This window comes from Streptacidiphilus sp. EB129 (genome assembly GCF_041262645.1).
GTDB lineage: Bacteria > Actinomycetota > Actinomycetes > Streptomycetales > Streptomycetaceae > Streptacidiphilus.
The window spans coordinates 1-50,288 of record NZ_JBGCCS010000043.1 but is presented as its reverse complement, the minus strand read 5'-3'; the positions used below and the strand labels follow the sequence as shown (position 1 = coordinate 50,288).

The following is a 50,288-nucleotide window of genomic DNA, read 5'->3' as shown; positions in this document are numbered from 1 at the left end:
AGATCGTGGAGACGCTGATCGAGGAGGCGTTGAAGCTGGCCGAGCAGATGCAGCAGGACGGTGTGCCCTCCGGCGAACCCACCGTCGCCGTCAGCGAGTAGTCCGCGACTGTTGGTGCTGTTGCTCATCTGCCTCCCGACGGCGGCCCGCGATAGGGTTCCTCCGTGTTGAGCAGTTCGGTGGCGACGACCCGGGTCCTGGAGGCGGACGACCTCCCGGCGGCCCTTGAGGTGCTCGACCGCGACCCGATCGCCAATGCTTTCGTCGCCGCGCGGGTCGCCGTCGCCGGACTGGACCACTGGCGCCTCGGCGGCGAGATGTGGGGCTGGTTCGACAACGGCCGGCTGGACGCCCTCTGCTACGCGGGCGCCAACCTGGTGCCGCTCAGTGCCGGACCCGAGGCCGTGCAGGCCTTCGCCGAACGGGCCCGGCGCGCCGGGCGCCGCTGCTCGTCGATCGTCGGCCCGGCCGAGGCGACCGGTCTGCTCTGGTCGCTGCTGGAGCCCAGCTGGGGCCCGGCCCGCGAGGTCCGGGCCAACCAGCCACTGATGGCGACCTGGGAGCCCTCGGCCGAGATCGCCCCGGACCCCCGGGTCCGCCGGGTCCGGCGCGACGAGATGGACCTGCTGCTGCCGGCCTGCGTCGCGATGTTCACCGAGGAGGTCGGCATCTCCCCGCTGGCAGGCGACGGCGGCCTGCTCTACCGGGCCAGGGTCGCCGAACTGGTCGGCACGGGCCGGGCCTTCGCCCGGTTCGAGGCGGGCAGGGTCGTCTTCAAGGCCGAGATCGGCGCCGCGACATCGCGTGCCTGCCAGATCCAGGGCGTGTGGGTGGCCCCCGGGCACCGGGGCAGGGGCCTGTCCAAGGGCGGGATGGCCGCCGTGGTCGAGCACGCCCTGAACGAGGTCGCCCCGGTGGTGAGCCTCTACGTCAATGATTTCAACACCGCTGCCCGGGCCTCCTACCGGCGCGTGGGCTTTTCCGAAGTAGGCACCTTCATGAGCGTGTTGTTCTGAGCCGGTGCCACTTCTGAGCACCTGAGTGGCAGGAGCGGCGGGAGTTCGGGGAAGCCGCTCGTACGGACGCGCTCCGTGCATACACTCGCGCCGTCATCACCTTGAGTGACATTCCTCCCCCGGGCGGTCCCCCCGCCGCGCCGAATGCCACCCTCCCCCAAGGTGCCCTCCGGCAAAGGACAGCGAGTGTTAAGCAGCCATCGGCGCCACGGCCGACAGCACCAGCAGCAGAGCACCACCCGGCGGGCGGGCTCGCACCGCTCCTGGCGCCAACGGATCCGCAGGACCCGCTACGCCTCACTGGTCGGCGCCCTCGCCGGCTTCCTCGGACTGGCCACCCTGCTCGGCACCGCCTTCGGTGCCACCACCGGAACGCCCGCCCCCGCGGCCGCTCCGGCAGCGGCTCCGGCCGTCCCCAACGCCGACTGCACCCTGATCGTCCCGCCCAATCCGCTCAGCGCCGCCGGCCTCGCCAGGCCGTACCAGCTGACCGCCACCAACGCCGCCATGGGCCCCTGCAACGAGGGGAACGCCAACCAGTCCGCGTTCGTCCAGGCCACGGTGGTGGATCCGGCGACCGGAGCGCTGTCGGTCTACGACCCGCTGGTCGTCGACAGGGGCACCAAGCCCGCCGCCGCGCCGGTGCTGCCCACGCTCCCGGCCGGTGCCGTGGTCGGCATCTGGTTCGGCTTCAACGGCAACAACCTCACCCTGCGCAGCCAGAACGGCAGTCTCAGGTCCGGACGCTGCGTCAACGGCGGCAACGGGTCGATCTTCGGACAGTTCGCCTTCTGCAACGCCTCCGCGTTCTTCGGCGCGGCCAACGCCGCCGAGGCGGCCGGACGGCTCACGGTGCCGCCGCTCGGCACCGGCAAGGACGGCAGGACCTGCCTGAGTACCCGGGACTTCGGCCTGGTCGACCAGGACCAGAGCGACAACGTCACCACCGAGTACCTCTCCGACGCCAATGGACGTACCGCGCAGAAGACCGCGGCCAACACCGCGGCCATGGCGGGTTCGCTCGCACTGCTCAACGGCAGCGACAACCTGCTGCTCACCAGCTTCGTCGACCCCGCCCTCGGCTGCACCGCCTTCACCGCCCCCGATCTGGCCAACCCCGGCGTCCAGGCCACCTCGCTGGGGCTGGACGAACTGCAGGCCGCGAAGGACCAGGCCGCTCCGGTCGCCCTGGTGCCGCTGAACGACCCGATGGTGCTGGTGAACGCGGCCACCAACCGGGCCAAGACCAACCTGTACCGCGCCGGTGTCGACCAGCCCAGGCTCGGGACGGCGGCCAACGGCGACCCGAAGACCTACTGCACCGACCTGACCACGGTCGGCACCCCCCGTATCAACGCCGACCAGCAGTTCTTCGCGGCCGCCCCGTCACCCCAGGCGGGGCAGAACCTGTTCGACTTCCTGACGGCCCGACTGGCCGCCTCCCTCACCAACCTCAACTGCCCGGCCCTGGGGGTCGGCACCGCACCGTCGGCCAGTGCCTCCGCGAGCGCCACCGCGAGTGCGTCGGCCGGCGCGTCGGCCAGTGCCTCGGTCAGCCCGTCGGCCGGTGCCACGGCCGGTGCCTCCGCCGGTGCCACGGCCGGTGCCACGGCCGGTGCCTCCACCGGCGCCTCGGCCGGTGCCGCCCCGTCCATGAGCCCGACGAGTGCCCCGACCAATGCCCCGACCGGTCCGCCGACCACCGCCCCGACTCCGGCCATGGCGGCGAGCGCGACCGCCGGAGCGGCGCTGCCGCCGGGCGGGGGCGGCAGCAACGTCCCGCCCCCCGCCGCCATGCCCGTGGCCATGCAGACGTCGATCGGTTCACCGGTCAGCGTCGCGATGGACAACCCCACCGGGGCGGCCCCCGCCGCCCCGGCACAGGCCACCGGGGCCTCGCCCGGCGTGGTCCCGGCGCATGACGTCGCTCCGCAGCCCCAGCCGGTGGGCACCCAGCTGGGCAGCGCGCTCTCCAGCCCCCCGGCGATGACCCAGCCGATGACCGGCTCCACCGGCTCCACCGGCTCCACCGGCTCCACCGGCTCCACCGGCTCCACCGGGATGACCAGGGCGGCCGCGGCCGCCTCGACGACCGCTGCGGCGGCCATGGCGACCACCCCCGGCCGTGGCACCGGCCAGGTGCCGGGTCCGAGTGCGACCTCCGGTACCACCGCGCCGATGCTGGCGCACACCGGAGCCTCCAGCACCACGCTGCCGACGCTCGGGCTGGCCGGGTCGCTGATCCTGCTCGGCCTCTCCGCCTTCCTTCTGGTCGGGAGGCGCCGGCCGCGATGACTCGTCGTCGGTCACGGGCGCGGGAGACTGTCCCGCCCCGTGGCCGACCAGGTAGCGTTCGAGGCCATGAACGACGTCACGATCGAGCCCTTCGACCTCTCCAAGCGGGTCGCGGAAGCACTGGCGGTGCAGGCCGCCGCTTTCGGCCTCAGCAGTGAGGAGGTCGCGGTGCGGCTGCAGATCGTGGGCCGGCACGCCCTGCTCCCCGGGGTACGGGCCTTCGGCGCGGTGCAGCGCAGCCGTCCCGGCGGCCCCGAACGGCTGGTCGGCTTCGGCTACGGCATGCCCAACGACCGTTCGCACTGGTGGAGTTCGGTGATCGAACCGCATCTGGAGGCGAACGGCCAGGGCTGGTGGCTGGACCACTCCTTCTCCGTGACCGAGTTGCACGTCCACCCCGACTACCAGGGGCTGGGCTTCGGCCGACGGATCATCACCACGCTGTGCGCGGGCAGCGGGCTGCCGCGCACCATCCTGTCGGCGATCGACCGGGAGACCCCGGCCCGGGCCCTGTACCGCTCGCTGGGCTACCGTGACCTGGCCCGGCAGGTCATGTTCCCCAACACCGCCGTCCCCTACGCGGTGATGGGAGCCCCGCTGCCGTTCCCGCCCCGGCCCTGATTCTTCGGATGGTCCAGGCCCCACTGCTGTGTCGGCAGGGTGGCCAGCAGCCTGAAACCACGCTCGGTCGCCTCCGTGGTCAGCGTCCCGCCGGCCGCGGACAGCCGCTCCCGCAGCCCGCGCAGGCCGTTGCCGGTAGCGACGGCCCCGGCGCTCCCGGTTCCGCCGTCGACGCGGCCCGCGTCGACGCCGACGGGGCTGCCGGCCCCGTCGTCGCTGATGCTCAGCCGTACCGGTTCGGCGGCCCGGTCGAGTTCGATCTCGCAGTGGCGGACCCCGTTGCCGTGCCGCACCACATTGGTGACGCCCTCGCGGACCACCCAGGCCAGCAGGCCCTCCGCCTGCGCGGGCAGGGTCGGTCCCGAGTCCTTGACGACGGGTTCGATCCGGGCCGCGTTCAGCAGCGAGCGGGCGCGGTCCATCTCCTCGGCCAGTCCGGTGTCCCGGTAGCCGGAGACCGCCTCGCGGATCTCGGCCAGCGCCTTCCGGCTCACCTGCTCGATGTCCTCGGCCTGGGCGAGTGCCGCGTCCAGGTTGGCCGGTGCCAGCCGGCGCACCGCCTCAGCCTTGAGCGCGACCACGGACATGGTGTGCCCCAGCAGGTCGTGCAGGTCACGGCTGAACCGCAGCCGCTCCTCGGCCACGGCCGCGCGGGCCAGTTCCTGCCGGGTCTCCTTGAGCTGGGCGACCACGGTGAACAGCTTGGACATCACGAACACGATGCCCCCGGGCAGCACCGTGGTCCACACCGCGTTGCCCGCGGAACTCCCGGAGCCGCGCATGTAGGCGGTCAGCGCCGCCAGCGCGGGAACGCCGATCAGCACCAGCGGTCCGAACCGGTCCGGCACCACCACCGCGCAGATGATGATCAGCAGCGAGTACAGGATCAGCCCGTGGTCCAGCGATCCCGCCAGCGCACCGGTCACCGGCACCAGCAGCAGGGCCAGCGCCAGCGGCAGCCTGCCGCTGTGGAAGCGCGGCCGGAAGCTGGTGACGATGGCCGCGCAGTACAGCACGGCGAAGATCCCCAGCCCGACGTACGCGGCGATCGGGTGCGGGTACTGCCCCTGCAGCACCGGGTGCAGCGGGCTGTAAATCATCAGCACCCAGGGCAGCAGGCTGTACGGGTTGAAGCCGCGGATCTTCTCGATCTCCTCGTCGGTGATCCGTTTGCGCTGGAGACGGCCAACCACGGGCGGGTCCTCTCATGGACGAAGTCGCGCCGAACAGGTACGGGACATGCCGGGTCCGGAGTCGTGCGGTGCGGAGCAGGTGGAGTGCGGCATATGTGGTTCAGAGCATGGTAGTTCAGAGCATGGCAGGTCAGGGGTGTGCCGAGGCGGGGCAGGGTGGTCGGGCCCACGGCTCGGCCGGGCAGGGGTGCGGTGGTCGCGGGGTCACAGCATCGCGGCGAACTCGAGGTAGAGCTGGGCGGCGTCGGTGTCGCCGAGCTCCAGGTTCCACAGCCCGGCCGCCACGGTGCGGAACAGCGTCCAGCCGCGCAGCCGGTCCCGGTCCACCTCGACGGCGTCCGACAGCCGTTGCAGCCGGCGCCGGGCGGCGGCCTGCGGACCGGCGACGCCGACCAGCGTCTCCAGCCGGTCCTGGGCCAACCAGGCCAGGTCGTAGGCCCGTTCGCCGACCAGCGGCTTGGGGTCGATGGCGAGCCAGGGGGAGCGGTCGGCGGACAGCACATTGCCGTGGTGGAAGTCGCCGTGCAGCAGCAGCTGTTCGGGCTCGCTGCCGAGCAACTCCTGGGCCAGCGCCAGGGCTTCGTCCACCAGCGGCCGTACCTCGGCCGCGGCCGGCAGCTCGCGGCGGCGGCGCAGCGTCCCGCAGAGCCCGGTGACCCGGTCGCCGGCCGGGGTGAACGGGTGGCCCGGGGGCACCGGGACCCAGAGCCGCTGCAGCGTGCCGGAGGCCTCGATCATGGCCTTGCTCTCGGCCAGGGACAGCAGTGGCACCTCGCCGTTCAGCCGCTCCAGCAGCATCGCGTCGTCCTCGGGCGCGGCCTCGAACAGCCGGACCGCGCCGCGGCCGTCCCAGTGCGCCAGCGCCGCGTGCTCCTGTGCCGTGTCCGGGGCGGGCAGCCCCAGCTTGAGCACCGCGGGGCTGCCGTCGGCCCGCCGGACGTAGACCACCAGGCTGATCCGGCCGCCGGGATCGCACACCCGCTCGACGGTCAGCTCCCACCGGTCCAGGTAGCGCCGGACCAGGCCGGGCACGGAGTCCAGCCAGGCGGACCCGGACTCACCGGCCCACCGGGCGACCGTCTCCCGGAGTCGCGCCGGGAGGACGATCCCCCGCTCGGGTCCCGGCTCCACGGCCCGCGCTGCTGCCTGTTCTGCTGCCGACATGCTGGCCTTTCTTGACGCTCCCCCGTGCTACCGCACCACCATTGTCAGCCATCCGCGAGGCCGGGGAGGGCAGTGCCGCTCCCGCGCCAGGTCAGCGCGTCCAGCGCCGACTGCTGCAGGGCGGCGGCCATCGCCCCGCGCAGCGGCCCAGCGGTGGCCTGGACCGCGTTGGCGTGGACGGCGCAGATTCGTTGCTCCACCAGTGCGGCCAGCCGCACCGCCGAGGCCGGGTCGCTGACCGGGGAGGGGAGTTGGTAGGCGGCCGCGGCGGCGACCGGGACCGCCCCGGCGGCGGCGATCCGCTGCTGGAGCGCGCCCCTGCGGTCGCGGTGCGCCTGGTAGGCGGCGTCGGCGCGGGCGCGGCGAGCGCCCGAGAGCTGTGCGCCTATCACGCCGTAGGCGTAGACGGCGGCGTCCTCGGCGGAGAGGGTCGCCTGCAGTGCGGCGAGGGCCGATGCCGGCAGCGGGGCGGCGGCGGGCGCGGGCACCGGCGGTGCGGCGGGCGCGCCGGCGCCGAGCAGGACCGCGTGCTGCGCGCCGTTGGCGGCGAGGGCGGCCAGCAGCCGGGCCAGCGGCGGGGAGACGGTCGCCAGGTCGGCGTACCGGGCCTGGGCGGTGCCCTGTTCGGCGGTGCCGAGCGCGGCGAGTGCGGCGGCCCGGGTGCCGGGGACGGTGACCGGGGTGCCGGTGGACGGGTCCGCCGCGGGCGTGCCGGTCGGGCCCGTCGCGGTGGGCGAGCCGGTGGGCGCGCCGGTGGAGGAGGTGGTGGGCGCGGTGCCGGGCAGCGGCCGCGTGAGCGCGGCCAGTTGCGCGGTCAGTTCCGCCCGCAGCGGCCGCAGGGTGCCGGCCGCCGCCGGATAGGCGGCGAGCACGGCGTCGTAGCGTGCCGCCAGCGCCGTGGTGGCGCGCACCGCCCGGTCCCGGGGCAGGGCATCCGGGTCGAGCGTGGCCGGCTGACCCGGCCGGCCGGCCGCGCCGGGCCTCGCGGGGGTGGTGCCGCAGGCGCTGAGCAGGCCCAGCAGACCCGCGCTGAGCAGGGAACGACGCCGGAGCGCGGAGGCAGTGGTGGTCACGGTCAGGGACGCTACCGTCTGATCGTCCATGGTGGGCGCCGCCCCCGGAAAGTCGCCGAATCGGCACTTGGGGTACTGAGCGGATAGGCTGTGGGCTGTTCTTTGCGACCTTCCGACAACAGCAGACGCGGCCGAGGAGTCACCCGGATGAGCACCACCCTGAACGACCGGCTGCAGGAACTGCTGGAACCCCTCGCCGTCGCGGCGGGCGTGGATCTGGAAGAGGTCGTGCTCAGCAAGGTCGGCGGGCGCCGCGTCCTGGACGTCGTCCTGGACGCCGACGGGGGCGTGGACCTGGACGCGGTCGCGGACCTCAGCCGGGCGTTCGGCGAGGTGCTGGACGGCCCCGCGGGCACCGCGATCCTGGGCGACGGCGAGTACCGCCTGGAGGTCGGCTCCCCGGGCGTCGACCGGCTGCTGACCAAGCCCCGGCACTGGCGCCGGGCCCGGACCCGACTGGTCAAGGCGCAGCTCAGCACGGGTGGCGAGGTCACCGGCCGGGTGCTGGAGTCGGATGACGAGGGCGCCCTGCTGGAGATCCCCCCGGTCAAGGGCAAGGGCAAGGCCACCGAGCGCCGCCTGGCGTACGCCGAGGTCGCCAAGGCCCGGGTGCAGGTGGAGTTCAACCGCAAGGGCCTCGACGACGCGGACGACCCGGACAGTGACGACGTCGCCGACGACCTCGGTGACGACCTGGACGACCTGGACGGCGCGGAGTCCGGCGCGCACGACGAGGCGTGAGCAGTAGTACCCGAACAGCAAGAAGAAGAGGAGGCGTAGCCGTGGATATCGATATGAGTGCCCTGCGCAGGTTGGTGCAGGAGCGGGAGATCAAGTTCGACCTGCTGGTCCAGGCGATCGAGTCGGCCCTCCTCATTGCGTACCACCGCACTGAGGGCTCGCGGCAGAAGGCCCGGGTGGAGCTGAACCGGGAGACCGGCCATGTGACGGTGTGGGCCAAGGAGGACGCGGACGAGGTCGCCGAGGGCGGCACCCCGCGTGAGTTCGACGACACCCCGACCGGCTTCGGCCGGATCGCGGCCAGCACCGCCAAGCAGGTCATCCTGCAGCGTCTGCGTGACGCCGAGGAGGAGCTGACCTTCGGCGAGTACGCGGGCCGCGAGGGCGACATCGTCTCCGGTGTGGTCCAGCAGGGCAAGGACCCCAAGAACGTCCTGGTCGACATCGGCAAGATCGAGGCGATCCTGCCGGCCCAGGAGCAGGTGCCGGGCGAGGAGTACAAGCACGGGCTGCGGCTCAAGTGCTACGTGGTGGCGGTGCGCCGCGGCGTCCGCGGCCCGTCCGTGACGCTCTCGCGGACCCACCCCAACCTGGTCCGCCAGCTGTTCGCGCTGGAGGTCCCGGAGATCGCGGACGGTTCGGTGGAGATCGCCGCCATCGCCCGTGAGGCGGGCTTCCGCAGCAAGATCGCGGTGTGGACCGGCAAGTCCGGCCTGAACGCCAAGGGCGCCTGCATCGGCCCGATGGGCGGCCGGGTCCGCGCGGTGATGGCCGAGCTGCATGGCGAGAAGATCGACATCGTCGACTGGTCGGACGATCCGGCCGAGATGGTCGCCAACGCGCTGTCGCCCGCACGGGTGACCCGGGTGGAGATCGTGGACTACGACACCCGCTCCGCGCGGGTGACCGTGCCGGACTACCAGCTGTCGCTGGCCATCGGCAAGGAGGGCCAGAACGCCCGCCTCGCGGCCCGGCTGACCGGCTGGCGGATCGACATCCGACCGGACGTCGAGGTCGGGAGCCACGACGGCGGCGACCGCGGCGAGCGCGACGGCGACCGCCGGGACTGACCCGAGTCCGCATATATGGGGTCGGAGCGATGACCATCAGAGGGGTAGACTTGGACGTGTCTGGCCGGACGCGTGACCGATCATGCCCGGAACGCACCTGCGTCGGGTGTCGGAAACGAGCGGCCAAACACGACCTGCTGCGTGTGACGGCGGTCGAGGGCGCCTGCGTCCCCGATCCCCGCGGCACGCTGCCCGGTAGAGGTGCGCACCTGCACCCCGTGCCGGGGTGCCTTGACCTGGCGCTGCGCCGCCGGGCGTTCCCGCGGGCGTTCCGCCTGCAGGGTCCGCTCGACACCGCCGCGGTCCAGGCGTACGTCGAGGCACTGCCGAAGGTCTGACATGACAGCGCACACGCCTGTCGCACCCATGTGCGGCAGGCGAGCACCAGGTACCTCGCGAGTTCGAAAGTAGGTCGAGATTGCGATGAGCACTCGATGAGTACGCGATGAGTACGAGCATGAAGTAGCGACGGTCCGGCGGAACACCCGGACCTCAAAGGAGCGAAGTGGCTAAGGTCCGGGTATACGAACTCGCCAAGGATTTGGGCGTTGAGAGCAAGGTCGTCATGGCCAAGCTCCAAGAGCTCGGCGAATTCGTCCGTTCGGCGTCCTCGACGATCGAGGCGCCTGTCGTACGTAAGTTGGAAGTTGCCTTCGGTGGGGCGAGCAGCCCCGCGAAGCCCGCGGCGGCGAGCAAGCCGGCGCCCCCCAAGCCTGCCGGGTCCGCGCCTGCGGCCCCGCGCCCTGGCGCCCCCCGTCCCGCTGCGCCGCGTCCGGCCGCAGCGCCCAAGCCCGTCGCGGCCGAGGCTGCCCCGGCCGCGCCCGCCGCTCCGGCTGCGCCGCGTCCCGCCGCCGCGCCCGGCCCGCGTCCCGGTGCTCCGGCGCCGCGTCCGCTGGCACCGGCCGCCGAGTTCTCGGCTCCGGCTCCGGTCGCCGCCGCACCCGAGGCGCCGTCGGCTCCGGCCGCGCGTCCCGCTGCTGCGGGCCCGCGTCCCGGTGCTCCGGCGCCGCGTCCCGCCGCGACCCCGGGCGCCCGTCCGGCCGGTCCGCGTCCGGGCAACAACCCCTTCACCTCCAGCAACACGGGCATGTCGCGTCCGGGCGCCCGTCCCGGTGCCGACCGTGACCGTCCCGCCGGTGGCGCTCCGCGCCCCGGTGGCGACCGTCCGGGTGGCGAGCGCACCGGCGCCCCGCGTCCGGGTGGCGAGCGCTCCGGTGCTCCGCGTCCGGGTGGCGACCGTCCGGGCGCTCCGCGTCCGGGTGGGGAGCGCTCCGGTGCTCCGCGTCCGGGCGGCGACCGTCCGGCCGGTGGCGCCCCGCGCCCCGGTGGTGACCGTCCCGGTGGCGCCGCGCGTCCCGGTGGCGACCGTCCCGGTGCGCCGGGTGGGATGCCCCGTCCGCAGGGCGGCCCCCGTCCCGGTGGCCCGAGCCCGTCCGGCATGCCCCGCCCGAACCCGGGCATGATGCCGCAGCGTCCCGCGTCCAACGGCGGCCCCGGCCGTCCCGGCCCCGGCGGCCGTGGCCCGGGTGGCCCCGGTGGCCGTCCGGCCGGTCCCGGCGGCGCCGGTGGCGCGCGTCCCGGCTTCCAGGGCCGTCCGGCCGGTCCGGGCGCACGTCCGGCCGGTGGCGGCTTCGGCGGTCGTCCGGGTGGCGGCGGCGGTGGCGGTGGTGGCGGCTTCGGCGGTCCCCGTCCCGGCGGCTTCGGCGGTCGTCCCGGCGGCCCGGGTGCCCGTGGTGGCACGCAGGGCGCGTTCGGTCGCGGCCCCGGCGGCCGTCCGGCGCGTGGGCGCAAGTCGAAGCGTCAGCGTCGCCAGGAGTACGAGGCCATGCAGGCCCCGTCGATCGGTGGCGTGATGCTGCCCCGCGGCAACGGCCAGACGGTCCGGCTGTCGCACGGCGCGTCCCTCACCGACTTCGCCGAGAAGATCAACGCCAACCCGGCGGCGCTCGTCTCGGTGATGCTCAACCTTGAGCAGATGGTCACCGCGACCCAGTCCGTTCCGGACGAGACGCTGCAGCTCCTCGCCGAGGAGATGGGCTTCGTCCTGGAGATCGTCAGCCGTGACGACGAGGACCGCGAGCTGCTGGAGTCCTTCGACATCGACTTCGGTGCCGACGAGGGCGACGAGGACATGCTGATCGCGCGTCCGCCGGTGGTCACCGTCATGGGTCACGTCGACCATGGAAAGACCCGCCTGCTCGACGCGATCCGCAAGACCAACGTGGTGGCGGGCGAGGCCGGTGGCATCACCCAGCACATCGGTGCCTACCAGGTGACCACCGAGGTGAACGGCGAAGAGCGCGCCATCACCTTCCTGGACACCCCCGGTCACGAGGCGTTCTCCGCCATGCGTGCCCGTGGTGCCAAGTCCACCGACATCGCGATCCTGGTGGTCGCGGCCAACGACGGCGTCATGCCGCAGACGATCGAGGCGCTGAACCACGCCCAGGCCGCCGGCGTGCCGATCGTGGTCGCGGTCAACAAGATCGACGTCGAGGGTGCCGACCCGACCAAGGTCCGCGGCCAGCTGACCGAGTTCGGTCTGGTGGCCGAGGAGTACGGCGGCGACACCATGTTCGTCGACATCTCCGCCCGCCAGGGCCTCAACATCGACCAGCTGCTCGAGGCCGTCGTGCTCACCGCCGACGCCTCGCTGGACCTGCGGGCCAACCCGGAGCAGGACGCCCAGGGCATCGCGATCGAGGCGCACCTGGACAAGGGCCGCGGCGCCATGGCGACCGTCCTGGTCCAGCGTGGAACGCTGCGCGTCGGCGACTCCGTCGCCGTCGGCGACGCCCACGGCCGCGTCCGCGCCATGCTGGACGAGAACGGCAAGAACGTCACCGAGGCGGGTCCGTCCCGGCCGGTGCTGCTGCTCGGTCTGACCTCGGTGCCCCGCGCCGGTGACAGCTTCATCGTCGTCGACGACGACCGCACCGCGCGTCAGATCGCCGAGAAGCGTTCGGCCCGTGACCGCAACGCCATGTTCGCCCGCCGTCCGATGCGGATCTCCCTGGAGAACCTGGACAAGGCGATCGCGGCCGGCGGTATCCAGCAGCTCAACCTCATCATCAAGGGCGATGTCTCCGGTTCCGTGGAGGCCCTGGAGGACGCGCTGGTCAAGCTGGACGTGGGCGAGGAGGTCGAGCTCCGTATCCTGCACCGCGGTGTGGGTGCGATCACCGAGTCCGACGTCGACCTGGCCATGGGCTCCGACGCCATCATCATCGGCTTCAACGTGGTCGCGGCTGCCCGCGCCCGCACCGCGGCCGAGCGCGAGGGTGTCGACATCCGCTACTACTCGGTCATCTACCAGGCGATCGAGGAGATCGAGGCGGCGCTCAAGGGCCTGCTCAAGCCGGAGTTCGAGGAGGTGCGCCTGGGTTCCGCCGAGGTGCGCGAGGTCTTCCGCTCCAGCAAGTTCGGCAACATCGCGGGTGTCATCGTCCGCGAGGGCCTGCTGCGCCGCAACGCCAAGGCACGCCTCATCCGCGACGGCAAGATCGTGGCGGAGTCCCTCACCATCGAGGGCCTGCGCCGCTTCAAGGACGACGCGACCGAGGTCCGCGAGGGCTTCGAGGCCGGTGTCACCCTGGGGTCGTTCAACGACATCAAGGTGGACGACGTCATCGAGACCTTCGAGATGCGCGAGAAGCCGCGCTCGTAGCCGGCTGACGGTCGGGGCCGGTCGACAGACTGTGCTGGTCCGGGGGGGCAACCCCCGGACCCCCGCACAAACGTGTCGACCGGCCCCGGCCGCGTTCAGTACGGTGGCGGCTCCACCACTACGAGGCCTTCAGGTCGGCGTGACCTGTCTCTCATGTTCGTAGGAACACTGACCTTCGACCTGCTTCTCGGCGACGTGCATTCGCTCAAGGAGAAGCGTTCGATCGTCCGGCCCATCGTGGCCGAACTGCAGCGCAAGTACAGCGTGTGCGCTGCCGAGACCGGCAACCAGGAACTGCACCGGCGGGCCGAGATCGGCCTGGCCGTGGTGTCCGGGGACGCCGGATTCGTCGCGGAGGTCCTGGACAGCTGTGAACGGCTGGTGTCCGGGCGTCCGGAGGTCCAGCTGCTGGCGGCACGCCGCCGGCTTCGCGACGACGATGACGAATAGCACAATCAGACATGGCATCCCTAGGCGGGTGCATCCGGGTACTGTGCCGTCCACGGGCCCGGAGACCGATGGTCGCTCTGCCAGTCTGCAGGGCCCACAGTACGAGGAGGACCAGTGACCGACACCGCGAGGGCGCGTAAGCTCGCAGACCGCATCCGGGTGGTCGTCGCGGAGACCCTGGAGCGGCGGATCAAGGACCCGCGCCTGGGCTTCGTGACCATCACCGACACCCGGGTGACGGGTGACCTGCGTGAGGCCACCGTCTTCTACACCGTCTACGGCGACGAGATCGAGCGGGCCGCCTCGGCCGCCGCGCTGGAGAGCGCCAAGGGCGTGCTGCGCAGCGAGGTGGGCCGGCAGACCGGGGTGCGTTTCACCCCGTCGCTGACCTTCGTCGCCGACGCCATCCCGGACACCGCCCGGCACCTGGACGACCTGCTGGTCAAGGCCCGGGCGCAGGACGCCGAGGTGCGCAGCGTCGCGGTCGGCAAGACCTACGCCGGTGAGGCCGACCCGTACCGCAAGCCGGGCGAGGACGACGAGCTCGACACCGACGAGGACGAGTAGGCGTGACCGGCACCGGCCCGCAGGCCCAGGGGGCGCCTGCCACGATCGTGGCGGGCGCCCCCGCCGTGCCCTCTCCCCGGGTCGGGCCGGGTGCGCGGCGCGCCGCCGGGCCGGGCGTCACGGAGGGCCCGGACCACTCCGGGCGGCCCGGCGCGCCGACCGAGCAGGCCTGGAACACGGTGGTCGGTGCCATCCGCCGGGCGTCCTCGGTCGACCTGGTCTGCCATGTGATGCCGGACGGCGACGCTCTGGGCTCGGCACTGGCCACCGGTCTGGCGCTGCGCTCGCTGGGCAGCGAGGTGCGGGTCTCCTTCGGGGACGACCCGCAGATCGTGCCCGGCTCGCTGGAGTTCCTGCCCGGCCAGGACCTGCTGGTGCCGGCCGCCGCGGTGCCGGACCGCCCCGAACTGATGATCAGCTTTGACGTGGCCGACGCCCACCGGCTCGGGCTGCTGCGCGACAAGGCCGAGGCCGCGACCGCGCTGGTGGTCGTCGACCATCACGCCTCCAACGGCGGCTTCGGCACCCACCAGCTGATCGACCCCGCCGCCCCGGCCACCGCGGTGCTGGTGGACGAGCTGCTGCGGCGGCTCGGCGTGCCGCTGGACCGGGAGATCGCCACCTGCCTCTATACCGGCGTGGCCACCGACACCGGCTCGTTCCGCTACGCGGCGACCACTCCCGCCACACACGAGCTGGCCTCCCGGCTGCTGGCGACCGGGCTGCGGCACGACCTGATCTCCCGGCGGCTGTGGGACACCCAGTCCTTCGGCTACCTCAAGGTACTGGCCGCCGCGCTGGACCGGGCCGAGCTGGACCGTGAGGCCGCCGCCGGTCTCGGCCTCGTCTGGACCACCGTCCCGCACGCCGACCTGTTGGCCCACGGGGTCCTCCCGGAGGAGATCGAGGGCCTGATCGACGTGGTCCGCAAGGCCTCCGAGGCCGAGGTGACGCTGGTGCTCAAGGAGGACCCGGACGGCACCCTGCGCGGCTCCTCGCGGGCCAAGGGCGCGGTGGACGTGGCGGCGGCCTGCGCCGCCCTCGGCGGCGGCGGCCACGCCTACGCGGCCGGATTCACCTCCCACGACTCCGTCGCCGACACGGTGGCGCGGTTCCGCGCCGCACTGGCCCCCACCGGGCCCCGCCCGTAGGGCACCTACCCCGACCGAAGGTTCTGATCGTTGAAGCGCAAGGGAACCGGGCCTGACGGCCTGGTCATCGTCGACAAGCCCGCCGGCATCACCTCGCACACCGTGGTGGCCCGGATCCGCAAGCTGGCCGGCACCCGCAAGGTCGGCCACGCCGGCACCCTGGACCCGATGGCCACCGGAGTGCTGGTGATCGGCTGCGAGCGGGCCACCCGGCTGCTCGGCCACCTGGCGCTCACCACCAAGACGTACGAGGCCACCATCCGGCTCGGCCAGTCCACCGTCACCGACGACGCCGAGGGCGAGGTGACGGCCACCGTGTCCACCGCGGCCGTCACCCCGGAGGCCGTCGCCGCCGGGATCGCCGCGCTGACCGGTGACATCCAGCAGGTCCCGTCCTCGGTCAGCGCCATCAAGATCGACGGCAAGCGCTCCTACAGCCGGGTCAGGGACGGCGAGGAGGTCGAGCTGGCCGCCCGCCCGGTCACCGTCTCCCGGTTCGAGGTGCACGCGCGGCGCCCGGCGCTGGCCGAGGACGGTACCGAGCTGGTCGACCTGGACGTCACCGTCGACTGCACCTCCGGCACCTACATCCGGGCGCTGGCCCGCGACCTGGGCGACGGCCTCGGCGTCGGCGGCCACCTCACCGCGCTGCGGCGCACCCGGGTCGGCCCCTACACCGTGGCCGGCTCGCACACGCTGACCGCGCTGGAGGACTCCTTCGCGGACGCCGTCCTGCCGATCGCCGACGCCGCCGCAGCCGCGTTCCCCCGCTGGGACGTCGACGCCGACCAGGCCCGGCTGCTGGTCAACGGGGTCCGCATCGACGCCCCGGAGATGGACGTCACCGAGCCCGTCGCCGTCTTCGACCCCGACGGCCGCTTCCTCGCCCTGATCGAGGAGCGCGGCGGCAAGGCCAAGTCGCTGGCCGTGTTCGTCCAGGACTGACCGGCCGGGTGACGGGTCACTCCAGGCTGACGGCCACCATCCCGAAGTCGAATCTCCTCGAAAGTCGGTGCCGGCTGCGACATCCTGATGCTCTCCCCTGGGCCTCGGCGTGCGCTCGGTCGTTCTCTCAACGCACCGGGACCGCCGATCCGCTGCACGAGCCGGCCGCGGGCGTTCAAAACGGCGGTTCACCCGACCGGGCGAGCGCGTGAGGTGAACCGGGGTGGTGCGCGGGGCGGATGGGGTCGCGTGACTGCGGGGGTGGGCACGCTTCGCTCGGGGTGACCGGGCGGGGGTGAGCGGTGCGGCGGCTGGACGAGACGCTGGTGCGGGTCTGTGACCTGGCCGGGCATTGCCGAGGGGTGGCGTTCCCGGTGGACCGCGAGGGGACGCTGCTGACCAGCCACGAGGTGGTGGACGACCTCACGGCGATGCTGCTGACCTGGCCCGGCGGGGCGGTCCGGCGGATCGGCGCGGCGGAGGTGCTGCCGCTGCCGGAGTACGACCTGGCGCTGCTGCACACCGACGCGGTGCTTCCGCCGCTGGCACTGGCCGGAGGCCACGGCACCCGGCTGGTCACTGTGCCGGTCGCCGACCGCGCGCTGCAGGGCGGTATCGCCGGAGTGGTGACCGCCCGCTACGCCCCCGCCGACCGCTGGCACCTGATCGCCGACACCTGGCTGCTGGACCTCGACCAGGCCCCCTACGGCCTGCCGCTGGAGGCCGGCGGGGCCCCGGTGCTGGACGCCGAGAGCGGTGCGGTGGTGGCCGTGGCCACGGTGGCGCTCCGCAGCCGCGGCCACGGGTCGGTGCTGGTGGTACCGCTGCGCACGGCGGCGGGCCACCCGGCCGTCGCCGACCTGCTGGCCCGCAACGCGGTCACCGTCCCCGGGTTCGGGCGGGCGCTGAACCTGGCCGGGGTGCTCGACATCACCGCGGCCACCCTGGGCGGTCTCGGTCCGCGCGCCGCGATCCGGGTGGACCGGCCGGACGGCCTGCTCGCCGCCGTCCCGCACTGGCCCGCCGACCGGCCGGTGCTGGCCGTGGTGGGGGAGCCCGGCAGCGGGCGCAGCACCGAACTCGCCGCACTGGCCGTGCACCGGGCCACCGCGGCCCATCGTGAGCCGACGGTCTGGCTGAGCGGGGCGGACCTGCGGATGGACGACGCCTCGCTGCTGGACGCCGTCGACCGGGTGCTCCGTGCGGTGGACGGCCGGGTCGGCACCGCCCAGGTCGCCCGGCTCGCGGCGGACGCGCACCGCCCGCTGCTGATCGTCCTGGACGGTCCTGAGGAACTGCCGCCGGGGCTGCTGCCCCGGCTGCCGGAGTGGAGCGCCGAGACCGGACGTCGGCTGCGCCGTGCCGGGGCGCGACTGGTGCTGGGCTGCCGCCCGGAGTTCTGGGAGCAGGCGGGCAGGTACTTCTCCGCCGAGGACCTGCACGGCACCGGCGGCCCCGCCCCGACTGCCGCCGTGGACGGCGACCCGCCCGCCGCCCCGCCCCGGCTGCACCTCGGTGACCTGCCGCCGGCCACCGCGGCCGAGGCGGCCCGCCGCCTCGGCCTGCGGACGGCCCGGCCGCCGACGCACCCGCTGGAGCTGCGGCTGTACGCGGAGATCCGCGCAGCCCGGCCGGAGCTGCCGGCCGAGCCGGTCCCGGCCCGGGACGAGCTGTTCGGGGCCTACCTCGACCTGGCCTGCCTGCGGATCGCCGAGCGGCTGGGCCGGGGCACCGACGGCACGGCACAGCCGCGTCCCGCAGCGAGGCCGGCCCAGGGCCGCGCCTCGGGTCCGCCGCCGCGCCGGGCGCGGGGCCGGAGGCAGGGCCACTGCCGTACCGCCACCGCCGCCGCCGGGCGGGTGCACGAGGCGGCCCGGCTGATGCTGGGCCCGGGCGGCGGGGTGCTCGAACCGCAGGCCTTCGACGAGCTGTTCCCGCAGGCCGGCGGCTGGGCCAGGGCGGTGCTCGCGGAAGGTCTGCTGGTGCCGGCCGGGAGCGGCTACCGCTTCGCCCACGAGGAGTTCTCGGACTGGATCCAGGGCGGTCACCTCGACCTCGCCACCGCCCTGGCCACCCTGCTCGGGGACCGCGAGCCGCCGGTCCCCGCCCCGGTGCCGAGCAGGCCGGTACCACGCGGCGCCCACCGGCGCGGCGGCCCGCGCGGCGTCGCCGTCCCGTCCCCGGCCCCGCCGCCGGTCCCGCCGGGGCCGGAGTTGCTGCCGGTGCCCCGGTTTCGGATCGGACCGGTCCGCGAGGCGCTGCTGCGGATCGCCGGTCCGGACGAGCCCGCCGCGCTCGAACCGTGGCTGAGCCGGCTGGTGCTGCGCCTGGACGGCCCCGAGGCGGCCCCGCCGGACTCCGAGGCGCACTGGTGGACGGTGAACCTGCTCACCTCCACCCTGCCGCGGATCCCGGACCCGTCCCCGCAGCTGCCGCTGCTGCGGGCCCTCGCCGCCCGGATGGCGGCACGGGCCCGCGCCGGCACGCCGACCCTCGGCATGGACTTCTGGACGGCGCTGCGGCTGCCCGTGGCGACCCGGGTGGAGCTGCTGCGGCTGCTCGCCCGCTCCGGCACGCCGGAGCCGCTGTACGCGGTCGCCGACCTGCTGCGCGCCGACCCGCAGCAGGTGCTGCCCGCGCTCTGCGGCTGGCTCAGGGACGAGCAGCTCGCCGCCACCGCGCTGGAGCTGCTGCGTTCGCAGCGCCGGATCGCCCTGGACGACCTGGCCGAGGCCCTGGTCGGCGCCGCCCATCCGCGCGCCGACGCGCTGCTGCGCGAACTCGCGGCCACCGAGCCGTCCGCGCTCTGCCGGGCGGTCGACCGCTGGGCGCACGACCCGCGTCCGGAGCGGCATGTCGCCGCCGCCGTGCACGGCACCGCGATCACCCCGGACAGCGACCCGGACCGGGCCCTGCTGCGCTTCGCCGCCGAGGCGCTGCTCGGACGGCCCGGCGAGGAGGCGCTGCACGGGGCGGCGCTCGCGGTGCTGGTCGCCGACCCCGAGTCGCGCGGGCGCCATCTGCCGGCCGCGGTGGTCCGCTACCTGGCCGCAGATGCGCTGCTCCCCGCGCAGGCCCTCGCCCCGGCGCTGGAGAGCCACACCGCGCTGGTGCTGTCCGGGTACGGGCCGAGGCTGCGGCAGCCCGGTGGCGAGGCCGCGGAGATCCTGCGGGCACTCGGCGGCACCCCGGCCCCCAGGGCGCAGCGGGCCGCCGCGGAGCTGGTCCGGGACCACCTGGCGCACCGGCCCGAGGCGGCCGTCGCGGTGGCCGGCTGGCTGGCCGCCAGAGCCCGGCACGGGGTGTCCGAACGGGCCGTGCTGCTGGGCTTTGTCCGCGATCTGATCGCGGACCACCCAGCTCCGGTTCGCGCCGCGTTCCTCGACGCCCTCGATCCCGAGGCTGGTCCGCTGCAGTCCGAGCTGCACACGCTGCTGCGCGACGGGCCGCGGCCGGACCGGCCGATGCGTGACCGGGACCAGGCGCATGGCACGCTATAGGGGTCACAGCGGTGAGTCGAACGAGGAGCGGTCAGGGTGCAGCGCTGGCATGGCCTGGAGGAAGTCCCCGGGGACTGGGGGCGCAGCGTCGTCACCATCGGTTCCTTCGACGGGGTGCACCGGGGCCACCAACTGATCATCAACCAGGCGATCAGGCACGCCCGTGAGCTCGGGGTCCGGTCCGTCGTGGTGACCTTCGACCCGCATCCCAGCGAGGTGGTCCGTCCCGGCAGCCACCCGGCGCTGCTGGCCCCGCACCCGCGCCGGGCCGAGCTGATGGCCGAGCTCGGAGTGGACGCAGTGCTGGTGATCCCGTTCACCGAGGCGTTCTCGCAGGTCTCCCCGGAGGACTTCGTCCGCCGGGTGCTGGTCGACGCGCTGCACACCACGGTGATCGTGGAGGGGCCCAACTTCCGCTTCGGGCACCGGGCTTCGGGCAACGTTGCGCTGCTGGCCGAGCTCGGCGAGCACTACGGCTTCACCCTCGACCTGTGCGACCTCACCGAACAGGCGGAGAACGGCACACCGTTGTCCTCCACGCTGGCCCGCCGCCTGGTCGCCGAGGGCGATGTGGCCGGTGCGGCCGAGGTGCTGGGCCGCCCGCACCGGGTCGAGGGCATCGTCGTCCGCGGCGCCCAGCGCGGTCGCGAACTCGGCTTCCCCACCGCCAACGTGGCGACGGTCCCGCACACCGCGATCCCCGCCGACGGGGTCTACGCGGGCTGGCTGACGGTGGGCCCGGAACGGATGCCCGCGGCCATCTCGGTCGGCACCAACCCGCAGTTCAACGGCACCGAGCGGACCGTCGAGGCGTACGCCATCGACCGGGTCGGACTGGACCTCTACGGGCTGCAGGTCAGCGTCGAATTCCTCGCCTACCTGCGCGGCATGGAGAAGTTCGACTCGCTGGAGGCGCTGCTCGACCGGATGGCCGTGGACGTGAAGCAGGCGCGCGAGCTGACCGACTGAGTGCTGCCGTAAGGCATCACGGCGAACGGCGGAACGGCGGAGGAGGGGACCCGAGGGTCCCCTCCTCCGCCGTTCGCGCGGTGGCTACTGCTGCGGCGGGTAGTACCCCGGCGGCGGTGGCGGCGGTGCCCCCCACGGCTGCTGCGGCTGCTGCTCGTACGGCTGCTGCGGCTGCGGAGGCTGCTGCTGGGGCTCGTCGTACGAGGGCGGCTGCTGCGCGTGGTACGGCTGCTGCGGTGGCTGCTGCTGCTCGTACGGAGGCTGCGGGTAGCCGTAGCCCTGCTGCTGCCCGTACGGGGGTGGCGGCTGCTGTCCGTACGGCGCCTGCTGCTGCGGTCCGGGCTGCTGCCAGCCGCCGACGGGCTGCGGCTGGGTGCGCGGGAAGTCCGCGGCGACCATCGCCGCCAGGTCGAAGTACGCCTCGCGGGTCTTCGGCTTCATCCGGGCCAGGTCGACCTCCGCGCCCGCCGACAGGTGCTCGTCGAAGGGAACCACGACCACCCCGCGGCAGCGCGTCTGGAAGTGCGCGACGATGTCCTCGATCTTGATCATCTTGGAGGTCTCGCGCACCCCCGACACCACGGTGATGCTGCGCTGCACCAGGTCGGCGTAGCCGTGCGCGGACAGCCAGTCCAGGGTGGTGCTGGCGCTGCTCGCCCCGTCGACGCTGGGCGTGGAGACCACGATCAGCTGGTCCGCCAGGTCCAGCACGCCGCGCATGGCGCTGTAGAGCAGCCCGGTGCCGGAGTCGGTCAGCACGATCGGGTACTGCCGTCCGAGGAAGCCGATGACCTGCCGGTAGTCCTCGTCGTTGAAGGTGGTCGAGACGGCCGGGTCGACGTCGTTGGCCAGGATCTCCAGGCCGCTGGGGGCCTGCGAGGTGTACCGGCGCACGTCCATGTAGCTGCTGAGGTGCGGGATGGCGGTGACCAGGTCGCGGATCGTCGCCCCGGTCTCCCGGCGGACGCGCCGTCCCAGCGTCCCGGCGTCCGGGTTGGCGTCGACCGCGATGACCTTGTCCTGGCGCTCGGAGGCGAGGGTCGCACCGAGCGCGGTCGTGGTGGTCGTCTTGCCGACGCCGCCCTTGAGGCTGATCACCGCGATCTTGTAGCAGCTCATCACCGGCGTGCGGATGAGCGCGAGCTTCTGCTGCCGCTCGGCTTCGGCCGCCTTGCCGCCGAAGCGGAAACGCGGGTTCTGCCGCTGCACCTCCGGCTGCTTGCGCAGCAGGCGGTCCGAGGACAGCTCCACGGCGGCGGTGTAGCCCAGCGGCGCGCCGGGGGCGGCCCCGGGCTGCTGCTGCGGCCAGCCGGCCATCCGCGGGTCCGTGCCGGCCATCCGCGGGTCGGCGGGGGCCGGCGGGGCCCACTGCTGCGGGGGCTGCTGCGGCGGCGCGTCGGGGGCGGGCTGCTGCGCCGCCCACTGCTGCTGTGCCTCCGGGGCCTGCGGCGGAGCCCACTGCTGCTGCGCCTCGGGGGCCTGCTGCGCCGCCCACTGCTGCTGTGCCTGCTGCTGCGGGTACTGCTGCACCGACTGCTGGGGATCGCCCGGCGGCGGCGCCCACTGCGGCGCCTGCTGCTGCGGGTCCGGGGTGGGGGCAGGGGCCTGCGGCGGGGCCCACTGCTGCTGCGGGGGGGCCCAACTGCCCTGCGGGGGCTGGACCTGGGCCTGCTGCGGGTGCGGCGCCCAGGCGGGCGGCTGCTGCGCCTCGGGCGCGTGCTCCGGCGACGCGGGGGGTTCCTGCGTGGCCGGGCGGTACGCCTGCGGCTCGACCGGGGCGGCCTCGGCCGGGGCAGGGCCGTGCTCCGCCCGCGGCTCGGTGGGCTCCGGGGACGCCGACGGCGCGACCGGGGGCGACGGGACCGGCCCAGGCGGAACCGGGGTCGGGGCGACCGAGGCCGGCGGGGTCGGGGCGGGCGGCTCGGGAGCATGGCCCTCCGGGGCCCGGCCCTCGACCGGCTGCGGCTCCTGGTGCTGCTCGGGGACCACCGCCTGCGGGCCCGGCTCCGGCGCGGTGACCGGCCCCGGCGGGGGCACCGGGGGAGCGAACGACGGAGCGGAGTTCTCCGCGACCGGCGGCGGCAGCACCGGACCCGGCTGCGGCGCGGGCGGTCCGGGCACCGCCTGCGGCGCGGGCGCGGGCATCGGGCTGGCCATGGGGCCGGGCATCGGGGCAGGCGGGGCGGGGGCGCCCGCGCCGCCGCCGACCTGCTGCGCGTTCTGGGTGTACCAGGCCGGAGGCGTGTATTCGGGCGCGTCCGACCACTCCTCGTCCTCGTCCGGCGCATTGTCGCCGACGTAGACGCCGTCGCGATCGCTCGTCACTGCTGTCCCTCTCGTTCGCCTCCGTGAGGCACCAGGGTAGTCAACGAATCGCCGCTGGCGGCAGCCCTCCCCCACCCCCGGCTTTGCCGACGGTGGACCGTGCCGCCCTGGGGCGCCGCTCGGTGCCGCCGCGCGCCGTCAGTGCTGTGGCCCGGGGCCGCCGGGCGGTGGGCCGGGGGTCAGTCGACGCGCCGTGCCTGGCCGAGGACTTGGGCCTCCGCGGAGGTGGGGCCGCCCTGGACGAAGCTGCGGGCGCGGCGGTTGGCCCAGAGGGTGACGCCGTCGCCCAGGTGTGGCAGGGCGTTGGCCTGCTCGGCGGGGAGTTCCAGCAACTCCGCGGCGATCTCGGCCTCCTGCGGGGCCACCCGCTGCAGACCGACCAGGTCGGCGGCCTCCAACAGTCGCTCCGCGCCCGGGCCCAGGAAGGGCAGCAGGGTCAGCGTGGTCTGCCAGGGCACGGCGGAGAGCCGGCTCCGGGTCGGCCGTGCGCCGCAGTCGCGGACGACCAGGACCGGGGCCGCGACCGAGGCGCCCTGCGGGCCGATCCGGCCGACCGGGTGCACCGTCATGCAGGGCTGGCCGCCGCCGGCGGCCTGGGCCACCGGCGCCCAGGCCTGCCCGCGGCCGGTCTCCACGGCGACGCGGGCGCCGGTCGCGGCCGCGCGCAGCGCGATCAGCTGCGCCGTCCAGACGCCGCCGACCAGGACCACGTCGTACGCGGTCGGCCGGAACAGGCCGAGCACCGCGGACGCGCCCTGTCCGTCGGTCCCGATGACCACCCCGTCGTCACCCACCGGCAGTGCCATCGCGGCGAGTTGATCGCCGGTGAGGACGTGCTGCTCGCGGCGCGGTCCACGCAGGCCGAAACCGGCCCGCATCCGTCGCCTCGTGACGGACCCTGCCTCGCCCACGGCCGTCCCCCTCGTCCCGCTCATCGTGTGCCCCCCAGCGGCAGGGTGGCCAGCACACCCGGCACCTGCTCGCAGTCCAGTCGTACCAGGCCGGCCCCGGCGCCGCGCGCCCGGGTCTCCAACTGACGTGCGGCCTGCTCCAGTTCGCTCTCTCCACGGGCGGTCACCCGCAGGTGTCCGCTCAGTGCGACCGCGCCCGCAGAGGCCTGACGTACCGTCAGGCTGAAGCTGCTGCCCAGTGCCGGAGTGCCGGTCAGCAGGTTGACCAGGTCGGCCGAGCCGACGCCGCCGCCCGAGCCGGGCGTCGCCAGGGTCGGCCACTGGCCGATCCAGTACGTGGTGTGCCAGCGGTCGTCGCAGCGCCAGGCACGCGCGGTCTCCGCGGTGCGGCGCTGGCCGCCGTTGCTGGGCGCGTTGGTGGCACCGCTGGTGCGCAGCGGGTTGGCGCAGGTCGCCGTGGACACCGCCGCGACCACGCCGGCCGCGTCCAGCACGGTGGCCCGTAGCCCGGTGCCGCCCAGGCGTCCGGCGAGCTGGTCGGTGGCGCGCTGCAGCGCCCGGCGCGCGCCCAGGTCGCCGCCGCCGCGCGCGGCCACGGCGCTGCGGCAGAGCTCGGGGTCGAGCCGCACCGCGACCCAGGTCATCCGCAGACCCGGCACCGTGGCGCCGGCGGGGAGTTCGCGGTAGCCGCGCGCGGCCAGCGACTGCTCCGGCAGGTGCGGGGCGGGGGCGGGCTGGCTGTACTGCACGACCTGGATCGAGTCCAGCGCGATGTCGTCGACCCGCAGCCCCTGGGCCAGCAGCTCCAGCGGCAGTGAGCGGGAACCGGCGGCCGGGCGCAGCGGCTCGTCCGCGGCCTCGATCTGGATCACCGCGGTCAGGAAGGTGCCGTCGCCGATCATGCCGATCTCGCGGCGCTCGCGCCGCGCGCCGGCCGCCGAGGCGCCCTCGGACTCCACCGTGTGCGCGTCGGCCTGCAGCGCCGGTTCGCACTCCAGGGCAGGGGCCAGCGCCGGATCCGTCGCCGGGTCGAGCGGTGTCGCCGCGGCGAGCCGCTGACGGGCCCGCAGGGCGGCCCTGACCCGGAACAGCTCGGCCGGGCCGAGCCCGTGCCGGCGCACCAGCGCCGCGATCACCAGCAGCACGGCGACCACGCCGCAGGGGATCAGCGCCATCCGCCCGGCGGCGAGGCCGACGGCCACCAGCGCGGCGGCCAGCTCCACCAGTACCAACTGCGGCAGCCGCAGCGGGCCGAGCAGTCCGGGGCGTGGGCGCAGCCGGACCCGGACCGCGCCGGCCGGCGCCGCACCGTGGCGGCGGTCCGACCGGGAGGCCGACTGCGGGGCGGGCGGCCCGTACTGGCCGTTCGGCGGCCCGATACCTTCGGGCGGCGGCCCGAAGCCACCGGGCTGCGGTGGACGCGGTGTGGCGGTCTGGCTCGGCATCCCCCGGGTCAACCTCTCTGACTGGTGCCCCGGTTCCGGCCCGACCGTCGGCGGACGGAGGGGACGAACCGGTGGCCGGTTGGCTGATCGCAATACGGTACCCGTACGGTACATACCGATCGCGCGCGGTTGGCACTGGGACGGGGAGAGTACAAGACCATGGCATCACGCCGGAACGAGCTCAGCGCTCAGACCTTCTCGCGGCGGCGCACGGTCGCTGCGTTTCTGCAGCCGACCGGCGGCGGCAACGAGCAGGACGCTCCCCGGCCGTTGCGCGCGGTGGTGCCCAGCGTGATCGTGGGTGTGCTCGCGGTGGTCGGCTTCGGCGCCTACGGAATCATCAAGCCCGCCGCGCCGCTGCACTGGACCACCGACAACGCGGTCATCGTCGACCAGCAGACCACCACCCGCTACGTCATCCTCAAGGACGCCAAGGGCAACCCGGTGCTGCACCCGGTGCTCAACATCGCCTCGGCCCGGCTGCTGCTCGGCGCGGGCTCCACGGTCGAGACCGTCAACGACTCCGTCATCAACAACGGCAGCGTGCCGCACGGTTCGACGATAGGCATCCCGTACGCGCCGGACAGTCTGCCGACCGCGAAGGACGCCGCGTCGCCCAAGGTGTGGAGCGAGTGCGACCGTCCCGCGAGCGGCGGCCAGGGCGGTACGGACCAGAAGCTGTTCGTGCTCGGCGGCGCGGACGCGGGGATCGCCTCCGGTGCCGGACGGCTGGACGCCGGACACGCGCTGTACGTGAAGGGCCCCGACGGCTCGACCTACCTGGTGGACGCGGCCGGCACGGTGCACGGCCTCACCGGGCCCGGCGGCAACGGCGCCGCCGCGACCACGCTCTCGGCCACCGGCGCGCCGAGCCCGGGGGCCGGCAGCGGCGGCAAGCCCAAGGACAAGCCCAAGAGCACGCCGACGCCGAAGACCACGCCCGTGACCGCTCCGGTCACCACGCCCACGCCGAGCCCGTCCTCCAACAGCTCCTCCTCGGGCGGGAGTTCCAGCGCCGACGGTTCGCCGGACCAGGTCCTCGCCACTGCCGCCTTCGGCGCGACCGTCGGTGCGCCGCAGGACGTGACCCAGGCCTGGCTGGCCACGCTGCACCCCGGCGACCCGATCACCATTCCGCGCGGCGACATCGCCGGTATGGGGCAGCCCTCGTCCAGCGTGCAGCTCAACAACAGCCCGGCCCGGGTGGGCGATCTCTTCCAGGTCACCGACACCGCCACCGGGAGCATCCTGCACTACGTCGTGCTGCAGGACGGCGCGCACCGGGTGTCCGCATTCGTCGACCAGCTGCTCGACGCCATGCACCCGGGGCAGCCCGAGCCGAAGGTGGACGCGCTGTCCGTGGTCGGGGCCAACACCCTGGCGCCGTTCGAAGCGAACAAGGACTGGCCGCAGTCGACCGTCAGCCAGGCCAACTCCAGCATCGCTGGCAGCGGCGCGGGTGTGATCTGCAGCGTCTACACCGGCGCGGCGGCCGCTTCGGGACAGCCGCAGCTCGGGCTGTGGGCCGGCAAGGACTACCCGGTGGACAGCACCTCCGGATCGGCCGGGGTCTACGTGACCCCCGGCACCGGGCTGCTCTACCGCGCGGTGACCGGGACCAGCCAGGACTCCGGGACGGTCAACCTGCTCACCGACACCGGCCTGCGCTACCCGGTGCAGATCAACACCGACTCCAGCGCACCCTCCTCGGGTTCGGCGCTGCCCTCGGCCAGTCCCACCCCGGCGCCGTCCGGCGGCTCGGGTGCCTCCGGCACCGACTCGACCGCTCAGCAGGCCGACAACGCGCAGGCCAGGCTCGGGTACAAGGACGTCACCGCCAGTCCGGTGCCGCAGGCGTGGTCGGGACTGCTGCCGGCCGGCCCCAGTCTCGATTCGGGCGCCGCGGCGCAGCAGCAGGGGTCCTGACGCCCCCTCACCAAGGTGTGGACCGGCGGGTTTGTCCACAACCCAGTGTTGGGGGTGTCGGCGGTGACGACTAGAGTGCTCGGGGACACCACCACAGTGGTGTCGGCCGGGCGGGGCAGGACCGGGCGCCCGGTCTCGTATGGTCTGTCTCATGGGGGACGGTGCACATGTCGGGTCAGTTCAGGACTACCGCCGATGAGATGCGGGCGTTTTCTGCTCGCATCTCTGACGTCAACGGCCAGATTCAGCAGGAGCTCGGCCGGCTCAACAACCTGGTGAGCTCGATCACCTCGGGTTGGCAGGGCGACGCCGCCCAGTCGTACCACCGCCTTCAGGAGCAGTGGAACACCGACGCCGACAAGTTGAACCGGGTGCTGAACGAGATCAAGGAAGCGATCGACCAGACCTCGGCCACGTACACCAGCAACGAGCAGGAGCAGCACTCCTCGATCAGCAAGATCACCTCGGCCCTCGGCTGACGGTCCTTCGCTGAACGGGTTCGCTGAACCACTCCACTGCTTCATTGCCTGAAAAGGAGACAACCATGTCCGGCCACATTATGGTCAACTTTTCAACCGTGTCCAACGCGGCTGAAGAGGTCCGCAGCACCGCCACCCGGGTCCAGACCCAGCTCGACGAGCTGAAGGCGGGCGTCGCCCGCATCGCGCAGAGCTGGGAGGGTTCCGCGCAGGAGGGCTACCAGGCCCGCCAGCACGAGTGGGACGCCTCGGCGGCGGACCTCCACTCGGTCCTGATCCAGATCGCCGGCGCGCTCGACGGTGCCGCGCAGAACTACCAGTCGACCGAGAGCAAGAACGCCAGCATCTGGGGGGCGTAGTCAGCGGTACCGTCTCGTCCCGGGTCCGGCCGTGTCGGCCGGGCCCGCGGGCGTGCGGCACAGCAACGGAACGGGTCGGAACACCGCGGGGGAAACCAACTGTGAGCAGGCACTACCGCCGTACCGCGATCCCCGCGGCACTGGCCGCACTGGCGCTGACTGCGGCGGGCCCGGCCCTGGCCGCCGCCGCCTCGTCCGGCCCGGCGCCGCTCGGGTGGTCCGTGCTGGATTCCAACGGCCAGTGCACCTTCCCGGCCCAGCCGATCGCGGGCAACCCCTGGTCGCTGCAGCGGATCCTGCTGCCCCAGCTGCGGCAGTACGCGACCGGCAGCCACGTCACCGTGGCCGTCATCGACACCGGCGTGGACGATTCCAACCCGCAGCTGAGCGGCGCGGTCACGGCCGGTCCCAACCTGCTGACCAACCAGGGCAACGGCAACCCGAGCTCGGTGGTCGACCCGGTCGGCCACGGCACCATGGTGGCCGGCATCATCGCGGCCCGCCCCTCAAGCAGCACCGGTTTCGTCGGGATCGCGCCCGACGCCCGGATCCTGTCGATCCGTCAGAACGACGGTCAGGGCGGAGGCAACGCCGACAACCTGGCGACCGCGATCGACGACGCGGTCGCCGCCAACGTCGACGTCATCAACATCTCGCAGGACGTCGCCACCAACGGCACCCCGGTCCAGCTGACCGAGGACAGCAAGCTCGGCCAGGCGGTGGCCCGGGCGATCGCCAGGAACATCGTCGTGGTCGCGGCGGCGGGCAACGAGAACCTGTCGGTGCGCACTTACCCGGCGGCCTTCCCCGGTGTGCTCGGCGTCGGCGCCTCGGACCGCGACAACGAGCGGGCCGACGGCTTCTCGGAGACCGGACCCTCGGTCCAGGTCGCCGCACCCGGCGTGGACATGGTCTCCACCGTCCCCAAGGGCGGCCAGTGCGTCGACAGCGGCACCAGCTTCGCCGCGCCGTACGTGGCCGGAGTGGCCGCGCTGCTGAAGCAGAAGTACCCGTCCTGGACCGCCGCGCAGATCGTGGCGAGGATCGAGCAGACCGCGCAGCGGACCGACCCGGGACGCAACGACTTCATCGGCTGGGGCGTGGTCGACCCGGTCGCGGCGGTGGCCTCCTCGGCCCCGCCGGAGTCGCAGGCCGTGCCGACGGTGCGCACCGCGAGTTCGGCCGCCCCGATCCAGCCGCGCCCGCTGGGCCTCGGCGAGAGCCAGGCCGACCGCGACCAGCGCACCGCCACCTACGCGCTGGGCATCGGGCTGCTGCTGGTGATCGTGATCTCCGGCATCGCCGTCGTGGTCCGCGACCACCGCCGCAGGCTCGGCGTCTGAGCAAACAAGCGGCAGGGACGCGGGGAACTGTGTGGCTGACCGTGCGCCTCGGTTGAGGGCTGGTCGCGCAGTTCCTCGCGCCCCTGCTGTGCCTGCAAGCTCAGACCGCGGGCTTCTCGTCCTCGGGGATGGTGATGATCCACCGGGTCTCCGGGCGCGGCCGCAGGTAGACCACCCAGTACAGGGCGGCGACCACGGTGATGCCACCTGTGATCAGCAGCGCGTGGGTGTCCTGCTGGGTCATCACGTAGCCGAGGACCGCCAGGATCACCACCGGCACGGCCGGCCACAGCGGCATCCGCCAGGCGGTGGACTCCTTGTGCTTGCCACGGCGGGCGCCCAGTGCGGCGACGGCGACGAAGGCGTACAGCAGTGTCACGGCGACGCCGGTGACCAGGCTCAGCGTGCTCAGGTCGACGAAGCACAGGGCCGCACCGGGGACGCCGACCGCGAGGGTGGCGATCCAGGGGGAGCCGTAGCGCTTGCTCAGGCTGGCGAAGGCGCGGTTGACCGGCTCGGGCCAGGCCTTGTCGCGCGCGGAGGAGTACAGCACCCGGGAGTTCTGGATGACCATGACGATGGCGGCGTTGATGATGGCCAGGGCGATGCAGAGGCTGACGAAGGTGCCGACGGCCGAGTTGCTCCAGGCGGTGACCATCGAGCTGATGTCGCCCGTGGCCAGCGCGTCCAGGCTGGGAGCGCCGAGGGTGATCGCGATGACCGGGATCAGGATGACGGCGGAGCCGATGCCCAGCGTCCACAGCACCGTGCGCGGGACGGTGCGCTGCGGCTTGTCCATCTCCTCGGCCAGGTAGACGGCGGTCGAGAAGCCCTGGGTGATGAACAGTGCGGCGGCGAGACCCACCACGATGGTTCCGGCGGAGACCGCGCTGACACCGTGGCCGGCCGGCAGCTCGGGGTGCAGCAGCACCGAGGCGGAGCGGCTGCTGTGGGCGAAGCCCAGCACCGCGACCAGGCTCGCCGCGATGACCTCCAGCACCAGGAAGATGCCGGTGATCCAGGCGTTGGCGCGCAGGTCGAGCAGGCCCATCACGGTCGCGGCCAGCATCACCACCGCGCCCATGATCTTGGGATCGACGTTCACGATCGGCGCGAGGTACTGGGCGGTGCCCAGGGCGATGATCGGGGGGACGATCAGGACCACCAGCAGCGCCTGGATGAAGGCCAGCCAGCCGGAGAAGCGGCCGACGGTCTGCCCGGCCATCGCGTACTCGCCACCGGCGCTGGGGATCAGCGTGCCGAGCTCCGAGTAGCACCACGCGACACCGATGCAGAGCACGATCGCGATCACCAGGGTGAGCGCGGTGCCGGTGCCCAGGCTGGCGAAGGACGCCGGCACGATCACGAAGAGCGACGATGCGGGGGTCAGGCAGGACAGCGTCAGCAGGGTTCCGCCGACGACGCCGATGGAGCGCTTGAGCTTCTGCGGCTCGGCGGCCTGCAGCGGATCCTGGGGGTCTGCCGGGGCCGTGAGGGCCGGGCTCAGCGTGTCGGTCATGTGCGTTCCGATCGGATCGGTGGGGCTTCTGCGCGGAAGAGCGGTATCGCCTCCGGTCGGGTTGGCTGCCTGCGAATCGTTCGCTCTCCGGTCGCCATGAAACCTCTGCTGTTAACGAAGCGTCAAGGGTCACTTTGCTTCGGATTTCGTTGCGTGAAATGACTACGGCAACGAATCTGATGTGGCATCAGCGTTCTGGGGCGTATGTACCATATGTCTCCATGCCTGTAGATCGAATGCAAAAAGATGAGATGATCTACTAAACCAAGGTCGACAAGATAATTGCCCCTTGCATCAAAACCGATCACTGCGGTCTCGTGAGCACACGACGAAGGGGCCGCCGAGTGACGAAGCACTCAGCGACCCCTGCGGATCCGACCGTTCTGTCCGGATAACGATCCCAACACGCTACTGCTGTGTCGGCAGCCATCCCGTCTGCACCGTGAAGGTGCCCCGGCGCCGGGTGACCAGCACGCCTCGGCCCGGAGGCATCGGCTGCGGCTTCACGTTGCCCAGCAGGACGCCCTCGTCCTTCTCGCCGGACAGCACGATGCCCTGCGCGCCCAGCTCCTTCAGCCGCTGCATCACCGGCTCGTAGAGCGCCCGGCCGGCGCCGCCGGAACGGCGGGCGATGATGATGTGCAGCCCGATGTCCTTGGCGAAGGGCAGCACCTCCAGCAGCTGCGCCAGCGGGTTGCCGGTGGAGGTGGCGACCAGGTCGTAGTCGTCGATCACCAGGAACAGCTCGGCGCCGGACCACCAGCTGCGGTCCCGCAGCTGCTCCTGGGTGACGTCGGGGCCGGGGATGCGCCGCTCCATCGAGCCCCTGATGTCCCCGAGGAAGGCCTGCAGCGCCGGCTGCGCCGCCGCGTACTCCAGCAGGTGCGGGGTGGTGACCACGCCCAGCAGGGCGCGCCGGTAGTCGCCGATGACGATCCGGGCCTGCTCCGGGGTGTAGCGCTCGGTGATGCCCTTGAGCAGCAGCCGCAGCAGCGCCGTCTTACCGGTCTCGCCGTCACCGAAGACGATGAAGTGCGAGTCGGTGTCGAAGTTGAGGAACACCGGTGACAGCGAGGTCTCGTCCACGCCGATCGCGATGCCCTGCGCCGGCTGTTCGAAGCCCTTCGGCAGCTGTTCGGCGGGCAGCACCGCGGGCAGCATCCGCACCTGGGGGGCGCGCGGCCCGGTCCAGGCGCCGTTGACGGCCTGCACGAACGCGGTGACGCCGTCGGCCAGGTCCTCGACCTCGCTGGAGCCGTCGATCCGCGGCAGAGCCGCCAGGTAGTGCAGCTTGTCGGCGGTCAGCCCGCGCCCGGGCGCGCCCGCGGGCACGTTCTGGGCGACCTTGCGGTCTATCTCGGACTCCATCGGGTCACCGAGCTTGAGCTCGACCCGGGTCTGCATCATGTCCTTGAGCGCCGGACGCATCTCGCCGTAGCGGGAGGCGGCGACCACGACGTGCACGCCGTACGCCAGACCGCGCTGGGCCACGTCGGTGACCAGCGGCTCCAGCATCTCGAACTCCTGCTTGAAGGTGAGCCAGCCGTCGACGACCAGGAAGACGTCGCCGTACTGCTCACCGGGCAGCGTGCCCGCCCTGCGCCGGTTGCGGAAGGTCGCGATGGAGTCGATGCCCTGCGCGCGGAACAGCTCCTCGCGCTGGGTCAGCAGCCCGGAGACCTCGCTGATCATGCGGCGCACCTTGTCGGCGTCCAGACGCCCGGCGACGCCGCCCACATGCGGCAGCCCCTGCATCCCGATCATGCCGCCGCCGCCGAAGTCCAGCAGGTAGAACTGCACCTCGGTGGGGGTGTGGGTGAGCGCGAACGAGCTGATCATCGCGCGCAGCAGGGTGGACTTTCCGGAGCGCGGACCACCCACGACCATGCCGTGACCGGCCGCTCCGGAGAAGTCCAGGTACATCAGGTCGCGCCGCTGCTCGAACGGCTTGTCGACCAGGCCGACCGGGACCACCAGCCGGCTCGCCCCGGTGTACTCCGGCGAGCACAGGCCCCGGTCCTGGGTGGCGGCGAGCGCCGGCAGCAGCTGGTCCAGCGACGGGGCCTGGGTCAGCGGCGGCAGCCACACCTGGTGCGCCGGCGGGCCCTGCCCCTCCAGCCGGTCCACGATCACGTCGAGCACCGTGTCGGCGAGGGCGTCGTCCTGGCGGCGCGGTGCCTCCGGCTCGGCCTCGTGCAGCGGCACCAGCGGCAGGGCCACCGGCGCGCCGGTGAACAGCACCGGGCGCTGCCGCCGGACCCGGCCGGTGGTCGCCTTCGCCGCGCCGGCCCGGTAGGGACCGGACACGTACGCGGCCTTGAACTGCGCCATCACGTCGGTGCCGAACTTGAGGTAGCCCACCCCGGGCACCGGCGGCAGGTGGTACGCGTCCGGGACGCCCAGCGCGGCCCGGGACTCGGCGGCGGAGAAGGTCCGCAGACCGATGCGGTAGGAGAGGTAGGTGTCCAGGCCGCGGAGCCGGCCCTCCTCCAGCCGCTGCGAGGCCAGCAGCAGGTGCACGCCCAGCGACCGGCCGATCCGGCCGATCTGGATGAACATCTCGATGAAGTCCGGCTTGGCGGTCAGCAGCTCGCTGAACTCGTCGATGATCAGCAGCAGCGAGGGCAGCGGTTCCAGCGGGGCGCCGGCCGCCCGGGCCCGCTCGTAGTCGTGGATGTTGGCGTAGTTGCCGGCCGCGCGCAGCAGTTCCTGGCGGCGGTTCAGCTCACCGGTGATCGAGTCGCGCATGCGGTCGACCAGGGTGAGTTCCTCGGCCATGTTGGTGATGACCGCCGAGGTGTGCGGCATGTCCGCCATACCGGCGAAGGTCGCACCACCCTTGAAGTCGGCGAGGACGAAGTTCAGCACCTCGGAGGAGTGCGTCATCGCCAGGCCGAGCACCAGGGTGCGCAGCAGCTCCGACTTGCCGGAGCCGGTCGCGCCGACGCACAGGCCGTGCGGGCCCATGCCCTCCAGCGCGGCCTCCTTGAGGTCCAGCAGCACCGGCTCGCCGTTGGCGCCGAGACCGATCGGGACGCGCAGCTTCTCGTGCATCGGCCGGGGCCGCCAGGTACGGGCCACGTCCACGGACATGGCGTCGCCGACGCCCATCAGGTCGGTGAAGTCCAGGTTCGCCAGCAGCGGTTCGTCGTCGTCGCCGACGGAGGCGCGCAGCGGCGCCAGCTGCCGGGCCAGCGCCTCGGTCTGCCAGGAGCTGAGCACGTCGGGCTTCCCCCGGTACACCCCGCCGCCGGCCGAGGTCAGCCGCATCCGCTCGGGCGTCACCACCACGGCCAGCGCGCCGCGCGGCTCGTCCAGATCGCCGGGGATCACCTCGATGACGGTCACCCCCTGCAGGCCCTCGCCGCCGGCCAGCTGCGAGTCGGGGCTGACCGCGCCGCCGTCCAGGACGACCACCAGGTGCGGCTGGTCCGGGACCGGGGCGGCCTCGCGGTTGAACCGGGCCCGGCCGCCGAGCTGGTCCGCGAGCAGGGCCTCCACCTCGTCCAGGGACGGGCAGATCATCCGCAGCGATCCGGCGCCGTCCGACTGGGTGGGGTGCTGCACGTGCGGCAGCCACTTGGCCCACTCCCACTCCGGCGCGGCGCCCGGCGCGGTGGCGACCGCGATCAGCAGGTCGTCGGGGGAGTGCAGGGTGGCCAGCTGCGCCAGCGCGGCGCGGATCACCCCGTAGACGGTCTCCGGGTCGCCGGAGAGGGTCAGGTGGTAGAAGGACCGCAGCGAGACCGCCAGCGGCAGGTCGGGCAGCGTGCCGTGGGTGGACAGGAAGCTCTTCATGGCGTCCGCGGTCAGCGGCTCCAGCTCGTCCACCGGCGCGGTCTGCGGCGCGATCAGACGGGTGGCCAGCTGCTGCGGCCCGGTGCCGAGCCGTATCTGCGCGAAGTCCGCGTCACCGGCGCGGCGCTCCCACAGCCGCCGGCCCTCGGCGACGACGGACCACAGCTGGTCCGGCTCCGGGTGCTGGTACAGCTGCGAGTCACGCTGCCGGGTGGCCGTGCGACGGACCTGCTTGCGCAGCTGCGCCAGGTACTTGAGGTAGTCCCGGCGCTCGTCCTCGATCTCGCCGCCGCCGCCCTTGCGCTGCTGGTTCACCTGCGCGACGGCCATGGCGACGGTGGAGGCGACCATCAGACCGCCCATCACCTTCATCATCATCTGCATGCCGGGCATGAAGAAGAAGGCCGCCGAGCCGGCGGTCGCCATCATCGGCAGCAGCGACTGCCACCAGCTGCCGCCGTCGCCCCGGGGCAGTTCGGGCGGCGACTCCAACCGGACTTCCTCACCCGGCACCGCGGGCGGATAGGCCCGTGGCGGTCGCTTGACGGTTACCACACTCACTCGGTACCAGCCTCGTCCTGTCGAGATCCCCTGACCGGCACCGGGTACGCCGCAGACGCCCCCGTGTCACCGCTCTCCGCAGGGGCCGATCCTAGACCCTCGGGTTCCCCGGCCCGGCTGCGGGTTCAGCCGGGGCCTACGGCTCGACGACCGGGAAGAAGAGGTCGAAGCGGTCCAGCAGGCCCAGCAGTTCGCGCAGTGGTCCTGCCTCACCGGCGACCGTGACCGCGCCGCTCTCCAGCAGCTCGTCCAGGCACGACGGGTCGTCAGCCAGCCGCACCAGCTCGGCCTTGCCCAGACCGACCACCGCGTCGGTCGGCCCCTGCACCCGGGCGGCGTGGTGCAGCGTCCCGTGCGAGAGCTCGACCAGGTGCGCGGTGCCGGAGTCGGTGAAGCGCAGCTCCAGCCGGAGCGCCGCGGCCGCCGCGCGCGGGCCGTCCAGGCGCACCGCCAGGTAATCCAGCAGCATCGCGGTGGTCATCCCGCGCAGCACGTCCGGCTGGATCGGGCTGCCGAAGCCGGGCGCCGTCGGCGAGCCCTGGCGCAGCTCCTGCGCACCGGTCAGGTAGAAGTCGCGCCAGGGGCCGGACTCGGCCTGGTAGCCCAGCTGTTCGAGGGTGTCGGCCTGCAGCAGCCGGGCCTCCTGGTTGCCGGGGTCGGCGAAGACCACGTGGTTGACGGCCTCCGCGACCCAGCGGTACTCGCCCGCCTCGAAGTCCCGCCGGGCCCGGGCCAGCACCGCGTCCGCACCGCCCATGTACTCCACATAGCGGGTCGCCGCGTCGACCGGCGGCAGCGGGTGCAGATGGGCCGGGTTGGCGTCGAACCAGCCCAGGTACTTCTGGTAGACCGCCTTGGCGTTGTGGTTGACGGTGCCGTAGTAGTCGCGCAGGAAGAACTCGTCCGCCAGGCCCGGCGGCAGCCGCAGCTCCTCGGCTATCTCGGTGGCCACCAGCCCCCGGTTCGCCAGCCGCATCGCCTGGTCGTGGATGTAGCGGTAGGCGTCGCGCTGCTTGACCAGGTAGGAGCCGATGTCCTGGCTGCCCCAGCGGGGCCAGTGGTGGCTGCCGAAGACCACGTCCGCCAGCGGCGCCCACTGCTCCAGCGCCTCGTCGATGTAGCCGGACCAGGCCAGCGCGTCCCTGACCTCGGCGCCGCGCGGGGTGTAGAGGTTGTGCAGCACCGCCGAGCAGTTCTCGGCCAGGCACAGCGCCCGGTGGTCCGGGAACAGGAAGTTCATCTCCGCGGGTGCCTCGGTGCCCGGGGTGACCTGGAACACGATGCGCACCCCGTCCACGGTCAGCTCGGTGCCGGTCTCGGAGACCAGCTCGGTCGGCGCGACCAGACCCCAGCTGCCGCCGGCCACCGCCCGGCCGAGTCCGGTGTCGACGTGCCCGCGCTCGCCCTTGGGCAGCAGCATCCCGTACATGAACAGCGCGCGGCGGTTCATCGCGTTCCCGGCGATGACGTTCTCGCTGACCGCGTGCCGCAGGAAGCCCTCCGGGCCGATGATCCGGACCCCGTCGTCACCGGGCACGCTCTCGCCCAGCACGCCGCGGACCCCGGCGAAGTGGTCGGCGTGGCAGTGGGTGTAGATGACCGCGGTCACCGGCCGTTCGCCCAGCGTGGCGTTGACCAGCGCCAGCGCCGCGGCCGAGGTCTCCGCGGCGGTGAGCGGGTCGATCACGACCCACCCGGTCGCGCCGCGGACGAAGGTGACGTTGGCGAGGTCGTAGCCGCGCACCTGGTAGATGCCGTCGACCACCTCGAACAGGCCGTGCGCCGCGTTCAGCCGGGCCTGCCGCCACAGCGAGGGGTTCACCGTCTCCGGAGCAGGCTCCCGCTCGTCGATGTACCGGTAGCCGGCGAAGTCCCAGCTGGGCAGGCCGAAGCCGTTGAGCACGGCGTCCTGGTCGCTGCGTGCCAGCAGGCCCCGGCCGACCCGTTCGAAGTCGGCGGTGTCGGCGGCGAACGGCAGCGCCGCCGCCATCGCGGCGTGCGCCTTCCGGGTCGCCCCGGTGGCGCCCTTCGGTGCGCGCGGATCCGTGCTCTCGGCGGTCATCGTCCGTCCTCCCCGGCCTGGCTGCGATGCGCTCCAGTGCCTGCGGTCCAGTAACGCGGGACGATCACCGCACTGTCCAATACACGCTCCCTGCCGCTGCCATAGGACGGGCTTATGGACGCCGGCCGGCCGTAGGCTCGGTCCGTGGACGCGCGCCAGCTCGAATACTTCCTCGCCGTGGTCGAGCACGGCGGTTTCACCCGGGCGGCGGACGCCCTGCACATCACCCAGCCCGCGCTGTCGCAGGCCGTCCGAGCCCTGGAGCGCGACCTCGGCGCGCAGCTGTTCGAGCGCGCCGGGCGCGGGGTGGTGCTGTCCGCCGCCGGCACGGCGCTGGTCGGTCCGGCCCGCACCGTGGTGCTCGACCTGCAGTCGGCCCGTACCGCGGTCGAGTCCGTGGTCGGCCTGGTCGCCGGGCGGGTCGACCTGGTGGTCCAGCCCGCCGCCGTGGACCTCGCCGCCCAGCTCACCAGCAGGTTCCGGCTGCGCCACCCCCGGGTCACGGTACGGCTGGCCGAACCGCGCCGGTCCCCGTACCTGGGCCGCGACCTGCGCGACGGCGACGCCCAACTCGGCCTGTCCTACCTGCCGCTGTGGGAGGGCGACGGCCTGGAGGTGGAGCCGCTGCGGTCGGTCGAGTTCGCCGCGGTCTTCCCGCCCGGCAGCGAGCCCGGGCCCGACCCGCTGCCGGTGGGCGCGCTGGCCGAGGTCCCGCTGATCGCCGGCTCCCCCGGCACCGCCTGGCGCGAGCTGGTCGACCGGGTCTTCGCGGACGCCGGGATCACCCCGCTGATCGCGGTGGAGACCACCTTCCGCGACTCCATCGCCACCGTGGTGACCAGCGGGGGAGCGGCCGGGATCGTCCCGCAGTCGCTGGCCGGCGACATCGCCCGGCTGGGCGGGGTGGTCCGCCGGCTGGAGCCGCCGGTCCGGCGCGGTTTCGGCATCGTGCACAGGCCCGGCCCGCTGCCCCCGGCGGCCGCCGCCTTCCTGGCCACCGCCCGGGCCTGGGCCGAGGAGTGACCTGTCGTCGGTGGACGGTAGGGTGAGCCGCTGCCAGCTCATGGGGCAGGGACAGTTCAGGACACTCTCAGGGGGAGGGGCTCCGGGTGAGCACCAGCACCGCCACCGGATTCTGCCGGGTCACCGTCGTCGCGCCGGACAGCCGTATCGACGTGGCGCTGCCCGAGGACGTCCCGCTGGCCGACGTCTACCCGGAGGTGCTGCGGCTGTCCGGGCAGTCCCTGCCGGACGGCGCCCCGACCGGGTTCCACCTGGTCCGCCGCGACGGCACGGTCCTCGACAGCAGCCTGACGCTGGCCACCCAGCAGATCCACGACGGTGACCTGCTGCACCTGCGCCCCTTCGCCGACTCGCTGCCCCCGGCCGTGTACGACGACGTCGCCGAGGCCGTGGCCACCGCGGTCGCCGCCGACCGCAGCCTGTGGGGTCCCGAGCTGATGCGCGGCGCGGGCCTGATCGGCGGCGTGCTGCTGCTGGCGCTGCTCGGCTTCGCGCTGTGGTTCTCCGACCTGCAGCACGACATGCACTCGCTGCCGGGGCTGATCTCCGGCATCACCGCCGCGGTCCTGGTCGCCCTGGCCGGCGTCCGCGCCCGGGTCTACGACGACCGCGGCTCCGCGCTCGCGCTCGGCCTCGCCGCGCTGCCGCACGCCCTGATCGGCGGCTCCGGCCTGATCGCGCCCGACCTGGGCAACGGCCCGGGGCGGATCCAGTTCCTGGTCGGCTGCATCACCGTGCTGGTGGCGTCGGTGCTGCTCACCTCGCTGATGCCGGGTGGGGACGCGCCCTTCGTGGCGGCCACCCTGGTCTCCGCGGTCGGCACCCTGGCCACCTTCGGTGCGGTGGTCAGCAACGCCTCCGCCCGCGAGGTGGCCGCCGCCGCGGCGGTGGTCGTGGTCGCTCTGATCGGCTTCCTGCCGCAGCTCTCGGCCCGCTTCGCCCGGCTCCCGGTCGCCTTCCACGCCCCGCAGCAGGTCGGCAACGGCCGCCCCGAGCCGGAGCACGGCGCCGACGACGACGCGGCCGACTACACGCAGATCGCCGCCAGGGCCCGCCGCGGCCACGAACTGCTGGTCGGCCTGGTCGGCGGCTGCGCCGCGGTCGTGGTCGGCTGCGCCACCGTGCTGGCCTTCAGTGACAGCCGCTGGCCGGAGCTGCTCTGCCTGGCGCTGGGCGTCACCACCATGCTCCGGGCCCGGCTGTTCCAGCACACCGCCCAGGTCATCTGCCTGCTCGGGGCCGGACTGGCGAGCCTGGGGCTGCTGATCCTGGGCGTGGCCCTGCACATGCCGCTGTTCCTGTACCGGAACATGAACAACGCCTCCGCCGTCGACCTGCGCACCATCCTGCTGGGCGCGGGAATAGCGCTCGGCGCCGCGCTGCTGGTCGCCATCGCGCTGGTGGTCCCCGCCCGCGGGGTCTCCCCGTTCTGGGGCCGGATCCTGGACCTGGTCGACGGCCTGATGCTGGCCTCGCTGGTCCCGCTGGCGCTGGCCGTGCTCAACGTCTACGCCGCGGTCCGCGGCTTCACCAGCTGACACCCGCCCGGACCGGGGGCGGGATGGTAAAGAGGTGTGCCCCGCGCTGGTAGCCTGGTGCGGGGCGCAAGCCCTCCGCCGGGTTACCCCCGTTCCTGTGACGCAGACCAGGACCACCCGGCACACATGAGACTCACAAGGAGTTGCCGTGGCCCTCGATGCCGCTGTCAAGAAGCAGATCATGGACGAGTTCGGCACCAAGGAGGGCGACACCGGCTCCCCCGAGGTCCAGGTCGCCATGCTCAGCCGCCGTATCTCGGACCTGACCGAGCACCTCAAGCTGCACAAGCACGACCACCACTCGCGTCGTGGCCTGCTGCTCCTCGTCGGCCAGCGCCGCCGTCTGCTGCAGTACCTGGCCAAGAAGGACATCGAGCGCTTCCGTACCCTGGTCGACCGCCTCGGCATCCGCCGCGGTGCCGCCGGCGCGGCCCGCTAGTACGTCGCCTGGGGGCGGCTCCCGACACGGGAGCCGCCCTTCGGCACATCCTGACCCGGCAGACAAATGGTTGGGCAGGGCGCACGCGTGGGAAAGACTGCGTGCGTAAGGTGAGAACGAAGGGTGAAAGGCCCTCCGGGTACGCGCGCCGCGCGTGATCCGGGAGAGGGCCCGACACCGCGGCACGACCGGGCCGGTCGTCGCCGCAAAGACGCGGAGCGTCCACACGCATCCGACCACTCGCGCCACCAGGCGCCGGTCCTCGGTAGTGGCCGCCGGAGAGTGACAGCGCGCAGCGCCGAAACCCGCCCGGAGGCTTCGATCGAAGACCGGCCGAACAGGGGCCGCCGAGCTGTTCGGCGCAGCGCTGGGGATGCTCCACCTGAGGAATACGAAGGAGATCTTCCAGGTGGAAGACAACACCACGCACGAGGCCGTAGCCGTCATCGACAACGGCTCTTTCGGCACCCGCACCATCCGCTTCGAGACCGGTCGTCTCGCCAAGCAGGCCGCCGGCTCCGCCGTCGCCTACCTGGACGACGAGACGATGATCCTCTCGGCGACCAGCGCCTCGAAGCAGCCCAAGGACCACTTCGACTTCTTCCCGCTGACGGTGGACGTCGAGGAGCGCATGTACGCCGCCGGGCGCATCCCCGGCTCGTTCTTCCGTCGTGAGGGCCGCCCCTCCGAGGACGCGATCCTGACCTGCCGGCTGATCGACCGCCCGCTGCGCCCGTCCTTCGTCAAGGGCCTGCGCAACGAGATCCAGGTCGTCTGCACGATCATGGCGCTCAACCCCGACGACCTGTACGACGTCGTGGCGATCAACGCCGCGTCCGCGTCCACCCAGCTCGCCGGCCTGCCCTTCTCCGGCCCGATCGGCGGCGTCCGCGTCGCGCTGATCAAGGGCCAGTGGGTCGCCTTCCCGCGCCACAGCGAGCTGGAGGAGGCCGTGTTCGACATGGTCGTCGCCGGCCGCGCGCTGGCCGACGGCGACGTCGCGATCATGATGGTGGAGGCCGAGGCCACCACCAAGACGATCGAGCTGGTCAAGGGCGGCGCCACCGCGCCGACCGAGGACGTCGTGGCCGCCGGCCTGGAGGCCTCCAAGGTCTTCATCAAGGAGCTGTGCCGCGCGCAGTCCGAGCTGGCCGCCCACGCCGCCAAGCCCACCGGCGAGTTCCCGATCTTCCTGGACTACCAGGACGACGTGTTCGAGGCGCTCAGCGCCGCGGTCAGCAGCGAGCTCGCGCAGGCGCTGACCATCGCCGGCAAGCAGGCCCGCGAGGCCGAGCTGGACCGGGTCAAGGGTCTCGCCTCCGACAAGCTGCTCCCGCAGTTCGAGGGTCGCGAGAAGGAGATCTCCGCCGCGTACCGCTCGCTGACGAAGAAGCTGGTCCGCCAGCGCGTCATCAAGGACAAGGTCCGCATCGACGGCCGCGGGGTCACCGACATCCGCACCCTGGCCGCCGAGGTCGAGGTCATCCCGCGGGTCCACGGTTCGGCCCTGTTCGAGCGCGGCGAGACCCAGATCCTGGGTGTCACCACGCTGAACATGCTCCGGATGGAGCAGCAGCTGGACACGCTGGCGCCGGAGACCCGCAAGCGCTACATGCACAACTACAACTTCCCGCCGTACTCCGTCGGTGAGACCGGCCGCGTGGGCTCGCCCAAGCGCCGCGAGATCGGCCACGGCGCGCTCGCCGAGCGTGCGCTGCTGCCGGTGCTGCCGACCCGCGAGGAGTTCCCCTACGCGATCCGTCAGGTGTCCGAGGCCCTCGGGTCCAACGGCTCCACCTCGATGGGCTCGGTCTGCGCCTCGACCATGTCGCTGCTGAACGCCGGTGTGCCGCTGAAGGCCGCCGTCGCCGGTATCGCCATGGGCCTGATCTCGCAGGAGATCGACGGCGAGACCCACTACGTCGCGCTGACCGACATCCTGGGCGCCGAGGACGCGTTCGGCGACATGGACTTCAAGGTCGCCGGCACCAAGACCTTCGTCACCGCGCTGCAGCTCGACACCAAGCTCGACGGCATCCCCGCCTCGGTCCTGGCCGCCGCGCTGAAGCAGGCCCACGACGCGCGTCTGCACATCCTCGACGTGATGAACGAGGCGATCGACGTCCCGGACGAGATGTCCGCGTACGCGCCGCGCATCATCACCATCAAGATCCCGGTGGACAAGATCGGTGAGGTCATCGGCCCGAAGGGCAAGATGATCAACCAGATCCAGGAGGACACCGGCGCGGACATCACCATCGAGGACGACGGCACCATCTACATCGGTGCGGTCGACGGTCCCTCGGCGGAGGCTGCCCGTACGACGATCAACCAGATCGCCAACCCGACCATGCCGGAGGTCGGCGAGCGCTACCTGGGCACCGTGGTGAAGACCACGACCTTCGGCGCGTTCGTGTCGCTCATGCCGGGCAAGGACGGCCTGCTGCACATCTCGCAGATCCGCAAGCTCGCCGGTGGCAAGCGCGTGGAGAACGTCGAGGACGTGCTCGCGGTCGGCTCCAAGGTGCAGGTCGAGATCGCCGAGATCGACCCGCGTGGCAAGCTCTCGCTGATCCCCGTGGTCGAGGGCGAAGAGGCTGCCGCCGCCGAGGACGAGGCCAAGTAGCCCCGACCCCGACGGTCCGCCCGACCGTCTGATCCACCGCGGCCCGGTCCCCCGTTCGGAGGACCGGGCCGCACCCCTGTTTCCAGTGAAGGCATCGCGGAGGAAGAACGTGGTACAGCCCACGGCAGCGCAGCAACGTCCAGGATCGACCAGGACCCTGCTCAAGGGTGTGGACGGCGCCGGCGTGGTGCGCCGTACGGTCCTTCCGGGCGGGCTGCGGGTGGTCACCGAGACGCTGCCGACGGTCCGCTCCGCCGCCTTCGGCATCTGGGTCGGCGTCGGCTCGCGCGACGAGACCCCGGTGCTGAACGGTGCCACCCACTATCTGGAGCACCTGCTCTTCAAGGGCACCGAGCGGCGCAGTGCCCTGGACATCTCCTCCGCGCTGGACGCGGTCGGCGGCGAGATGAACGCCTTCACCGCCAAGGAGTACACCTGCTACTACGCGCGGGTGCTCGACAACGACCTCCCGCTGGCCATCGACGTGGTCAGCGACATGCTGACCGGCTCGCTGATCCGCCAGGAGGACATCGACACCGAGCGCGACGTCGTGCTCGAAGAGATCGCGATGACCGAGGACGACCCGGGCGACGTGGTGCACGATCTGTTCGCACAGGTCATGTACGGTGCCTCGCCGCTGGGACGGCCGGTGCTCGGCACCGTCGACACCATCAACGCGCTGACCCGCGACCAGGTCGCCGGCTTCTACCGGCGCCGCTACCGCCCGGAACACCTGGTGGTCGCCGCCGCCGGCAACATCGACCACGCCAAGGTGGTCCGCCAGGTCGAGCGGGCCTTCTCCCGGGCCGGCGCGCTCACCCGCGCGGACGTCGCTCCGGCCGAGCCGCGCGGCGGCGTCCGCGCGCTGCGGACCGCGGGCAGGGTCGAGATACTGGACCGTCCCACCGAGCAGGCCCACCTGGTCCTCGGCATGCCCGGTCTGGCCCGCAGGGACGAACGCCGCTGGGCGCTCGGAGTGCTCAACTCGGCGCTGGGCGGCGGGATGAGCTCGCGGCTGTTCCAGGAGGTCCGGGAGAAGCGCGGCCTGGCCTACTCGGTCTACTCGTACACCTCCGCCTACGCCGACACCGGCCTCTTCGGGATCTACGCGGGCTGCCAGCCCAAGCGGGTCGAGGAGGTGCTGAAGATCTGTCGTGAGGAACTGCACCGGGTCGCCGAGAACGGCATCACCGAGGAGGAGCTGACCCGCGCCATCGGCCAGATCTCCGGCTCCACGGTGCTCGGCATGGAGGACACCGGCTCGCTGATGTCCCGGGTCGGCAAGGCCGAGCTCTGCTACGGCACCCACCTGTCGGTCGACGAACTGCTCGGGAAGATCTCGGCGGTGACCCTGGACGACGTCCGCGAGGTCGCCGCGTCCGTCCTGGGCGCGTACCGGCCCTCGCTCGCGGTGATAGGGCCGGTCAACGGCAAGCGCGCGAGCCGCCTCAGCGAAGCCGTCTCCTGAGCCACGGCGTCCTGAATCAGCACGCTCGAATCAGCCCGCCTGCACCAGCACGTCTGAACCAGCACGAGGAGTTGCACACCATGAACAGCCCGCTGCGGGTAGCCGTCCTCGGCGCCGGGGGCCGGATCGGCTCCGAGGCCGTCCGCGCCGTCGAGGCCGCCCCGGACCTGGAGCTGGTCGCCGCGCTCGGCCGCGGCGACTCGCTGGAGGCGCTCACCGAGGCCAGGGCCCAGGTCGTCGTCGAGCTGACCCACCCCGACTCGGTGATGGCCAACCTGGAGTTCTGCACCGCGAACGGGATTCACTCGGTGGTGGGAACCACCGGCTGGACCGAGGAGCGGCTCGCCACGCTGAACGGCTGGCTCGCCGCCGCGCCGTCCACCGGCGTGCTGATCGCCCCGAACTTCTCCATCGGTGCCGTGCTGACCATGCGCTTCGCCCAGCAGGCGGCCCGGTTCTTCGAGTCGGTCGAGGTCGTCGAGCTGCACCACGACCGCAAGGCCGACGCCCCCAGCGGCACCGCGACCAGGACCGCGCAGCTGATCGCCGCCGCGCGGGCCGAGGCCGGCCGCGCCCCGCAGCAGGACCCGACCACCCACGCGCTCCCGGGAGCCCGGGGCGCGGACGTCGACGGCGTCCCGGTGCACGCGGTCCGGCTGCGCGGGCTGCTGGCGCACCAGGAGGTGCTGTTCGGGGACACCGGCGAGACGCTGACCATCCGTCACGACTCGCTGCACCACAGCTGCTTCATGCCGGGCATCCTGCTCGGGGTGCGCCGGGTCGGCTCCGCGCCGGGGCTGACCTTCGGTCTCGAACACTTTCTGTTCGAGGGCGAGTGACCCGATGATCGCGCGCGTCACCTACGTCGTGGTCTCGGCCGCGCTGCTGGTCGGCTTCCTGGTCATCGTGGTGACCGGGGGCCAGCTGATGGCGACCGGCAACGCCCTCGCCATCGGCATCGGCGTCTGCGCCGAGGTGCTGGTCGCCCTGGGGCTGTGGTTCCTCTGGAAGACCTACCGCTTCGGGCGCCGCAGCGGCCAGCTCGCCCGCGAGCTGGAGGCCGAGGGCAGCCTGCCCGTCGACAACCTGAAGCGCAGCGCGGGCGGCCGGATCGACCGGGACTCCGCGGACGCGGTCTTCGCCCGCCGCCAGGTGGAGACGGAGGCGGCCCCGGAGGACTGGCGCGGCTGGTTCCGCCTCGCCGTCGCCTACGCGGACGCCCGGGACACCCCTCGCGCTCGCAAGGCCATGCAACGCGCCATCCAGCTCCACGACGCCCGCGGCTAGCCGCGGGCGGTCATGTCGCGGCCGGACACGTCGTGGGTGGTCAGTCCGCGGGTGGCCGCTGGCCGATCAGTGGAGCCGTCCCGTACTGAAGTTCGATCAGCAGCGCGCCGCCGAGGCGCAGCTCCGAGAGCTGCCCGGTCGGTCGCAGCCCCTGCCGTTCGTAGAAGCCGCGGGCGCGGGCGTTGGCCTCCAGCACCCAGAGCACCTGCCGGTCGAATCCGTCCGCCCGCAGCCGCTCCAGGGCCGCGGCCAGCAGCGCCGAGCCCGCGCCGGTGGACCAGGAGCCGGGGTGCGCGTAGAGCGCGTACACCTCGCCGCGCGGCGGCCTGCCGCGCACCTGCTCGGGGGTGGGGCGCTCGGGGCCGCAGATCGCGAAGGCGACCATCCGCCCGTCCCGTTCGGCGACCAGAAGGTGCTGGTCGGCGCGGCTCTCACGGAACCGGCGGACCGCCCGGCGGACGTCCTCCGGGTCGTCGTCCATCGTGTCCAGGTAGGCCGGCGGGACGATCCCCGCGTAGGCGGCCCGCCAGGAGGCGGCCCGCAGCCGGCGGACCTCGGGGATGTCCGCCACGGTGGCGCCGCGCACCAGCGGTCGTGCCAATGACTCCTGCATGGCCGTCCTCCGCGTCCTTCCCGCTCGCCATGCTCCAGCTTTCATCATGCTCAGGATAGATTCACCGGCCCCGGAACCAGGCCGTCCGGGCGGGCGTCGTCGGCACGGGAGTGTCGGTGCGCGCCGCTACGCTGGTCGGCGGCCGCAGAACGGCGGCACGCAGCACCGAGAGGACGCACCAGGTGACCGACGAAGTCCCCGTAGCACCCGAGCCCACCTTCCGCGACGACGTGACGGTCGAGCTGGTGCGCAGCAGCGCCCAGGACGGGGACGTGCTCTTCGCCGCCCGGGTCTCCACCGCCGGCGAGCAGTCCCTGGACGAGCTGCAGAAGGACCCGGCGCGCTCCAAGGGGCTCATCAACTACCTGATGCGCGACCGGCACGGCACCCCGTTCGAGCACAACTCGATGACCTTCCTGGTCAGCGCCCCGATCTTCGTCTTCCGCGAGTTCCACCGGCACCGCAGCGGCTGGAGCTACAACGAGGAGAGCGGCCGCTACCGCGAACTGCAGCCGGTGTTCTACGTGCCGGGACCGGAGCGCAAGCTGGTCCAGAGGGGCCGCCCCGGCAAGTACGAGTTCTTCGAGGGCACGCCCGAGCAGCACAAGGCGACCACGGCGGCGATGGAGGAGTCCTACCGCCAGGCGTACGCCTCCTATCAGGCGATGCTCGCGGACGGGGTGGCCCGCGAGGTGGCCCGCGCGGTGCTGCCGGTGGGGCTGTTCTCCTCGATGTACGCGACCTGCAACGCCCGCTCGCTGATGCACTTCCTGTCGCTGCGGACCATCGACGAGCGCGCCACGGTGCCCTCGTTCCCGCAGCGGGAGATCGAGATGGTCGCGGAGAAGATGGAAGCCAAGTGGGCCGAGCTGATGCCGCTCACCTACGCGGCCTTCAACGAGCACGGGCGGGTCGCCCCCTGACGGGGAGTGCCCTGCCACAAAGCCGTACTTTGGGGTATATAAGCCCAATGTCCCGTTTGCGGGATATAGGGCGAGTACTTAGTCTCAAAGCACGAGCCCCGGTGCCGCCTGAACCCCCGAGCAGGCGGCACCGGGCTCACCCTTTGCATTCCTCCTGCTGGACCGCCTGTGCTTGCACATGCCTGTAACGAGTAGCGTTGGCCCCATGGCTCCGACCTCCACCCCTGAGATCCCCTTCGGCAGAGCGCTGACCGCGATGGTGACACCGTTCACCGCCGACGGCTCCCTCGACCTCGAAGGCGCCCAGCGTCTGGCGACCCATCTGGTCGGCGCGGGCAACGACGGACTCGTTCTGAACGGCACCACCGGCGAGTCCCCCACCACCACGGACGCCGAGAAAGGCGACCTGGTCAGGGCCGTACTGGAAGCCGTCGGAGACCGTGCCCACATCATCGCGGGAGTCGGCACCAACGACACCCGGCACACCGTCGCGCTCGCTCGCCAGGCCGAGGCGGCCGGCGCCCACGGCCTGCTCGTGGTGACGCCGTACTACAACAAGCCCCCGCAGGAGGGGCTGTACCAGCACTTCACCACCGTCGCCGACGCCACCGGCCTGCCGGTGATGCTGTACGACATCCCCGGCCGCAGCGGGGTGGCCATCGCCACCGAGACCCTGGTCCGACTGGGTGAGCACCCCCGGATCGTCGCCAACAAGGACGCCAAGGGCGACCTCGGCGCGGCCGGTTGGGCCCTCTCCCGCAGCGCTCTGGCCTGGTACTCCGGCGACGACATGCTCAATCTGCCGCTGCTGTCCATCGGCGCGGTCGGCTACGTCAGCGTGGTCGGCCACGTCGTCGCGGCCGAGCTGCGCAGCATGCTGGAAGCCCACCTCGCGGGCGACGCGGCGAAGGCCGCGGAGATACACCAGCACCTGCTGCCCGTGTTCACCGGTATGTTTCGTACGCAAGGTGTGATCACCACCAAGGCTGCCCTGAACCTTCAGGGCCTCCCGGCCGGTCCGGTACGACTGCCGCTGGTCGAGGCCACCGAAGCAGAGCTCGCGCAGCTGAGGAAGGATCTCGCGGCCGGAGGGGTACACCTCTGACAACAGACGTCCACGTCCTGCCGCTGTCCGCGGCGACGTGTTGCACCACGTAGGAACCACGAAGAGAAACGATGCCGCCTGCGCTGCCCACCCACCCGGGGTGAGCGGTGCGCGCGGAGAGGAGAACCTTTTGAGTCATCCGCATCCTGACCTGGGCACCCCGCCGCCGCTCGCACCGGGAGCGCTCCGCGTCACCCCGCTCGGCGGTCTCGGCGAGATCGGCCGCAACATGACGGTCTTCGAGTACGGCGGCCGCCTGCTCATCGTCGACTGCGGCGTCCTCTTCCCCGAGGAGGAGCAGCCCGGCGTCGACCTGATCCTGCCCGATTTCACCTCCATCCGGGACCGGCTGGACAAGATCGACGGCATCGTCCTCACCCACGGGCACGAGGACCACATCGGGGCGGTCCCGTTCCTGCTCCGTGAGAAGCCGGACATCCCGCTGATCGGCTCCAAGCTCACGCTGGCCCTGATCGAGGCCAAGCTCCAGGAGCACCGCATCCGGCCGTACACGCTGGAGGTGAAGGAGGGCGAGCGCGAGCGCATCGGCGCGTTCGACTGCGAGTTCATCGCGGTGAACCACTCCATCCCGGACGCGCTGGCCGTCGCCATCCGTACCCCGGCCGGTCTGGTCGTCGCCACCGGTGACTTCAAGATGGACCAGCTGCCGCTCGACAAGCGGCTCACCGACCTGCCGACCTTCGCCCGCCTGGGCGAGGAGGGTATCGACCTGCTGCTGGTGGACTCCACCAACGCCGAGGTCCCCGGGTTCATCGCTCCGGAGCGGGACATCGGCCCGGTCCTCCAGCAGGTCTTCGACCGCGCCGACAAGCGGATCATCGTCGCCAGCTTCGCCAGCCACGTGCACCGCATCCAGCAGGTGCTGGACACGGCGCACGAGTTCGGCCGCAAGGTGGCCTTCGTCGGCCGCTCCATGGTCCGCAACATGGGCATCGCCCGCGACCTCGGCTACCTGAAGGTCCCCGGCGGCCTGGTCGTCGACGTGAAGACGCTGGACGACCTGCCGGACGAGGACGTGGTCCTCATCTGCACCGGCTCGCAGGGCGAGCCGATGGCGGCGCTGTCGCGGATGGCCAACCGCGACCACCAGATCCGCATCGTCGAGGGCGACACGGTGATCCTGGCCTCGTCGCTGATCCCGGGCAACGAGAACGCGGTCTACCGGGTCATCAACGGCCTCACCCGCTGGGGTGCGGACGTGGTGCACAAGGGCAACGCCAAGGTGCACGTCTCCGGCCACGCCTCGGCCGGCGAACTGCTCTACTTCTTCAACATCTGCAAGCCGCGCAACCTGATGCCGGTGCACGGTGAATGGCGCCACCTGCGCGCGGTCTCGGAGCTCGGCCAGAAGACGGGCATCCGCAAGGACCGCATCGTGATCGCCGAGGACGGCGTGGTCATCGACCTGGTCGACGGCGTCGCCCGGATCGTCGGCAAGGTGCAGGCCGGCTACGTGTACGTCGACGGCCTGTCCGTCGGCGACATCAGCGAGGGCTCGCTGAAGGACCGCCGGATCCTGGGTGAGGAGGGCATCATCTCGGTCTTCCTGGTGGTGGACTCCGCCACCGGCAAGATCACCGCCGGCCCCAACATCCAGGCCCGCGGCTCCGGCATCGACGACGACGCCTTCGGCCCTGCGATCACCAAGATGCAGGACGCCCTGTCGAAGTCGGCCCAGGACGGCGTCATCGAGCCGCGCCAGGTGCAGCAACTGGTGCGCCGGGTGCTCGGCAAGTGGGTGTCCGACACCTACCGCCGCCGCCCGATGATCCTCCCCGTGGTGGTCGAGGTCTGACCTGCCACTGAGGCAGCAACCTCTCTGGATGCCCCCGCAGGCTCGATGCCTGCGGGGGCATCCGCATCCCGCCCGCCTCCCACCAGGCGTCGGTTTGACAGCGGCGAACAGGGTGCGTAATGTTCTGCGGGTTGCCCTGCGGAGCGCGGTGGCGGCCATCCCCTGATTCAGATCGCATGGCTCTGTTTTGCCATGCCTTCTTTTGGGGAATGCGGCGGAATTGGCTGACACCGAGAAATTCCGCTAGAGTTTCACTCGTCGGAACGGGCCGGAAACGGCGCGGGAAGACGGAAATCGGAC

Annotated in this window: 37 protein-coding genes; 27 read left to right on the top strand and 10 right to left on the bottom strand. The window is 72.7% G+C overall.

Features of this window, described 5'->3' with window-relative positions; translation table 11 throughout:
- Window positions 1-167: 167 nt before the first annotated feature.
- The 3 genes from ABH925_RS32845 to ABH925_RS32835 all read left to right on the top strand — a co-directional run bounded on the left by ABH925_RS32845 (window position 168) and on the right by ABH925_RS32835 (window position 3,932).
- The gene (locus ABH925_RS32845; RefSeq protein ID WP_370154012.1) at window positions 168-1,016 is read left to right on the top strand and encodes a GNAT family N-acetyltransferase; all 849 of its coding nucleotides are present in this window, start codon (window positions 168-170) and stop codon (window positions 1,014-1,016) included.
- Between the two features lie 186 nt (window positions 1,017-1,202).
- The gene (locus ABH925_RS32840; RefSeq protein ID WP_370154008.1) at window positions 1,203-3,311 is read left to right on the top strand and encodes a hypothetical protein; all 2,109 of its coding nucleotides are present in this window, start codon (window positions 1,203-1,205) and stop codon (window positions 3,309-3,311) included.
- 66 nt (window positions 3,312-3,377) lie between these two features.
- On the top strand, window positions 3,378-3,932 hold the full coding sequence (locus ABH925_RS32835) for a GNAT family N-acetyltransferase (RefSeq protein ID WP_370154010.1): 555 nt from the start codon (window positions 3,378-3,380) through the stop codon (window positions 3,930-3,932).
- Here the strand turns inward: ABH925_RS32835 and ABH925_RS32830 are convergent.
- The 3 genes from ABH925_RS32830 to ABH925_RS32820 form a co-directional block, all read right to left on the bottom strand.
- Window positions 3,887-5,125 (bottom strand): sensor histidine kinase, encoded by a 1,239-nt coding sequence (locus ABH925_RS32830; RefSeq protein ID WP_370154006.1) that lies wholly within the window; start codon window positions 5,123-5,125, stop codon window positions 3,887-3,889. The genes ABH925_RS32835 and ABH925_RS32830 overlap by 46 nt on opposite strands.
- Window positions 5,126-5,329: 204 nt before the next feature.
- Window positions 5,330-6,289 (bottom strand): aminoglycoside phosphotransferase family protein, encoded by a 960-nt coding sequence (locus tag ABH925_RS32825; RefSeq protein ID WP_370154004.1) that lies wholly within the window; start codon window positions 6,287-6,289, stop codon window positions 5,330-5,332.
- Window positions 6,290-6,333: 44 nt separating this feature from the next.
- Window positions 6,334-7,362: a ferritin-like domain-containing protein gene (locus tag ABH925_RS32820; RefSeq protein WP_370154002.1), complete on the bottom strand. Its 1,029-nt coding sequence runs from the start codon at window positions 7,360-7,362 to the stop codon at window positions 6,334-6,336.
- A 147-nt stretch (window positions 7,363-7,509) separates the two neighbouring features.
- On the opposite strand from ABH925_RS32820, the gene rimP reads away from it, so the two are divergent.
- The 10 genes from rimP (at window position 7,510) to ABH925_RS32770 (ending at window position 20,422) form a co-directional block, all read left to right on the top strand.
- On the top strand, window positions 7,510-8,103 hold the full coding sequence (gene rimP, locus ABH925_RS32815; protein ID WP_370154000.1) for a ribosome maturation factor RimP: 594 nt from the start codon (window positions 7,510-7,512) through the stop codon (window positions 8,101-8,103).
- 41 nt (window positions 8,104-8,144) lie between these two features.
- Entirely contained in the window at window positions 8,145-9,173 is a 1,029-nt protein-coding gene (nusA, locus tag ABH925_RS32810; protein WP_370153998.1) for a transcription termination factor NusA, read from the top strand.
- Window positions 9,174-9,229: 56 nt separating this feature from the next.
- The gene (locus ABH925_RS32805; protein WP_370153996.1) at window positions 9,230-9,511 is read left to right on the top strand and encodes a YlxR family protein; all 282 of its coding nucleotides are present in this window, start codon (window positions 9,230-9,232) and stop codon (window positions 9,509-9,511) included.
- A 167-nt stretch (window positions 9,512-9,678) separates the two neighbouring features.
- Window positions 9,679-12,840, top strand: a complete 3,162-nt coding sequence (infB, locus tag ABH925_RS32800; RefSeq protein WP_370153994.1) for a translation initiation factor IF-2 — start codon at window positions 9,679-9,681, stop codon at window positions 12,838-12,840.
- A 153-nt stretch (window positions 12,841-12,993) separates the two neighbouring features.
- Window positions 12,994-13,290 (top strand): DUF503 domain-containing protein, encoded by a 297-nt coding sequence (locus tag ABH925_RS32795; protein ID WP_370153992.1) that lies wholly within the window; start codon window positions 12,994-12,996, stop codon window positions 13,288-13,290.
- A 114-nt stretch (window positions 13,291-13,404) separates the two neighbouring features.
- Window positions 13,405-13,857 carry a 30S ribosome-binding factor RbfA gene (gene rbfA / locus ABH925_RS32790; protein WP_370153991.1) on the top strand — a complete coding sequence of 151 codons (453 nt, stop codon included), beginning with the start codon at window positions 13,405-13,407 and terminating at the stop codon, window positions 13,855-13,857.
- A gap of 2 nt (window positions 13,858-13,859) precedes the next feature.
- Entirely contained in the window at window positions 13,860-15,008 is a 1,149-nt protein-coding gene (locus ABH925_RS32785; RefSeq protein WP_370153989.1) for a bifunctional oligoribonuclease/PAP phosphatase NrnA, read from the top strand.
- Window positions 15,009-15,038: 30 nt separating this feature from the next.
- Window positions 15,039-15,953, top strand: a complete 915-nt coding sequence (truB, locus tag ABH925_RS32780) for a tRNA pseudouridine(55) synthase TruB (RefSeq protein ID WP_370153988.1) — start codon at window positions 15,039-15,041, stop codon at window positions 15,951-15,953.
- A gap of 302 nt (window positions 15,954-16,255) precedes the next feature.
- Window positions 16,256-19,453: a serine protease gene (locus tag ABH925_RS32775; RefSeq protein ID WP_370153986.1), complete on the top strand. Its 3,198-nt coding sequence runs from the start codon at window positions 16,256-16,258 to the stop codon at window positions 19,451-19,453.
- A 36-nt stretch (window positions 19,454-19,489) separates the two neighbouring features.
- A complete protein-coding gene (locus ABH925_RS32770; RefSeq protein WP_370153984.1) occupies window positions 19,490-20,422 on the top strand; it encodes a bifunctional riboflavin kinase/FAD synthetase in 933 nt (310 codons plus the stop codon).
- Between the two features lie 84 nt (window positions 20,423-20,506).
- Here the strand turns inward: ABH925_RS32770 and ABH925_RS32765 are convergent, their stop codons facing one another.
- From ABH925_RS32765 to eccE, 3 genes are all read right to left on the bottom strand, one after another.
- Entirely contained in the window at window positions 20,507-22,747 is a 2,241-nt protein-coding gene (locus ABH925_RS32765; RefSeq protein WP_370153982.1) for an AAA family ATPase, read from the bottom strand.
- A 179-nt stretch (window positions 22,748-22,926) separates the two neighbouring features.
- On the bottom strand, window positions 22,927-23,625 hold the full coding sequence (locus ABH925_RS32760; RefSeq protein ID WP_370153981.1) for a hypothetical protein: 699 nt from the start codon (window positions 23,623-23,625) through the stop codon (window positions 22,927-22,929).
- 53 nt (window positions 23,626-23,678) lie between these two features.
- A complete protein-coding gene (gene eccE, locus ABH925_RS32755; protein ID WP_370153979.1) occupies window positions 23,679-25,103 on the bottom strand; it encodes a type VII secretion protein EccE in 1,425 nt (474 codons plus the stop codon).
- A gap of 159 nt (window positions 25,104-25,262) precedes the next feature.
- Between eccE and ABH925_RS32750 the strand changes: the two genes are divergently transcribed.
- The 4 genes from ABH925_RS32750 to mycP all read left to right on the top strand — a co-directional run bounded on the left by ABH925_RS32750 (window position 25,263) and on the right by mycP (window position 29,210).
- Window positions 25,263-27,029: a type VII secretion protein EccB gene (locus ABH925_RS32750; protein WP_370153978.1), complete on the top strand. Its 1,767-nt coding sequence runs from the start codon at window positions 25,263-25,265 to the stop codon at window positions 27,027-27,029.
- A 167-nt stretch (window positions 27,030-27,196) separates the two neighbouring features.
- Window positions 27,197-27,508: a WXG100 family type VII secretion target gene (locus ABH925_RS32745; protein ID WP_370153976.1), complete on the top strand. Its 312-nt coding sequence runs from the start codon at window positions 27,197-27,199 to the stop codon at window positions 27,506-27,508.
- Window positions 27,509-27,573: 65 nt separating this feature from the next.
- The gene (locus tag ABH925_RS32740) at window positions 27,574-27,867 is read left to right on the top strand and encodes a WXG100 family type VII secretion target (protein WP_370153974.1); all 294 of its coding nucleotides are present in this window, start codon (window positions 27,574-27,576) and stop codon (window positions 27,865-27,867) included.
- A gap of 101 nt (window positions 27,868-27,968) precedes the next feature.
- Window positions 27,969-29,210 carry a type VII secretion-associated serine protease mycosin gene (mycP, locus tag ABH925_RS32735; RefSeq protein WP_370153972.1) on the top strand — a complete coding sequence of 414 codons (1,242 nt, stop codon included), beginning with the start codon at window positions 27,969-27,971 and terminating at the stop codon, window positions 29,208-29,210.
- 100 nt (window positions 29,211-29,310) lie between these two features.
- Here the strand turns inward: mycP and ABH925_RS32730 are convergent, their stop codons facing one another.
- The 3 genes from ABH925_RS32730 to ABH925_RS32720 all read right to left on the bottom strand — a co-directional run bounded on the left by ABH925_RS32730 (window position 29,311) and on the right by ABH925_RS32720 (window position 37,150).
- Complete coding sequence (locus ABH925_RS32730; RefSeq protein WP_370153970.1) at window positions 29,311-30,729, bottom strand: APC family permease; 1,419 nt, start codon at window positions 30,727-30,729, stop codon at window positions 29,311-29,313.
- 408 nt (window positions 30,730-31,137) lie between these two features.
- On the bottom strand, window positions 31,138-35,088 hold the full coding sequence (gene eccCa / locus ABH925_RS32725) for a type VII secretion protein EccCa (RefSeq protein ID WP_370153968.1): 3,951 nt from the start codon (window positions 35,086-35,088) through the stop codon (window positions 31,138-31,140).
- 136 nt (window positions 35,089-35,224) lie between these two features.
- Window positions 35,225-37,150, bottom strand: a complete 1,926-nt coding sequence (locus ABH925_RS32720) for an alkyl/aryl-sulfatase (RefSeq protein ID WP_370153966.1) — start codon at window positions 37,148-37,150, stop codon at window positions 35,225-35,227.
- A gap of 144 nt (window positions 37,151-37,294) precedes the next feature.
- Between ABH925_RS32720 and ABH925_RS32715 the strand changes: the two genes are divergently transcribed.
- The 7 genes from ABH925_RS32715 (at window position 37,295) to ABH925_RS32685 (ending at window position 45,531) form a co-directional block, all read left to right on the top strand.
- Window positions 37,295-38,173 carry a LysR family transcriptional regulator gene (locus ABH925_RS32715; RefSeq protein ID WP_370153965.1) on the top strand — a complete coding sequence of 293 codons (879 nt, stop codon included), beginning with the start codon at window positions 37,295-37,297 and terminating at the stop codon, window positions 38,171-38,173.
- 86 nt (window positions 38,174-38,259) lie between these two features.
- Window positions 38,260-39,711, top strand: a complete 1,452-nt coding sequence (eccD, locus tag ABH925_RS32710; protein ID WP_370153963.1) for a type VII secretion integral membrane protein EccD — start codon at window positions 38,260-38,262, stop codon at window positions 39,709-39,711.
- A 148-nt stretch (window positions 39,712-39,859) separates the two neighbouring features.
- A complete protein-coding gene (rpsO, locus tag ABH925_RS32705) occupies window positions 39,860-40,150 on the top strand; it encodes a 30S ribosomal protein S15 (protein WP_182445654.1) in 291 nt (96 codons plus the stop codon).
- A 409-nt stretch (window positions 40,151-40,559) separates the two neighbouring features.
- The gene (locus ABH925_RS32700; protein WP_370153961.1) at window positions 40,560-42,776 is read left to right on the top strand and encodes a polyribonucleotide nucleotidyltransferase; all 2,217 of its coding nucleotides are present in this window, start codon (window positions 40,560-40,562) and stop codon (window positions 42,774-42,776) included.
- Window positions 42,777-42,885: 109 nt separating this feature from the next.
- The gene (locus tag ABH925_RS32695; RefSeq protein ID WP_370153959.1) at window positions 42,886-44,244 is read left to right on the top strand and encodes a M16 family metallopeptidase; all 1,359 of its coding nucleotides are present in this window, start codon (window positions 42,886-42,888) and stop codon (window positions 44,242-44,244) included.
- An 80-nt stretch (window positions 44,245-44,324) separates the two neighbouring features.
- Entirely contained in the window at window positions 44,325-45,083 is a 759-nt protein-coding gene (gene dapB, locus ABH925_RS32690; RefSeq protein WP_370153957.1) for a 4-hydroxy-tetrahydrodipicolinate reductase, read from the top strand.
- 4 nt (window positions 45,084-45,087) lie between these two features.
- Window positions 45,088-45,531 carry a hypothetical protein gene (locus tag ABH925_RS32685; RefSeq protein WP_370153955.1) on the top strand — a complete coding sequence of 148 codons (444 nt, stop codon included), beginning with the start codon at window positions 45,088-45,090 and terminating at the stop codon, window positions 45,529-45,531.
- 40 nt (window positions 45,532-45,571) lie between these two features.
- Here the strand turns inward: ABH925_RS32685 and ABH925_RS32680 are convergent, their stop codons facing one another.
- Complete coding sequence (locus ABH925_RS32680; protein WP_370153953.1) at window positions 45,572-46,144, bottom strand: N-acetyltransferase family protein; 573 nt, start codon at window positions 46,142-46,144, stop codon at window positions 45,572-45,574.
- 182 nt (window positions 46,145-46,326) lie between these two features.
- Here ABH925_RS32680 and thyX point away from each other — a divergent pair, with 182 nt between their 5' ends.
- The 3 genes from thyX (at window position 46,327) to ABH925_RS32665 (ending at window position 49,988) form a co-directional block, all read left to right on the top strand.
- Window positions 46,327-47,067, top strand: a complete 741-nt coding sequence (thyX, locus tag ABH925_RS32675) for an FAD-dependent thymidylate synthase (RefSeq protein ID WP_370153952.1) — start codon at window positions 46,327-46,329, stop codon at window positions 47,065-47,067.
- Between the two features lie 205 nt (window positions 47,068-47,272).
- Entirely contained in the window at window positions 47,273-48,172 is a 900-nt protein-coding gene (gene dapA, locus ABH925_RS32670) for a 4-hydroxy-tetrahydrodipicolinate synthase (protein ID WP_370153949.1), read from the top strand.
- A gap of 130 nt (window positions 48,173-48,302) precedes the next feature.
- The gene (locus ABH925_RS32665; protein WP_370153947.1) at window positions 48,303-49,988 is read left to right on the top strand and encodes a ribonuclease J; all 1,686 of its coding nucleotides are present in this window, start codon (window positions 48,303-48,305) and stop codon (window positions 49,986-49,988) included.
- The last annotated feature ends 300 nt before the right edge of the window (window positions 49,989-50,288 follow it).

Coding starts and splice junctions, on each gene's coding strand:
- ABH925_RS32685 (WP_370153955.1), top strand. CDS start 45,088: ATGATCGCGCGCGTCACCTACGTCGTGGTCTCGGCCGCGCTGCTGGTC.
- rimP (WP_370154000.1), top strand. CDS start 7,510: ATGAGCACCACCCTGAACGACCGGCTGCAGGAACTGCTGGAACCCCTC.
- ABH925_RS32740 (WP_370153974.1), top strand. CDS start 27,574: ATGTCCGGCCACATTATGGTCAACTTTTCAACCGTGTCCAACGCGGCT.
- ABH925_RS32825 (WP_370154004.1), bottom strand. CDS start 6,289: ATGTCGGCAGCAGAACAGGCAGCAGCGCGGGCCGTGGAGCCGGGACCC.
- eccE (WP_370153979.1), bottom strand. CDS start 25,103: ATGCCGAGCCAGACCGCCACACCGCGTCCACCGCAGCCCGGTGGCTTC.
- ABH925_RS32680 (WP_370153953.1), bottom strand. CDS start 46,144: ATGCAGGAGTCATTGGCACGACCGCTGGTGCGCGGCGCCACCGTGGCG.
- dapB (WP_370153957.1), top strand. CDS start 44,325: ATGAACAGCCCGCTGCGGGTAGCCGTCCTCGGCGCCGGGGGCCGGATC.
- ABH925_RS32750 (WP_370153978.1), top strand. CDS start 25,263: ATGGCATCACGCCGGAACGAGCTCAGCGCTCAGACCTTCTCGCGGCGG.
- ABH925_RS32795 (WP_370153992.1), top strand. CDS start 12,994: ATGTTCGTAGGAACACTGACCTTCGACCTGCTTCTCGGCGACGTGCAT.
- ABH925_RS32730 (WP_370153970.1), bottom strand. CDS start 30,729: ATGACCGACACGCTGAGCCCGGCCCTCACGGCCCCGGCAGACCCCCAG.
- ABH925_RS32835 (WP_370154010.1), top strand. CDS start 3,378: ATGAACGACGTCACGATCGAGCCCTTCGACCTCTCCAAGCGGGTCGCG.
- ABH925_RS32760 (WP_370153981.1), bottom strand. CDS start 23,625: ATGCGGGCCGGTTTCGGCCTGCGTGGACCGCGCCGCGAGCAGCACGTC.
- ABH925_RS32745 (WP_370153976.1), top strand. CDS start 27,197: ATGTCGGGTCAGTTCAGGACTACCGCCGATGAGATGCGGGCGTTTTCT.
- ABH925_RS32720 (WP_370153966.1), bottom strand. CDS start 37,150: ATGACCGCCGAGAGCACGGATCCGCGCGCACCGAAGGGCGCCACCGGG.
- dapA (WP_370153949.1), top strand. CDS start 47,273: ATGGCTCCGACCTCCACCCCTGAGATCCCCTTCGGCAGAGCGCTGACC.